A 56,843-nucleotide genomic window follows, 5' to 3' on the forward strand; every position below is an offset into this window, starting at 1 on the left:
CGGCTTCTACAAGAAGGCCGGCCGCGACATCCTGCGCTTCGACTTGGCCAAGGGCGACTATGTGCCCTCGGGCGAGAAGGCCGACGAGGTCTATGGCCGCATGCTGAAGAAGCCCGCGGGCCAGCGCCTGAAGCTGCTGCGCGAGAGCGAAGGCCCGCAAGGCCAGTTCCTCTGGGCCATCCTGCGCGACAGCTTCCACTACGCCGCGATCCATCTCGCGACCATCGCCGAGAGCGCGCGCGACATCGACTTCGCGATGCGCTGGGGCTTCGGCATGAAGCAAGGCCCGTTCGAGCTGTGGCAGGAAGCCGGCTGGACGCAAGTCGCCCAATGGATCCAGGAAGACATCGACGCCGACAAGGCGCTGGCGAATGCGCCGCTGCCGAAGTGGGTGTTCGAAGGCCCGGTGGCGGAAGCGGGCGGCGTGCACACGGCTGAAGGCTCGTGGAGTGCATCGGCGAACAAGTTCGTGCCGCAGCGCAAGCTGCCGGTGCACGAGCGCCAGCTGTTCCCTGAAAGCGTGCTGGGTGCGAATGCGCCGGATGCCAACAAGGCCGGCACGACGGTCAGCGACGAAGGCGACGTGCGCGTGTGGACGCTGGATGGCGAAGTGCTCATCGCCAGCATCCATTCGAAGATGCATGCGATCAGCCCGGACGTGGCGGAGGCGCTGGGCGCGGCGGTCGACCTGGCCGAAGCGGAATACAAGGGCCTGGTGATCTGGTCGCCAGACGAGATGTTCTCGGTCGGCGCCGACTTGCAAGCCATGCTGCCAGCCTTCGTGGTTGCCGGCATCGGCGCGGTCGAAGGCGCTGAAGAAGCCTTGCAGCAAGTCATGCTGAAGATCCGCTTCAGCAGCGTGCCCGTGGTGTCGGCCATTCGCGGCCTGGCGCTGGGCGGCGGCTGCGAACTGGCCGTGTACTCGGCCAAGCGCGTCGCGGCGATGGAAAGCTACATCGGCCTGGTCGAAGTCGGCGTGGGCCTGATCCCCGGCGCGGGCGGCCTCACCTACATCGCTCGCCGTGCGGCGGAGAACGCGGCCGCTTCGACCGGCACCGACCTGCTGCCCTTCCTCACCGAAGGCTTCACCGCCGCCGCGATGGCCAAGGTCGGCACCGGCGCGCTCGATTCGAAGAAGCTCGGCTATTTGCTCGATAGCGACGTGATCGTGCCGAACAAGGACGAACTGCTCTACGTCGCGCAACAGCAGGTCAAGGCGATGTCGGATGCGGGCTACCGCGCGCCGCTGCGCCGCAGCTTCCGCGTCGCCGGCCGCAGCGGCGCGGCGACGATCAAGGGCCAGCTCGTGAACATGCGCGACGGCGGCTTCATCAGCGCGCACGACTTTTACATCGCCAGCCTGATCGCTGAAGTGGTGACGGGCGGCGACATCGACGCCGGCTCGCTGGTGACCGAAGAGTATTTGATGGCGCTGGAACGCAAGGCGTTCTGCTCGCTCATCGTGCATCCCAAGACGCAGGAGCGGATCATGGGAATGCTCAGCACCGGCAAGCCGGTACGCAACTGAGCGCAAGCACCATGAGCAGCGACAACGTGCCTGGTCCCCTCTCCCGCTCGCGGGAGAGGGTTAGGGTGAGGGCAAAGGCGCTTCGCGCCGCCCCCACCGATGCCGAAACGCTGCTCTGGTACCACCTGCGCGACCGTCGCCCCTCAGGCTTCAAATTCCGCCGCCAGCGACCTATCGGCCCCCACTTCGCGGACTTCGCATGCCTCGAGGCCAGGCTCGTGATCGAGCTCGATGGCGGGCAGCATGCGGACGCCGTCGAATACGACCAGCGGCGAACGGACTTGATCCAGGCCGAAGGCTTCCGTGTCTTGCGCTTCTGGAACAACGAAGTGCTGGGGCAAACGGAAGCGGTGCTGGAAGTCATTCTTCGGGCGCTCAATGAAAACGCAGACCCTCACCCCAACCCTCTCCCGCAGGCGGGAGAGGGGGCCGATGGAGCGCAGTGGTGCTGCGCTGGACTCACTCTCCCTCACCCCAACCCTCTCCCGCAGGCGGGAGAGGGAGCAAGACAACTGGACATCCATTCATGAAACAAATTCAAGACGCCTACATCGTCTCCGCCACGCGCACGCCGATCGGCAAGTCGCATCGCGGCTACTTCCGCAACTACCGCCCGGACGACTTGCTGGCGACCACGCTGAAGGCCGCGCTCGCCGCAGTGCCGGGCCTGGACCCGAAGGCCATCGAGGACATCATCTGCGGCTGCGCGATTCCCGAAGGCCAGCAGGGCCTCAACGTCGCGCGCATCGGCGCGGTGCTCGCGGGCCTGCCCAACAGCATCGGCGGTATCACCGTCAACCGCTTCTGCGCCTCGGGCCTGTCCGCCGTCCAGATGGCCGCTGACCGCATCCGCGTGGGCGAAGCCGACGTGATGATCGCGGCCGGTGTGGAAAGCATGAGCATGGTGCCGATGATGGGCAACTCGCCCTCGCTGTCGCCGTCGATCTTCGAGCGTGAAGGCGACGTGGGCATCGCCTACGGCATGGGCCTGACCGCCGAGAAGGTGGCGCAGCAGTGGAAGGTGAGCCGCGATGCGCAGGACGCGTTCGCGCTCGCCTCGCACCAGAAGGCACTGGCCGCTCAAGCCGCCGGTGAGTTCGCCGACGAGATCACCCCGATCGAAGTCACCGACCGCACGCCGGATCTCGCGTCCGGCGAGCCGATTGCCAGGACCCGCACCGTGAGCCTCGACGAAGGCGCGCGCCCTGACACCACCATCGAAGGCCTGGCCAAGCTGCGCACCGTGTTCGCGGCACGTGGCACGGTCACGGCGGGCAACAGCTCGCAGACCTCCGACGGCGCGGGCGCGTTGATCCTGGCGAGCGAGAAGGCGATCAAGCAATACGGCCTGACGCCGCTCGCGCGCTTCGTGAGCTTCGCCAGCAAGGGCGTGCCGCCGCACATCATGGGCATCGGCCCGATCGAGGCGATTCCGGCCGCGCTGCGCTATGCCGGCCTGAAGCACGAGGACATCGACTGGTTCGAACTGAACGAAGCCTTCGCGGCGCAGTCGCTGGCGGTGATGAACACGCTGGGCCTGGACCCGAGCAAGGTGAATCCGATGGGCGGCGCCATCGCACTGGGCCACCCGCTCGGTGCGACCGGCGCGATTCGTTCGGCGACGGTGGTGCACGCGCTGCGCCGCAAGAACCTGAAGTACGGCATGGTGACCATGTGCGTGGGGATGGGCCAAGGCGCCGCGGGCATCTTCGAAAGAGTGTGAGTTGAACAGGGCGCCGTGGGCGCCCTTTTTTTGATCCCGACACAGCCCGCCGTCACCTCCATGACCGTCTCCCAGCGCCAATCCATGCACACTGCCGACATGACCGCCATCCACAATTTCGACAAGGCTCTCGCACTCACGCCCAGCTCGCGCAAGGGCCACTTCACCGGCACGACCAGCCCCGATTACTGGAACATGGTCGGCCCGTTCGGCGGCACCACGGCGGCGATCGTATTGCAGGCGGTGCTCTCGCATCCGGACCTGCTTGGCACGCCCGTCGCGCTGACCGTCAACTACGCCGCCGCGGTGTCGGCCGGTGCGTTCGACGTGCATGCGGTGGCGGTGCGCACCAATCGCTCGACCCAACACTGGACCCTCCAGATCACCCAAGCCGACGCCAATGGCACACCGCAGGTCAACACCACGGCCACCGTCGTCACGGCGGCGCGCCGCGACACCTGGGGCGACAACGACATGCCGATGCCGCCGGTGGCGGCGCCCACGGCGGTCGAACGCATGCGCATCGGCTCGTCCGGCGTGGCATGGCTCAACCAGTACGAGATGCGGCCGGTCGGCGGCTTCGTTCCTTCGACCTGGGATGGCAGCAGCAAGCACAGCGAGACACTGATCTGGCTGCGCGACGCGCAACCGCGCTCGCTCGATTTCGCCTCGCTGGCCGCGATGAGCGACATGTTCTATCCGCGTGTCTGGCTGCGCCGCGCCAGGCATGTGCCAGCCGGAACCGTCTCGATCACCACCTACTTCCATGCCGGCGCGGCAGAGCTCGCGGCAGTCGGTACCGGCTACCTGTTGGGCCGTGCGGTCGGCCAGCAGTTCCACAATGGCTTCTTCGACCAGACCGCGCAATTGTGGAGCGAGGCGGGGGAACTGCTCGCCACGTCGAACCAGATCGTCTACTACAAGGAATGAGACAACATGGCCCAGAAGACAGCACTGATCATCGGCGCCGGTGACGCCACCGGCGGCGCCATCGCCCGCCGCTTCGCCCGCGAAGGCTACATCGCATGCGTCACGCGCCGCAGCCTCGACAAGTTGCAGCCGCTGGTCGCGCAGATCGAGGCCGACGGCGGCGCGGCCCGCGCCTTCGCCTGCGACGCACGCAAGGAAGAGGAGGTCGTCGCGCTGGTTGAAGAGATCGAGTCGACCATCGGGCCGATCGAGGTCATGGTGTTCAACATCGGCGCCAACGTGCCCGAGAGCATCCTGAACGAGACCGCCCGCAAGTACTTCAAGGTCTGGGAGATGGCCTGCTTCTCCGGCTTCCTCAACGGCCGCGAAGTCGCGAAGAAGATGGTGGCCCGCAACGTGCCGGAAGGCGCGCACCGCGGCACGATCATCTTCACCGGCGCGACGGCGTCGCTGCGCGGCGCGGCCAACTTCGGCGCCTTCTCCGGCGCGAAGATGGCCCTGCGCGCCCTGGCGCAAGCGATGGCGCGCGAACTCGGCCCGCAAGGCATCCACGTCGCGCATGTCGTCGTCGATGGCGCCATCGACACCGAATTCATCCGCAGCAACTTCCCGGAACGCTACGCGATGAAGGCGCAGGACGGCATCCTCAACCCCGACCACATCGCCGACATGTACTGGATGCTGCACGCGCAGCCCCGCGATGCCTGGACGCATGAACTGGACCTGCGCCCCTGGTCGGAAAAATTCTGAGCCCAAAGACAACCCAAGGAGACACGATGGAAAAGACCGTAGAGTTCTATTTCGATTTCGGCAGCCCCGCCGCCTACCTGGCCGCGACGCAACTGCCGCACATCGCCGCCGACACCGGCGCGACGATCGACTGGAGACCGATGCTGCTCGGCGGCGTGTTCCAGGCCACCGGCAACCATTCGCCGGCCGAGATCAAGCCGAAGGGCCCGTACATGACGGAGGACCTGAAGCGCTTCGCCAGGCGCTATGGCGTGCCCTTTGCGCACAACGCGCACTTCCCGATCAACACGCTTCTGTTGATGCGCGCCGCGACGGGCATCCAGGCGCAGCAGCCGGAGCGCTTTGCAGCGTTGGTCAAGGCCGTCTTCGACGCGATCTGGGTCAATGGCAAGAACATGAACGACCCGGCCGTCGTCGGCGGGGTCTTGCAGGCCGCCGGCTTCGACGCGGCCGAGGTGCTCGCACTCGCGAACGCGCAGGGCACCAAGGACAAGCTCAAGGCCACCACGCAGGAGGCCGTCGAGCGCGGCGTGTTCGGCGCACCTACGATGTTCGTCGGCAAGGACATGTTCTGGGGCCAGGACCGCCTGGACTTCGTCAGGGAGTACCTGGCTGCATGAGCCAAGCCCCCTTTTTCTTCACTTCTGAATTGAGCACAGCACCATGACCGACATCCTCGTCCACACCGAAGCCGGTGTGATGACTCTGACCTTCAACCGCCTCGAGCGCAAGAACTCGATCACCGGCGCGATGTACAACGCGCTGTCCGATGCGATCGAGCAGGCTAGCGCCGACGCCGCCGTGCGCACCGTGCTGATCCAGGGCGACCCGACCATCTTCAGCGCCGGCAACGACATCGGCGACTTCATGGCCCAGTCCGCCAAGCCGGCGTCGCCGACCGAAGGCGAGTCGCCGGCCATCCGCTTCCTGCGCACCATCGCGGCTTTTCCGAAGCCTGTCGTCGCGAGCGTCTGCGGTCCGGCCGTCGGCATCGGCACCACGCTGCTGTTCCATTGCGACATCGTGGTGGCGGGCGACAACGCAGCCTTCTCGATGCCTTTCGTCAACCTCGGCCTGGTGCCCGAGGCCGCATCCAGCATGCTGGCGCCGCAGATGTTCGGCTACCACCGCGCCGCCGAGGCACTGCTGCTGGGCGAGCCCTTCATGGCCGAGGCCGCGCTCGAAGTGGGCCTGGTGAACCGCGTCGTGCCGCCGACCGAGGCCAATGGCGTCGCCCAGGCGCAGGCTCGCAAGCTGGCCGCCAAGCCGCTTTCGGTGCTGGTCGAGACCAAGCGCCTGCTCAAGATGGGCCAGCAGCCCGCCGTGCTGGAGCGCATCGGCGTGGAAAGCGTGAGCTTTGCGAATGCGATGCGTGCACCGGCTGCCAAGGAAGCCTTCTCGGCCTTCATGGAAAAGCGCAAGCCGGACTTCTCGAAGGTCTGACGAGCCGGGGGCAAGGTTTAGAGTCCCCGGCACGACAACGCCCGGAGACGACCCCATGACCCTCGACAGACGACAGGCCCTGGCCGCCGCCACGGCGCTGGCCCTGTTCGGCAGCCTTGGCCATGCACAAGCCCCCGCGCTCGAAGGCGGCACCCTCGAGATCGTCGTGCCCTATCCGCCGGGCGGCACCTCCGATCGCGCCGCGCGCCTGCTGGCCGACGCCATCGCGCCGAAGCTCGGCGTCACCGTCATCGTCGAGAACCGCGTGGGCGCTGGCGGGCGGCTGGCCGCGCAGCAGGTCTACAAGGACTCGTTGGGCCAGAACCTCGTGCTGCTGGCCAACCCGGCCACCATGCTGATCGCGCCGCTGGTGTTCAAGGACAACGGCTACGACCCGGACAAGGACTATGTCGCGCTCTCGCAGGTGACGAGCTACGACTTCGGCGTGGCGGTGGGCCCGGCCGTGCCGGTGCGCGAGTTCGGCCACCTGCGCGCCTGGATGCAGGCCAACCAGGACAAGGTCGCGGCCGGCGTTCCTGCGACCGGCAGCCTGCCGCACTTCTTCGGCCTGATGCTCGGCGACAAGATGGGCGTCAAGATGCCCATCGTCGGCTACAAGGGCTCGGCGCCGCTGCTCAACGACCTGATGGGTGGGCATGTGCCCATCGCCTTCGATTCGCTCGACGCGCTGGAGCCGCTGGCCAAGTCCGGCAAGATCAGGATCCTGGCCGTCTCCGGTGTGCGCCGTTCCCCCACGCTGCCTGACGTGCCGACCTTCAAGGAGGCCGGGCTCGACCTCTCGGCCGCGGGCTGGAACGTGGTCTATGCCGCGGCCTCGCTTCCGGTTGCGCGCCAGCGCGCGATTGCCACGGCCATCCAGCAGGCGATGGCCGATCCGGCATTGCAGGCCCGCTTCAAGTCGGCGGAGATGGTGCCGGTGACCAGCAGCAGCGCGCAGACGGTGGCGATGCTGGCCGCCTACAAGGCGCAGTGGGCGCCCGTGGTGAAGAACTCGGGCTTCCAGCCTTAGCCCGGCGGCGCCAGCGGCTCGCTCCTGTCGGACACCGGCCTGCGTTCAGTCCTGCTCGATCGGCCGCGGCCGTCCGTTCTCGTCGATCGCAACGTAGGTAAAGGTCGCCTGCGTCACCTTGATGTATTCGCCCTGCGTGCGGAAGCGCTCGGCGAACACTTCGACCGTGACGGTGATGGAGGTGCGCCCGATCTTCACCAGCTTGGAATAGAAGGACAGGATGTCGCCCAGTCGCACCGGTTGCTTGAAGATGAATTCATTGACTGCCACGGTCGCCATGCGGCCCTTGGCATGGCGCGCCGGGATCACCGAGCCGGCCAGATCGCATTGCGCCATGACCCAGCCGCCGAAGATGTCGCCGTTGGCATTGCAGTCGGCCGGCATCGGAATGACCTTGAGCACCAGGTCCATGTCAGTCGGCAGGCTTTTAAGGGGGGTGGCCGCGTTGGCGCTTGGAGAATTGGACATGGGCACAATCTGGTGAAAACTACAGCCACGATTGTCTTTCATGCGCCGCAGCGGCGAAACACTTCCACACCCATCCCACGCCGGCGCCCACGCCCCGGCGCGCAGCGACCGTTCCGATTGGGCGACGCTGCGCCGCCTGTTCCCCTACCTCTGGCGGTACAAGTGGCGCGTGCTCGCGGCGCTCTCCTTCATGGTGGGCGCCAAGGTCGCCAACGTCGGCGTGCCGGTGCTGCTGAAGAACCTGGTCGACACGATGACGCCCAAGCCCGACATGGCGCAGGCGCTGCTGGTCGTGCCGATCGCCTTGCTCGTGGCCTACGGGCTGCTGCGCTTCTCGACCTCGCTGTTCGGGGAGCTGCGCGAACTGGTGTTCGCCAAGGCGACCGAGGGCGCGGCGCGCAGCATTTCGCTGGAGGTGTTCAGGCACCTGCATGCGCTGAGCCTGCGCTTCCATCTGGAGCGGCAGACCGGCGGCATGACGCGCGACATCGAACGCGGCACGCGCGGCGTGCATTCGCTGATCTCGATGTCGCTCTACAGCATCGTGCCGACGCTCATCGAACTGGTGCTGGTACTGAGCATCCTTGGCGTGAAGTTCGACCAGTTGTTCGTCTGGATCACCGCGGTGGCGCTGGTCATCTACATCACCTTCACCGTGACGGTGACCGAGTGGCGCACCCAGTTCCGCAAGACCATGAACGAGCTCGACACGATGGCGCAGAGCCGTGCGGTCGATTCGCTGCTGAACTACGAGACCGTCAAGTACTTCAACAACGAGGAGTTCGAGGCGCAGCGCTACGACGCCAGCCTGGACCGCTACCGCAAGGCCGCCATCAAGAGCCAGCGCACCTTGAGCATGCTCAACACCGGCCAGCAGATGCTGATCGCGGTGAGCCTGGTGCTGATGCTGTGGCGCGCCACCTCGGGCGTGGTCGATGGGCGCATGACGCTGGGCGACCTGGTGATGGTCAACGCCTTCATGATCCAGCTCTACATCCCGATGAATTTCCTCGGCGTGATCTACCGCGAGATCAAGCAGAGCCTGACCGACCTCGACAAGATGTTCGTGCTCATGGAGAAGGACCGCGAGATCCGCGACGCGCCCGGGGCTTTGCCCCTGCAACTACTTCCTCTCCCGCAAGCGGGAGAGGGCGGGGGCGAGGGTGCTTCCCCCGACGCCACCGTCCGCTTCGAGGATGTCAGCTTCGCCTACGAACCTGCACGCCCCATCCTGCGCCACGTGAGCTTTGAAATCCCCGCAGGCAAGACGGTCGCGGTGGTCGGCCCCTCAGGCTCCGGCAAGTCGACACTGGCCCGGCTCATGTATCGCTTCTATGACGTCGGGACCGGGTTCCCGCAAGCTTCACGCGGCGCCTCGCCCCCCGGAGGGGCTGCCACCAGCTCGGGCGGCGGCCGCATCACCATCGGCGGACAAGACATCCGCTCGGTCACGCAGGCCAGCGTGCGCCAGGCCATCGGTATCGTCCCGCAGGACACGGTGCTGTTCAACGACACCGTCGAATACAACATCGCCTACGGCCGGCCGGGCTCCACGCACGCGGAGGTCGTGGCCGCCGCGAAGGCCGCGCGCATCCACGACTTCATCGCCGCCACGCCCAAGGGCTATGCCACGCCGGTCGGCGAGCGCGGCCTCAAGCTGTCGGGCGGGGAGAAGCAGCGCGTCGCCATCGCGCGCACGCTGCTGAAGAACCCGCCGATCCTCATCTTCGACGAGGCCACGTCGGCCCTCGACTCCGCCAACGAGCGCGCCATCCAGGCCGAGTTGCAGAGCGCCGCGCAGAACAAAACCACGCTGGTCATCGCGCACCGGCTGTCGACGGTGGTCGACGCGCATGAAATCCTCGTGCTGGAAGGTGGCGTCATCGTCGAGCGCGGCACCCACTCGGGCCTGCTTGTGCAGGACGGCCGCTATGCCCGGATGTGGGCCATGCAACAAGTCGAAGCCACCCCCGTTCTGTAGTTTCCCCAGGAGCCGATGCCGAATGTCCGACAAGATTCCCCTGCTGGTTGCCCACACGCTCTCCAGTGAGCATCAGTCCCGCCTCGCCGAGCTGTACGACATGCGCTATGCGCCGACGGCCACCGATCGCGCTGCTGCCATCGCGGCGCGCGGCGCGGAGTTCCGCGCGGTGCTGACCATCGGCGTGCTTGGCGTGACCGCCGCCGAGATGGACGCGATGCGCCGGCTCGAACTGATCTGCTGCATGGGCGCCGGCTTCGAGCTGGTCGACGTCGATGCGGCCCGCGCGCGCGGCATCGTGGTCGCGAACGGGCAGGGCACCAACGACGACTGCGTGGCCGACCATGCCTTCGGCCTCGTCATCGCCGCGGTGCGCAACTTCCGCATGCTCGACCAGAAATGTCGCGAGGGCGTCTGGCGCTTGGCGATTCCGCAGCCACCCAACGTCTCCGGCAAGCGCCTCGGCATCCTCGGCATGGGCACCATCGGCCAGAAGATCGCCAGGCGCGCGGCCGGCTTCGACATGCCGGTCGGCTATCACAACCGCAAGCCGAAGGCGGAGTCGCCGCACCAGTACTTCAGCAACCTGAAGGCCCTGGCGGAATGGGCCGACGTGCTGGTGTGCGCCGCGCCCGGCGGGCCGGCGACGACGCACATCGTCAATGCCGAAGTGCTCGACGCACTGGGGCCGCAAGGCTTCCTCGTGAACATCGGGCGGGGCAGCGTGGTCGACACCGAGGCGTTGGCGGCGGCCTTGCGTGACGGGCGCATCGCTGGCGCCGGCCTGGACGTCTACGAGAGCGAGCCGAAGCCACCGGCGCAACTCATCGGCTTCGACAATCTCATCATCACGCCGCACCTGGCAGGCTGGTCGCCTGAGGCGACCGAGGCATCCTTCCTGCGCTTCCTCGCCAATGCGGAAGGCCACTTTGCCGGACGCGGCGTGGTGACTGCCGTTTGAAGGCCAACCCGAAGGCGCCTGCCCCGTAGCAGGTCCGCCTTCCCTGGGTTGGTACCCCTGGGCGGGCGTGCCCCGCAAAGCCTCACAGCGTGGACCGAACGGCGGGGCCGGGCCATCGGTGCATTCGCGGATGACGGCTAGCCACAGATGCTGCTAATGTGCCCCGGGGACGGTTGCAATCCGCAGTTGTTTCCGATTGCAATCAGGGAGAGCCGGGATGTCGCGTGCCGCCATTGACTTCCTCACGTACCGTGTGGACGTGTTCAGCCACCAGGCCAAGGTGCTCGCATCCGGTATCTATGAAGCGTCCTGCGGCGTGAGCTTGCGCGAACTGCGTGTGCTTCGCCTCGCCGCCCACCACCCCGGCATCACCCAAGGCGAGACGTCGGGCCAGGCGCAATTCGACAAATCAACCACTTCCAGGATCGTCAAGACGCTCGCCGAGCGCGGCCTGCTGGTGCGCGAAAGTGGCGCACAGGACGCCCGTTCGGGTCACCTGTTCCTGACGGAACACGGTCAGGACGTAGTCCAGCGCGCTGGCCGCGTGGGCCGGAAGCTGGAGAAATCCATGCTGTCCGTATTGACCGATGCGGAACTCGAATCCTTCGAGCAGTGCCTGGCCCGGCTCACCGCCAGGGTCGAGATCGACATCGACTCCGCCCCGGAACGGTTTCCGTGAATCCCCATGTCGTCAGGCACGACGACGGCGCTCGATGCGCCAATCTGGTGTCGACTTCGGGAAATTCCGGGGGTCGCCAGGTGGCATGAATGCTGCTAACGTCCAGGACAAGTTGCAGTTGGCAACTATTGCCGTTAGCAATAACAGGAGACTTGGATGTCGCGCCCTGCCATTGATTTTCTGACCTTCAGGATGGACGTCGTCAACGACCAGGCCAAGCAGATGGCTTCCGCCATCTACGAGGAGGCCTGCGACGTGAGCCTGCGCGAGCTCCGCGTGTTGCGCCTGGCGCATCGCCAACCCGGCATCACGCAGGGAGAGGTGTCCAGCAAGGCGAGGCTCGAGAAGACGCTGGTGTCCAAGCTGGTGACCTCGTTGGCGCGGCGCGAATTGCTGGTGCGCCAGATCGGCACCGAAGACGCGCGCTGGGTGCAATTGCACCTCACGGCCAGTGGCCGCGAGATCGTCAAGCAGTGCGACCGCCTCGGTCGAAAGATGGAGAAGTCGCTGCTGTCCGTGCTCAGCAGCGACGAAGTCGAGGTGTTCGAGGCTTGCCTGGCCAAGCTGGCCGTCCAGGTCGAATCCGGATTCGATGTATCGGCACGGAAGTTGTCCCGTTGATTGTTTTTCGTCGAGTTTGCTACCTCCCTTTACCTTAGGAACTGCCAGTCATGTCTTTGAAGAAGTCCATCCTTACCCTCCTGATCGGCGGCTTGATGTCGAGCGCTGCCGGCGTTGCGCTGGCGCAGGACGCGCCCAAGGTCCTGCGCATGGTGCCGCAGTCCGACCTGAAGATCCTCGACCCGATCTGGACCACTGCTTTCGTCACGCGCAACCACGGCTACAACGTGTACGACACGCTGTTCGGCGTGGACATCAACGGCAAGGTGAGTCCGCAGATGGTCAGCGACTACAACAGCAGCGCCGACGGCAAGACCTGGACCTTCACGCTGCGCGAAGGCCTGGCCTTCCATGACGGCAAGCCCGTGACCTCGGCGGACGTGATCCAGTCGATCAAGCGCTGGGCGCAACGCGACGCCCTGGGCCAGAAGATGATGATGGCCATGGGCAGCATGGACGCGAAGAACGACAAGACCTTCGTCCTGACCTTCAAGGAGCCCTTCGGCATGGTGGTGGAGGCCTTGGCCAAGCCCTCGGCCAACCCGCCCTTCATCATGCCCAAGGCCGTGGCCGACACGCCGGCCGACCAGCAGATCAGCAGCACCGTCGGCTCCGGCCCCTACATCTTCAAGACCGACGAATACCGCCCTGGCGAGAAGGTCGTCTACATCAAGAACACCAAGTACGTGCCGCGCAAGGAGCCAGCCTCGGGCACCGCCGGCGGCAAGGTCGTCTACGTCGATCGCCTGGAATGGGTGGTGCTGAACGATGCGCAGACGCAGGTCAATGCGCTCACCAACGGCGAGGTCGACATGCTCGAGATCTCGCCCCCGGACCAGTACGCGACGCTCAAGGCCAACCCGAAGATCGAACTCGGCAAGCAGGTGCCGTCGGCCTCGTTCGCCTTGCACCTGAACCGCATGGTGCCGCCGTTCAACAACGCCAAGATCGCGCAGGCCGCGTTCCTGGCGGTGAACCAGGAGGCGTTGCTGCGTGCGCAGATGATCAGCAAGGACCTCTACAAGCCGAACCCGTCGATCTACCCGCTGGGCTCGACCTATTGGTCGGACAAGACCTCCTACTTCACCGGCAAGCCGCAGTTCGAGAAGGCCAAGGCGCTGCTGAAGGAGGCCGGCTACAAGAACGAGCCGATCGTGTTGATGTACCCGTCGAACTTCACCTCGCTCAACAAGCTGCCGCCGGTGATGGCGGCCTTGCTGAAGCAGGCCGGCTTCAATGTCGACATGGTGTCCATGGACTGGCCGACGCTGGTGGCGCGTCGCGCCGTCAAGAAGCCGGCGGCGGAGGGCGGCTGGAACGCCTTCATCACGGCGTGGAGCGTGGCCGACAACATGAACCCGATGTTCTTCGCACCGATGACCGGCAACGGCGAGAAGGGCTGGTTCGGCTGGACCACGGACGAGCCGCTTGAAAAGCTGAAGGGCGAATTCCTGGCCGCCTCCAGCGAGGAGCAGCGCAAGCCGATCGCCACCGCCATCCAGGAGCGTGTGCTCGATGCGGCGGTGTATGCGCCGATTGGTGAGTGGACCTTGTATTCGGCACTGCGCAAGGACGTGGTGACCGGTCTGGTGCCATCGCCCGTCGGCGTGTTCTGGGGCCTGAAGAAGAACTGATCGCAGCGCCATGCTCAGCTTTCTCCTGCGGCGCATCGTCGCCACGATTCCGGTGCTGGTCGTCGTGGCCCTCATCGTGTTTCTCATGACGCGGCTGGCGCCGGGCGATCCGGCGGCCAACATCGTCGGCGACAACGCCAGCGCCGAGAACCTGCAAAAGGTTCGCGAAACCCTCGGCCTCAACGACGCGCTGCCCACGCAGTTCGCGCGCTGGAGCTGGAAGGTGGTGCAGGGGAACCTGGGCGAGTCCTTCTTCATGAAGAAGCCGGTCACCGAACTCATCGGCCAGCGCATCGAGCCCACCGTCTCGCTGGCCGGCGTCACGCTGGTGCTCACCATCCTGATCGCGGTGCCGCTGGGGGTGATCGCCGCCTGGCGGCACGGCGGCTGGCTCGATCGCGGGCTGATGGGATTTTCCGCATTGGGCTTCTCGATACCGGCCTTCGTGATCGGCTACGTGCTGATCTGGATCTTCGCGCTCAAGCTGCAGTGGCTGCCGGTGCAGGGCTACAACCGCATAGGGGACGGCGTCGGGCCGTGGCTGCGCAATTTGATCCTGCCGGCGATCACGTTGTCGATCATCTACGTGGCGCTGATCGCCCGTGTGACGCGTGCAGCCGTGGCCGAGGCCATGACCGAGGACTACGTGCGCACGGCGCGCGCCAAGGGAATTTCCGAGGCGCGCGTGCTCATCAAGCACGGGCTCGCGAATGCGGCGGTGCCGATCGTCACGGTGATCGGCATCGGTATCGCGCTGCTGATCGGGGGCGTGGTGGTGACCGAGTCGGTGTTCGCGATCCCGGGCCTGGGGCAGCTCACGGTCGATGCGGTGCTGTCGCGCGACTTCCCGCTGATCCAGGGCATCACGCTTTTCTTCTCGGTGATCTACGTCGCCGTCAACCTGCTCGTCGACATCAGCTACCTGGTGTTCGATCCACGCATCCGCTACTGACCGCAGGTCGAGGAAATCAACGACATGACCGACATGATTTCGGCGCTCGACGAGGCACCCCTGCCCGTCGAAGCGGCGACCCCTTCCAGGAAGCGCCGCCCGTTGTGGAAGCGCGTGCTCGACAACTGGTCGGTGCGCATCGGCGGCTGCGTGCTGATGGTGCTCATCGTCATGGGCATCGCCGCGCCCTTGCTGGGCACCATCGACCCCGGCGCGATCGATCCCGGCAGCGCCAACCTGCTGCCCGGCACGCGCGGCGAGTTCAACAGCCTGGACGGCAACACCTTCGAGCACATGTTCGTCATGGGCAGCGACAGCCTGGGCCGCGACATTTGGAGCCGCACACTGTATGGCGCGCGCGTGTCGATCACGGTGGGCATCGCGGTGGCGCTGTTCACGCTGGTGTTCGGCCTCTCGGTCGGCCTGCTGGCCGGCTACTTCCGCAAGCTCGACGGCATCGTCATGCGGCTCATGGACGGCGTGATGGCCATCCCCGGCATCCTCTTCGCCGTGAGCCTGGTGGCGCTGTTCGGCGGCACGCTGCCGATCGTGATCTTCGCCATTGCGGTGCCGGAGATTCCACGCATGGCGCGGCTGGTGCGGGCGGTGGTGCTGAGCGTGCGCGAGGAGCCGTATGTGGAAGCGGCCATCGCGCTCGATACGCCGACCTGGAAGATCCTCTTCAAGCACATCATGCCGAACGCCATTGCGCCGATGATCATCCAGGGAACCTACGTGTGCGCGACGGCGATCCTCGTCGAGGCCATCCTGTCCTTCCTCGGCGTCGGCCTGCCGGCCGAGATGGCGACCTGGGGGAACATCATGGCCGAGGGCCGTGCGCAGTTCAACCAGTTCCCGCACAACGTGCTGTTTCCGGGCATCTTCCTGGCGCTCACGGTGCTGTCGGTCAATGTGATGGGCGATGGGCTGCGTGACACCCTGGACCCCAAGTTCAACAAGCGCGGTGAATGAAGCCATGAATCCATCCACTTCGCCCACGCCCGTCCTCGCGGTGCGCGACCTCGCCATCTCGCTGCCGCGCGGCGCCGACCGTCCCAATGCGGTCGAGAAAATCTCCTTCGACGTGCCGCCCGGCAAGATCGTCTGCCTGCTCGGCGAGTCGGGCTCCGGCAAGTCGGTGATCGCCAACGCGATCATGGGTCTGCTGCCTTCGGGCCTGGCGCCCACGGCGGGTTCGATCAAGCTGCAAGGCAAGGAACTCGTGGGCGCGCCGCAGAACGAGTTTCGCAACCTGCGCGGCCCTTCGATGGCGATGGTGTTCCAGGAGCCGATGACCGCGCTCAACCCGGTCATGACCTGCGGCGACCAGATCGACGAGATGCTGGTGCAGCACGTGAAGATGGGCGCAGCCGAACGGCGGCAGAAGATCCTCGCGATCATGGCGCGCGTCAAGTTGCCGGAACCCGAGCGCATCTATGCCTCGTATCCGCACCAGCTGAGCGGCGGCCAGCGCCAGCGCATCGTGATCGCCATTGCATTGATCCTGAAGCCCGTGCTGCTGATCTGCGACGAGCCGACCACCGCGCTCGACGTGACCACCCAGGCCGAGATCCTCAAGCTCATCCTCGAGTTGCAAACGGAGAACGGCACCGCGGTGCTGTTCATCACGCACGACTTCGGCGTGGTGGCGGAGATCGCGGACGAGGTGGTGGTGCTGCAACTCGGCCACATGATCGAGAAGGGCGACAAGCACGAGGTGCTGACGCGTCCGCGCGAGCCCTATACCAAGATGCTGCTCGATGCGGTGCCCGAACTTGCCTCGCAGTCGCGCCTGCCCATTGCCGACGTGGAACCGCTGCTCGACGCGAAGAACATCTGCAAGACCTACGTGACCGGCTCCTGGCCGGGCAAGCGCCGCCGCGTCGATGCGGTGCGCGATGTGTCGCTGAAGGTGCGGCCGCAAGAGACCGTGGGCATCGTCGGCGAATCGGGCTCGGGCAAGTCGACCGTAGCGCGCTGCATTGCGCGGCTGATCGATCCGACCTCGGGCGACATCCATGCGAGCGGGCGATCGGTCGCGCACCTGAAGGGACGCGGCCTGTCGCCCTATCGGCGCGACGTGCAGGTGATCTTCCAGGACCCGTACCGTTCCCTGAACCCACGCCAGACGGTGGGCGATTCGATCATCGAAGGCCCGCTCAACTTCGGCGTGAGCCGCGACCAGGCCTGGAAGGAAGCCGAGGACCTGATGCACCTGGTGCGCCTCAAGCCCGAGGCGCTGCGCCGCTATCCGAGCGAGTTCTCGGGCGGCCAGCGCCAGCGCATCTCGATCGCGCGCGCACTGGCCTGCAAGCCCAAGCTGATCATCGCGGACGAAGCCGTATCGGCGCTGGACGTATCGGTGCAGGCGCAGATCCTCAGGCTGCTCGACGAGATCCAGCGCGCGACCCACATCGGCATCCTCTTCATCACCCACGACCTGCGCGTGGCCAGCCAGATCTGCGACCGCGTGATCGTCATGCATCAAGGCAAGATCGTGGAGCAGGGTGCGGTGGCGGAGGTGTTCTTCCAGCCGAAGGAGGACTACACGCGGCGACTGCTGGCGGCAGCGCCGGGCCGCGACTTCGCGTTCGCCCGAAGCTGATCCGCGCCGCAGCGAATCCAGAAAAAATCTGCCCAACCAAAAAAGGACCTGAATTGAGAGTCTTCATCGCCGGTTTCCAGCACGAAACCAACACCTTCGCCCCCACCAAGGCCGACTGGGCCGCCTTCGAAGCCGGCTCGGCCTTCCCGCCGTACCGGCGTGGCCAGGCCATCATCGACGCCTACCGCGGACTGACGCTGCCCATCAGCGGCTTCATCGACCATGCCGAGGAACGGGGCTGGTCGCTGGCGCCGTCGGCATGGGCCGGCGCGGTGCCCTCGGCGCACGTCACGCAGGACGCCTTCGAACGCATCGCCGCGGCGATCGACGAAGACCTGCTCGCGGCGCTGGCCGGTGGCCCCGTCGATGCGGTGTACCTCGACCTGCATGGCGCCGCGGTCACCGAGCACCTGGAAGACCCGGAAGGCGAACTGCTCGCGCGCATCCGCGCGCGCGTGGGCGCGGCGGTGCCGATCGTGGCCAGCCTCGACCTGCATGCCAACGTGACGCGGCAGATGCTCGACGTATCCGATGCGCTGGTCGCCTACCGCACCTATCCGCACGTAGACACGGCCGACACCGGCCGGCTGGCCGCCAAGTTGCTGGAGCGCCGGTTGGCGCGCGGCAGCAAGGAGCCGATGGCGGTGCGCCGCCTCTCCTTCCTGCTCTCGCTCAACGCGCAGTGCACCATGATGGCGCCGGCCGACGGGGTGTATGAGACGCTGAAGTCGCTCGATGCGCGCCATGACTGCGTGCTGAGCTTTGCCATGGGCTTTCCGGCGGCCGACATCGCCGAATGCGGGCCGGTGGTCTGGGGCTATGGCGACGAGGCCGAGGCAGCGGTGCAGGCGCTGTTCGAGCGCGCCGACCAGCCGCGCAGCCAATGGATCCTGGACATCCTCTCGCCCGAGGCGGCGGTGTCCAAGGCAATGGCGCTGGCCGCAGACGCCAGCAAGCCCGTGGTCATTGCCGATACGCAGGACAACTCCGGCGCCGGTGGCGACAGCAACACCACCGGCATGCTGCGCGCGCTGCTCGCGCTCAAGGCCGGCGAACGCATGCCGGGCCAGGTGGCAATCGGCCTGCTGTTCGACCCCGAGGCCGCCGCTGCCGCGCATGCGGCAGGCGAGGGCGCGCAACTCGATGTGACGCTGGGCAAGTCGGTGCCGACCTGGGCCGGCCAGTTCAGCGATCCGCCGGTGCCGGTGCGCGCCGTCGTGCGCAAGCTCAGCGATGGCAAGGTCATGATGAAGGGCCCGATGGGGCGCGGCAGCAAGGTGTCGCTCGGCCCCAGCGCCTGCCTCGACGTCGACGGCGTGCTTGTCGTGGTGAGCTCGCAGAAGACACAGATGCTGGACCGCGAGTTCTTCCGCTACGTCGGCATCGAGCCCGAGGAAATGAAGATCCTCGTCAACAAGAGTTCGGTGCACTTCCGCGCCGACTTCACACCCATCGCCAGCACCATCCTCGTCGCCAAGGCCGCCGGCCCGATGGCGGTGGAGCCGGGCGACCTGCCCTGGACACGGCTGCCCGCGACGATGGCCCTGCGCCCCTGAACCGGGCCGGCGCTCCCTCTCAAGAACCACGAATCAACGCTCGACAAATCATGCCCAAGACACCGGACCATTACCTGAAGTACATGCACCAGCACGCCGCGGAGTTCATCACGGTGCGCCAGACCATCCACGAGAATCCCGAACTCGGCTTCGAGGAGCACGCCACCAGCGCGCTGGTGGCAGAGCGGCTCGGCGCCTGGGGCTATCAGGTCGAGCGCGGCCTTGGCGGTACCGGCCTGGTCGGTCGGTTGAAGCGCGGCAGCGGTTCGCGCAGCGTGGGCATCCGTGCCGACATGGACGCGCTGCCCGTCGAGGAAAAAACCGGGCTGGCCTACAGCAGCAAGAGGCCCGGCATCATGCATGCATGCGGCCACGACGGCCACACGGCGATGCTGCTCGGCGCGGCCAAGTACCTGGCGCAAGAGGGCGACTTCTCGGGCACGCTCAACCTGATCTTTCAGCCGGCCGAGGAAGGCATGGGCGGCGCGACGCGCATGATGGACGACGGGTTGTTCGAGAAGTACCCCTGCGATTCGATCTACGCCATGCACAACATGCCCGGCCGCCGCCAGGGCGACCTGGCGTTTCGCGAAGGCCCGACGATGGCGTCGTCCGACTACGCGACGGTGACGCTGTTCGGCGTGGGTGGCCATGGCGCGATGCCGCACTATGCAAAGGACCCGATCGTCGCGGCTGCCAGCATCATCATGGCGCTCCAGACCATCGTGTCGCGCAATGCCGACCCGCAGGAGACGGCGATCGTGACGGTGGGCGCGATCCATGCCGGCAAGGCGAACAACGTGATTCCGCAGACGGTCACGATGGAGATCAGCGTGCGCGCGCTGACGCGCGAAATGCGGGTGCTGATCGAGCAGCGCCTGAAGGCGATCGTGATCGGGCAGGCCGAGAGCTTCGGCGTGCGCGCGGAGATCGACTTCCGAAAGGGCTACGCGGTACTGGTCAACACGCCGGAGGAAACCGAATTCGCACGCAGCATCGGCCGCGCACTGGTCGGCGACGAGCATGTGGAAGCGCAAGCCAAGGCGGTGACGGGCAGCGAAGACTTCGCGTTCATGCTGGAAAAGCGTCCGGGGTCGTACCTGATGATCGGCAACGGCCGCGGCGACGAGCACGGCGCATGCATGGTGCACAACCAGGGCTACGACTTCAACGACAGCAACCTGCCGATCGGCGCGGCTTACTGGGCGTTGTTGGCTGAGACGTATCTGGTCTAGGTTCTCCCCGTTTGCGCCCGCGCCCATCGCATTTCGGGCGCTGCGCGCAGCGGGGCAATTTCAGCCGGGCAACCCCAACGCCAGCACCGGCGGCTGCAACGCCGACCACTCGCATGCCTGGTCATACGCATGCCCCAGCCGCAGCACCGCCAGGTCCGCATTCACCGGCCCCGCCAGCTGCAACCCCATTGGCAACCCCTGCACGCCAAAGCCCGCGCGCAGGTTCAGCGTCGGCACGCCGGCCAGCGTGAAGGGCGTGACGATTTCCATCCAGTGGTGGTACGTCTTGCTGGGCACGTTGGCCACTTGTGGTGGCCAGTGCATCTCGGCATCGAAGGGGAACATCTGGGCGGTGGGGGCCACCAGGAAATCGAAGCGCTCGTACAGCCGCGCGAAGGCCCGATAGACGTTCGACCGGAACACCGAGGCCTGGTGCAGCGACGCGGCATCGAGCTGCTTGCCCTGTTCCATCTCCCACAGCGCCTCGGGCTTGATGTGCGCGCGGTAGGCGGGGTCGGCGCCCAGCACGCTGAGCTTGCCGCTGACGATGAGTTGGCGCAGGCGAAGCCAGGCGGTCCAGTTCTGTTCGCGCGGAACGTCCAGCACGCAGGGCTCGACCTCGCAGCCCAGCGCGCGGAAAGTCTGCAATGCGGCTTCGCACAGCTCGCGAACGCCGTCCTCGATGGGCAGGTCCGGCCAGATGCTGCCGAGCCAGCCGATGCGCAGGCCCTTCTTCACGTCGCCATCCAGGTCGAGCGCGTCGGCCGAGGGCAGGGCGTCGGTCATGGACAGCGGCAGGCGGGCATCGAAGCCGGCCTGCACGCACAGCAGCCGCGCCGTGTCTTCCACCGTGCGGCCCATCGGCCCCTCCGTGCCCAGTTGCTGGAAGAACAGTTCGTCGTCGGGGGAGCCCGGCACGCGGCCGCGAGATGGGCGCATGCCGATCACGTTGTTGAAACCGGCCGGGTTGCGCAGCGAGCCCATCATGTCGCTGCCGTCGGCCACCGGGAGCATGCCCAGCGCCAGCGCCACTGCCGCACCGCCGCTGCTGCCGCCGGCGGTCTTGCCCGGGTCCCAGGCATTGCGCGTGATGCCGAAGACCTGGTTGTAGGTGTGCGAGCCCAGGCCGAACTCGGGCGTGTTGGTCTTGCCGATGATGACGGCGCCGGCGGCGCGTGCGCGGGCGACATGCATGCTGTCGGTGCGCGCCGGCGTCTTCGGCGCGAGCGGCGAGCCCATCGACGTGGGCAGTCCGATCGCGTGGCTCAGGTCTTTTACCGCGAGCGGGAAGCCGTGCATCCAGCCCATGCGCTCGCCGCGCGCGAGTTGCGCATCGCGCTCTCGGGCATCGGCCAGGCAGGCGTCTGCGTCGCGGCGCGAGACGATCGCGTTGAAGCGTGGGTTGAGGGCGTCGATGCGCGCGAGCGAGGCTTGCATGACCTCGACGCAGGACACCTCGCGGCGTGCGATGCGGCGGGAGAGCTCGGTGGCGCTGAGTTCGTTCAGTTCTGTGATTGGCATGGCACGGGCATCGTAGTCCTGTCGCAACCGGCTGCAAACCGGGCGCATTCGGCGTTTTCCCTGCCTCCACAAGGCGTTTCAGCCCCATGCCGGAAGAACATAATCCTCCGACCTATGGAAACCAAGTGGCTGGAAGATTTCGTCAGTCTGGCTGAAACGCGCAGCTTCAGCCGCTCCGCGCAACTGCGGCATGTGACGCAGCCGGCGTTCTCGCGTCGTATCCAGGCGCTCGAAGGCTGGGCCGGCACCGACCTGGTCGACCGCACCTCCTATCCCACCAGCCTGACACCCGCGGGCCAGACGCTCTACGGCCAGGCGCTCGAAATGCTGCAGGGGCTGCAAAGCACACGCGCCATGCTGCGCGGCCACACCGCGGCGGCGCAGGACGTCATCGAATTCGCAGTGCCGCACACGCTGGCCTTCACCTTCTTTCCGGCATGGGTCACGATGCTGCGCGAGCGCTTCGGGCCGATCAAGAGCCGGCTCATCGCGCTCAACGTGCACGACGCGGTGCTGCGCCTGGTGGAGGGCAGTTGCGACGTGCTCATCTCCTACCAGCATCCCTCGCAGCCGCTGCAGCTCGATGCCAACCGCTACGAGATGGTCAGCCTCGGCAACGAACGCGTGTCGGCCTGGGTCAAGCCCGATGCCGATGGCGCCCCGCGCTACCGGCTGCCGGGCCGCGCCGGCCGCCCGCTGCCGTACCTCGGCTATGCGCCGGGCGCCTACCTGGGGCGCGTGGTGGACCAGTTGCTCAAGGAGTCGGGCACGGCCATCCATCTCGATCGCGTGTATGAGACCGACATGGCCGAGGGCCTCAAGGTGATGGCGCTGGAGGGCCATGGCATCGCCTTCCTGCCGGAGAGCGCGGTGCGGCGCGAGGTCAAGGCGCGCAGGCTGGTGAGCGCGTTGCCGCCGGAGGTCCAGGGCCTGGATGTCACGCTGGAGATACAGGCCTACCGCGAACTGCCCAGCGCCCCACCGGCTGCAAAGACTTCGGGTCGCGGCAAGGGCGCCGCCGCGGAGGCCGCGCCGGCTGGCAAGAGCGCGGCCGATGCTTTGTGGGCCTATCTGCGGGCCCATCCGGTGGCGGTCGCACGCGACGGCGCGAGCTGAAGAACCCGCGAACGAATCGGCCAGGCACGCACACGTCCAATTCATTCTCAGGTTCTGAGCATCCATGTCAGCCGTGCATGACGGCCCCCGCATACGGCATTGGCGCTGGCCGGCATGCGAATCTACAGTCGCCGCACTTCTTCAAGCCGAGGTACAGCCATGGATTCCAATTTCCGCACCGAACACGACTTCCTCGGCGAAAAGCGGATTCCCGTCGCCGCCTACTGGGGCGTGCACACGGCCCGCGCGGTCGAGAACTTCGCGATCTCCGGCACCCGCATCTCGGCCATGCCCGACCTGGTGCGCGCGCTAGCCCATGTGAAGAAGGCGGCGGCGCGCGCCAACGCGGACCTGGGTGCGCTCGACCGGGATCGCGCCGGCGCGATCATCCTGGCCTGCGAGGACCTGATCGAAGGCAAGCTGCTCAACGAGTTCGTGGTCGACGTGATCCAGGGTGGCGCCGGCACCTCGACCAACATGAATGCGAACGAGGTGATCTGCAACCTCGCGCTGGAGAAGATGGGCCACGGCAAGGCCAGCTACGACGTGCTGCATCCGAACGACCATGTGAACGCGTCGCAGAGCACCAACGATGTGTATCCGACCGCGGTGCGGCTGGCGCTGTGGTTCGCCATCGGCCGGCTGCTGGTCTGCATGGCCGACCTGCGCAAGAGCTTCGAGGCCAAGGCGCTGGAATTCCGCGACATCCTGAAGATCGGCCGAACCCAGTTGCAGGACGCGGTGCCGATGACGCTGGGCCAGGAGTTCCTGACCTACGCGATCATGATCGGCGAGGACGAGGAGCGCTTGGCCGAAGCCCGCGCGCTGATCGAGGAAATCAACCTCGGCGCCACCGCCATCGGCACCGGCATCAACGCGCCGCATGGCTATGCCAACCTGGCCTGCCAGTACCTGGCCGAGCAGACCGAGGTGCCGCTGAAGCAGGCGGCCAACCTGATCGAGGCCACGCAAGACACCGGCGCCTTCGTGCAGCTTTCGGGCGTCCTCAAGCGCGTGGCCACCAAGCTCAGCAAGACCTGCAACGACCTGCGCCTGCTCTCCAGCGGCCCACAGGCCGGCTTCGGCGAGATCCGCCTGCCGGCGCGCCAGGCCGGCTCGTCGATCATGCCCGGCAAGGTCAACCCGGTGATTCCGGAGGTGATGAACCAGGTCGCCTTCGAGGTGATCGGCAACGACATCACGGTGACGATGGCGTCGGAGGCCGGCCAGCTCCAGCTCAACGCCTTCGAGCCGATCATGGGCTGGAGCCTGTTCAAGAGCATCCAGCACCTGGGCAACGCCTGCGTCACGCTGCAGAAGAATTGCGTCGAAGGCATCGAGGCCAACCGCGAGTTCCTGGCCAAGCGGGTGCGCGAGTCGGTCACGCTGGTCACGGCGCTGAACCCGATCATCGGCTACGAAAAGGCTGCGCTGATCGCCAAGACGGCGCTCAAGTCCGGCGGCGCCATCGACGAAGTGGCCGAGGCGCTGGGCATCATGACGCGCGAGCAGATGGCCGCCTTGCTCGTGCCCGAGCACCTGACGCAGCCCGTGCGATTAGTCACACCGGTGCCGCCGGCGGCGCAGCCTTCGGGCACAAAGCCTGCTTAACACTAGGTGACAATCACCTCACGCGTCGATCCTGGAGGGTGCCCCGCGCACCAAATGCGGGACACGGGTATTCCCGAAAACGTGAATGCTTAAAATTTCAGACGATTTCCACCTTTTTATTCAAGGAGCCTTCATGAAGAAACAGATTCTGGTGCTTGCCATTTCGGCATTGGCCGCTGGCGGCGCGTTCGCGGAGGAGACGCTGGCCAAGATCAAGGCCTCAGGCGTCATCACCGAAGGTGTGCGCGAATCGTCGGGCCTGTCGTACACGCTGGGCAACGGCCAGTACACGGGCTTTCACTACGACATCTGCGCCAACATCATCAAGGACCTCGAGAAGGCCGTGGGCAAGAAGCTGGAAACCAAGTACCAGCCAGTGACCTCGCAGAACCGCGTGCCGCTGGTGCAGAACGGCACCGTCGACCTCGAATGCGGCTCCACCACCAACAATGCCACGCGCGCCAAGGACGTGTCCTTTGCCGTGACCACCTACGTGGAAGAAGTGCGCATCGCGGTCAAGGCCAATTCGGGCATCAACTCGATCAAGGACCTCAACGGCAGGACCGTGGCCACCACCACCGGCACGACCTCGGTGCAGACGCTGCGCAAGAACGAACGCGCCGGCGGCATCGACTTCAAGGAACTCTATGGCAAGGACCACTCGGACAGCTTCCTGCTGCTCGAATCGGGCCGCGCCGATGCCTTCGTGATGGACGGCTCGATCCTGGCTTCCAACATCGCCAAGTCGAAGTCACCGAAGGACTTCGCGATCGTGGGTGAAGTGCTGAGCGTCGAGCCGATCGCCATCATGATCCGCAAGGACGACCCGGCGTTCAAGAAGGCCGTGGACGACAGCATCAAGGGCCAGATCAAGAGCGGCGAACTGAACAAGCTGTGGGACAAGTGGTTCCTGAAGCCGATCCCCCCGGCGAACGTCACCGTCAACCTGCCGCTGTCGGCCGCGACCAAGGACGCCTGGGCGAATCCGAACGACAAGCCGATGGAAGACTACCAGGTCAAGAAGTGATCGCACTGCGACGCTGACTTGCAGGACGCCCGCCCTTTCGGCGGGCGTCTTACTTCACAAGGGCGCTCGCCAACTTTCGACGTACAGAGGAGATTCCCGATGGGAAACTGGGCTTGGCTAACAGAGGATCCCGGGGGCAAGTACCCGACTTACTGGGAATGGATGCTGAGTGCCTGGGGCTGGACGGTGTCCGTCGCCCTGGTGGCCTTGGTGGTGGCCCTCGTGCTGGGCTCGCTGGTCGGCATCATCCGCACACTGCCCGACAACCCCTGGCTGGTTCGATTCGGCAATGCCTGGGTCGAGTTGTTTCGCAACATCCCGTTGCTGGTGCAAATCTTCCTCTGGTACCACGTGATTCCAGCCCTGGTCCCGTTCATGAAGGGCGTGCCGCCGTTCATCCTGGTGGTGCTGGCGCTGGGCTTCTTCACATCGGCGCGTATCGCAGAGCAGGTTCGCTCGGGCATCCAGGCGCTGCCCAAGGGCCAGCGCTACGCGGGCATGGCGGTGGGCTTCACCACGCCGCAGTACTACCGCTACGTGATCCTGCCGATGGCCTACCGCATCATCATGCCGCCGCTCACCAGCGAGACGATGAACATCTTCAAGAACTCGTCGGTGGCTTTCGCTGTGTCGATCTCCGAGATGACGATGTACGCCATGCAGGTCCAGGAAGAAACCTCGCGCGGTGTGGAGGTGTACCTGGCGGTGACCGTGCTCTACGTGATCTCCGCACTGACCATCAACCGGATCATGTCGTACATCGAGAGGAAGACCCGCGTGCCCGGCTTCATCGTCTCGGCCGGCGGCGGGGGACACTGATCATGATGCATCTCGACCTCTCCTTCTACAACTGGGACGTCATCAGCAGCTTCGTGCTGAAGGGCTTCTACTTCAGCGTGATGCTGACGGTGGTGGCCACGGTGGGTGGCGTGATCTTCGGCACCTTGCTCGCGCTGATGCGCCTGTCGGGCAAGAAGTGGCTGGATGCGCCGGCGGCGCTGTACGTCAACGGCATGCGCAGCATTCCGCTGGTGATGGTGATCCTGTGGTTTTTCCTGCTGATGCCGGCGTCGTTCTACGCGATCTTCGGCAAGGTGGGCGTGAACTACCGGTCCGAAATCTCCGCCGTGATCACCTTCATCGCCTTCGAGGCCGCGTACTTCAGCGAGATCATGCGTGCCGGCATCCAGTCGATTCCGCGCGGCCAGGTCCATGCGGCGCAGGCGGTGGGCATGAGCTACGGCCAGCAGATGAAGCTGGTGATCCTGCCGCAGGCGTTCCGCAACATGCTGCCCGTGCTGCTCACGCAGACCATCATCCTGTTCCAGGACACGTCGCTGGTGTATGCCATCGGCGCCTACGACCTGCTCAAGGGCTTCGAGACGGCGGGCAAGAACTTCGGGCGGCCGATCGAGGCTTACCTGCTGGCTGCCGTCGTGTACTTCATCCTTTGCTACACGCTGTCGTATTTCGTCAAGCGGCTGCACAAGAAGATCGCCATCATCAGATGATCGGAGTTAAGAAATGATTGAAATCAAGAACGTTTCCAAGTGGTATGGCCCGGTCCAGGTGCTGAACGACTGCTCGGTCAGCATCAAGCAGGGCGACGTGGTCGTGGTGTGCGGGCCGTCGGGCTCGGGCAAGTCGACGCTGATCAAGACGGTGAACGCGCTGGAGCCATTCCAGAAGGGCGAGATCACGGTCAACGGCATCGCGCTGCACGATCCCAAGACCAACCTGCCCAAGCTGCGCTCCAAGGTCGGCATGGTGTTCCAGCACTTCGAACTGTTCCCGCACCTGTCGGTGACCGAGAACCTGACGATCGCGCAGATCAAGGTGCTGGGCCGCAGCGCGGAGGAAGCCAAGACGCGCGGCCTGAAGATGCTCGACCGCGTGGGACTGATGGCGCACAAGGACAAGTTCCCTGGCCAGCTCTCCGGCGGCCAGCAGCAGCGCGTGGCGATTGCCCGTGCGCTGAGCATGGACCCGATCGTGATGCTGTTCGACGAACCCACCTCGGCGCTGGACCCGGAAATGGTCGGCGAAGTGCTCGACGTGATGGTGACGCTGGCCAAGGAAGGCATGACCATGATGGTGGTCACGCACGAGATGGGCTTCGCGCGCAAGGTCGCGAGCCGCGTGATCTTCATCGACGTGGGCGGCCGCATCCTGGAAGACTGCTCGAAGGACGAGTTCTTCAGCCATCCGGAGAACCGCCAGCCGCGGACCAAGGATTTCCTGAACAAGATCCTGGCGCATTGAGCGCGCATCCAGCCAATTCGAAGCCCCGCGACGCGGGGCTTTTTCATGGGCGGACGGGCGCGCGATGTGGCCCATCGGGAATAGTCGGAACAGCCGCGCGGTCGCCAGACGCGGCTCTTTTTCCGGCGACTGACCGCCGCGCCGGCTCAGGTCCGCTGCAGCTGCGGATGCTTCGCGAACAGCTCCGCCGCCCAGTCGACGAACGCCCGCACCTTCGGGCTCAGGTGGCGATTGGGCGGGTACACCACGTGCACCGGCAACGGATCGCGCGTCCATTCCGGCATCACCTCGACCAGCTCGCCCTTCTCGATGTGCGGCACGGCCTGGAAGCTCACGCATTGCGAGATGCCGAAGCCCGCCAGCACCGACGCCAGGTGCGCGTTGCTCTCGTTCACCGACACGCGATACGTCACCGACAGCTCGATGCGCTCATCGCCCCGGTTGAACTCGTGCGGGTAGTTGCGCCGCGAATTCGACGCGAAGAAACCGACGACGTGGTGCCGCTTCTCCAGCTCGCTTGGATGTTGCGGCATGCCGTAGCGCTGGATGTAGGCCGGCGAAGCCACCGTGACGAAGGGCATCGTGCCGATGCGGCGCGCCACCAGCGACTGGTCCTGCAACTCGCCGCCGCGGATCACGCAGTCGACGTTCTCGCCGATAAGGTCCACCGGCCGGTCGGTCACGCCCAGGTCGACCTGGATGCCGGGGTACTGGTCGCAGAAGGTCTGCAGCGCCGGAATGATGATGAGCTTGGCGGTGGACGAGCCGACGTCGACCCGCAGCCGGCCCTTGGGACTGGCCTGCGCGTTGGTCATGCTCGACTCCAGGTCGTCGAAGTCGTTCAGCAGGCGGGCGGCACGCTCGTAGTAGGCAGCGCCGTCCGGCGTGACCGTGACGCGGCGCGTGGTGCGGTTCAGGAGCTTCACCTGGACGCGCTCCTCCAGCGCCTGGATCTGCTTGGTGACCGTGCCCTTGGGCAGGTCGAGCGAATCGGCCGCGCGGGTGAAATTGCCGGCTTCGACGACGCGAACGAAGGCGCGCATCGCGTGAATGGGGTCCATGGGGTCAGCTCCTGAAACCCAGGCCAGGCGGCCGGGGGAGCGGGATTCTCACACGCAAGAAAACCCGCGATTGTTCGTCGGACGGAAACAGAGTGAGAGGTTTGGCGCTGTTTTCAAGGGCCTGGCAGCGCCTAATATCCAACCATCGCAGTTTTGTATTGACCCTTCACAGGTACGCGCCATGTCACCCCGCCCATCGTCCCAGCCAGCCAACGCAGAAGCGCCGGGCGTGGCCGAGTGCGACATGAAGATCGAACTGCCGAAGCGGGACCCGGTCAAGGTGCGCATCTATGGCACGCGCTCCGGCGTGGCCGCCTCGCCGCTGATCCTGCACTTCCATGGTGGCACCTTCGTCTGCGGCGACCTGGACGACGGGCGCATGGTGGCGCGGCTGCTGGCCGACATCGGTGCGGTGGTCGTGTCCTTCGCCTATCCGCTGGCAACGCAGAGCCCCTTTCCGGGCGCGATCGAGGTGGGCTTCGATGTGCTGGAGTGGCTCTACAAGAACCGTGTGAAGCTGGGCGGCAAGGGTGCACGGGTGTTCCTTGCCGGCGAAGAAGCCGGCGGCAACCTGGCTGCCGCGGTGGCGCTGATCGCGCGGGATCGCGGGCATCCACCGCTGGCCGGCCAGATCCTGCTGTCGCCGATGCTGGACCCTTGCGCCGGCACGCCGTCGCTGCGCAAGGCGACGGACGACGTGGCGCAGTGCAAGTGGGCGGCCGGATGGGCGAAGTACCTTGGCAAGCCGAAGGATGCGATGCATCCGTATGCGGTGCCCGGTGCGTCGTTGCGGCTCGGCCAGCTGGCGCCCACGCTGGTGCTGGTCGGGCAGGACGACGCGATGCGTGACGAGGCGCTGACGTATGCGGGCCGCTTGCGCGCGGCCGGCAATGAAGTGCAGAGCATCGTGCTGCCGCCCGCTTCGCAGTGGGCCGAGTCGCTGACGCAGGGGGCCACTGGCGAGTGCCCTTGCGCGGTGACGGTGAAGCAGCACTTCCGCGAGTTCTTCAGCGCGACGACGCCGCCCCCGGCGGATTGACCCCGACAGACGACTGAGTTGGCGCACAGCGCCAGCCGCTGCATTCCCGGCCGACGGAGACCTCGGCCTCGTTAACCAGAACAAAACGCTTTCCAGCGCCATGAGCGCTGGGTAGCCATCGCTTTCCCGAAATTGACCCAAAAGGACGAAACATCATGACCAAGCAACAAATTTCCTCCGTGGCGCGCAAGGGTCTCTGGCCGACGGTGACGGCGCTGACCGCGGCCGTGGCCCTTGCCTCGGGCGTGCTCTTCGTGGGCCTGCACACCGAAAGGGTGGATGCCAGCAACCCGCCGCCGGCGCCTCAGGCGATCCCCGTGTCGGTGGCCACTGTCGGCAATAGCGAGATCACCGAATGGGACGAGTTCTCGGGCCGGCTCGAAGCCGTCGAGCGCGTCGACGTGCGCTCGCGCGTGGCCGGCGCTGTGCAGGCCGTGCACTTCAAGGAAGGCTCGCTGGTGAAGCAGGGCGACTTGCTGATCACCATCGACCCCGCGCCCTATGCCGCCGACGTCGATCGCGCCGAAGCGCAGGTCGCAGCCGCACAGGCGCGCGTGTCGCAGGCGCAGAGCGAACAGGTGCGCGCCGCCCGGCTGTGGAATGAGCAGGCCATCGCGCAACGCGAGTTCGACGAGCGCAGCAATGGCAAGCGCGAAGCGGAGGCCAACCTGCGCGCCGCGCAGGCCGCCCTGCAGACCGCGCGGCTGAGCCTCGGCTACACGCAGGTGAAGGCGCCGGTGTCGGGCCGCATCGGCAAGATCGAAGTGACGGTGGGCAACCTCGTGGCAGCCGGCCCCGGCGCGCCGGTGCTGACCACGCTCGTATCGGTGAGCCCGATCTATGCGAGCTTCGATGCCGACGAGTCCGTGATCGTCAAGGCACTGCGGGACATGCCGGGCGGCGCGAGCGCGCGCAACCTGATCGGCCAGATTCCCGTGCAGATGGGCACGGCCGCCAGCACCGGCACACCCATCGAAGGAAAGCTGCAACTTATCGACAACCAGGTCGACGCGCGCAGCGGCACGGTGCGCGTGCGCGCCGCCTTCGACAACAAGGACGGTGCGCTGATCCCCGGCCAGTTCGCCCGCATCCGCATGGGCCAGGCCAAGAGCAGCAACGTGATGCTGGTGAGCGAACGCGCCATCGGCACCGACCAGAACAAGAAGTTCGTGATGGTGGTGAACGGCGACAACAAGACCGAGTACCGCGAAGTCACGCTCGGCGCGCCGGCCAATGGCCTGCGCGTGGTGGCCAGCGGCCTCAAGACGGGCGAGCGCGTGGTGGTGAACGGCCTGCAGCATGTGCGCCCCGGCGCGCTGGTGGCGCCGCAGACCGTGCCGATGGATGCGACGGCGCAAGCGCCGGCTGCACCGAAGCTGGCCTCGAACTCGTGAGCGTCTCGCGCGCTTCCTGAAAGAACAACATGAACCTTTCCAAGTTCTTCATCGACCGGCCGATCTTTGCGGGCGTGCTGTCGGTGCTGATGCTCATCGCCGGCCTGATCGCGCTGCGCAACCTGCCGATCTCCGAATACCCGGAAGTCGCGCCGCCCTCGGTCGTGGTGCGCGCGCAATACCCGGGTGCGAATCCGAAGGTGATTGCGGAGACCGTGGCATCGCCGCTGGAGGAATCGATCAATGGGGTCGAAGGCATGCTCTACATGGGCAGCCAGGCGACCACGGACGGCGTGATGACGCTGACGGTGACCTTCCAGCTCGGCACCGATCCGGACAAGGCGCAGCAGCTCGTGCAGAACCGCGTTTCGCAAGCCGAGCCGCGCCTGCCGGAAGAAGTGCGCCGCCTCGGCATCACGACCGTGAAGAGCGCGCCCGACCTGACGATGGTGGTGCACCTCGTCTCGCCCAATGACCGCTACGACATCAACTACCTGCGCAACTACGCGGTGCTGAACGTGAAGGACCGCCTTGCGCGCATCCAGGGCGTGGGGCAGGTGCAGATCTTCGGCGGCGGCGAGTATTCGATGCGCGTGTGGCTCGACCCGCAGAAGGTCGCGCAGCGCGGCCTCTCGGCCAGCGACGTGGTCGCCGCGATCCGCAGCCAGAACATCCAGGCCGCGGCTGGCGTGGTCGGCGCATCGCCGGGGCTCAACGGTGTCGACATGCAGTTGTCGATCAACGCGCAAGGCCGCCTGCAGAACGAGGAAGAGTTCGGCGACATCATCGTGAAGACCGGTGCCGATGGCGCGGTCACGCGGCTGCGCGACATCGGCCGGCTCGAACTGGGCGCGGCCGACTATTCGCTGCGCTCGCTGCTGAACAACGACGCTGCGGTCGGCATGGGCGTGTTCCAGGCGCCGGGCTCGAATGCGCTCGACATCTCGGCCAACGTGCGCAAGACCATGGCCGAGTTGGCCAAGAACATGCCCGAAGGCGTGGAGTACCGCATTGCCTACGACCCGACGCAGTTCGTGCGCGCATCGATCGAATCGGTGCTGCACACGCTGCTCGAAGCCATCGCGCTGGTGGTGCTGGTGGTGATCCTGTTCCTGCAGACGTGGCGTGCGTCGATCATCCCGCTGCTGGCCGTGCCGATCTCGGTGATCGGGACATTCGCGGTGCTGCATGTGCTGGGCTTCTCGATCAACGCGCTGAGCCTGTTCGGGCTGGTGCTGGCGATCGGCATCGTGGTGGACGACGCGATCGTGGTGGTGGAGAACGTCGAGCGCAACATCGAGGCGGGGCTGACGCCGCGCGAGGCGACATACCGTGCGATGAAGGAAGTGTCCGGGCCGATCATCGCGATTGCGCTGGTGCTGGTCGCGGTGTTCGTGCCGCTGGCTTTCATCAGCGGTTTGACGGGCCAGTTCTACCGGCAGTTCGCGGTCACCATCGCGATCTCGACGGTGATCTCGGCGATCAATTCGCTGACGCTGTCACCCGCGCTAGCGGCGTTGTTGCTGCGCGGCCATGACCAGCCGAAGGACGCGTTGACGCGCGGCATGGACCGTGTGTTCGGCTGGCTGTTCCGCGGCTTCAACAAGCTCTTTCATCGCGGCTCGGAGGCCTACGGCACCGGCGTGAAGGGTGTGATCTCGCGCAAGACGATCATGCTCGTGGTCTACCTCGCGCTGGTCGGCGTGACCTTCGGCCTGTTCAAGGCCGTGCCCAGCGGCTTCGTGCCGGCGCAGGACAAGCAGTACCTGATCGGATTTGCGCAACTGCCCGACGGCGCCACGCTGGACCGCACCGAGGACGTGATCCATCGCATGGGCGACATCATGAAGAAGAACCCGAACGTGCAGGACGCGATCGCGTTCCCGGGCCTGTCGATCAACGGCTTCACCAACAGCTCGAACTCCGGCATCGTGTTCGCGACGCTGAAGCCCTTCGACGAACGCAAGCGTGTCGACCAGAGCGGCGGCGCCATCGCGGGCCAGTTGAACCAGCAGTTCGCCGGCATCCAGGACGCATTCATCGTGATGTTCCCGCCGCCGCCGGTGGCGGGCCTGGGCACCACAGGCGGCTTCAAGCTGCAGCTGGAAGACCGCGCCTCGCTCGGCTACGACCAGATGGACGCGGCGGTGAAGGCCTTCATGGCCAAGGCGCAGAAGGCGCCCGAACTGGCCGGCCTGTTCACGAGCTGGCAGGTCAACGTGCCGCAGCTCTATGCCGACATCGACCGCACCAAGGCGCGGCAGCTCGGCGTGCCGGTGACGGACATCTTCGACACGATGCAGATCTATCTCGGCAGCCTCTACGCCAATGACTTCAACAAGTTCGGCCGCACCTATAGCGTGCGCGTGCAGGCCGATGCGCCGTACCGCGCGCGCGCCGAGGACGTGGGGCTGCTGAAGGTGCGCTCCAACGCGGGCGAGATGGTGCCGCTGTCGGCGCTGATGAAGGTGTCGTCCAGCTTCGGCCCGGAGCGTGCCATGCGCTACAACGGCTACCTCGCGGCCGACATCAACGGTGGGCCGGCCCCAGGCTATTCCTCGGGCCAGGCGCAGGACGCGATCGAACGCATCGCGGCCGAGACGCTGCCCAAGGGCATCGGCTTCGAATGGACCGAGCTGACCTACCAGGAGATCCTGGCCGGCAACTCCGCGTTCCTCGTGTTCCCGCTGGCGATCCTGCTGGTGTTCCTGGTGCTGGCTGCGCAGTATGAAAGCCTGACGCTGCCGATCGCGATCATCCTGATCGTGCCGATGGGCCTGCTCGCCGCGATGACCGGCGTCTGGATATCGGGGGGTGACAACAACGTGTTCACGCAGATCGGGCTGATCGTGCTGGTCGGGCTGAGTGCGAAGAACGCGATCCTGATCGTGGAGTTCGCGCGGGAACTGGAGTTTGCCGGGCGAACGCCGATACAGGCCGCGATCGAGGCAAGCCGGCTGCGCCTGCGGCCCATCCTGATGACGTCGCTGGCCTTCGTGATGGGGGTGCTGCCGCTGGTGCTCGCGACCGGCGCCGGCGCCGAGATGCGCAGCGCAATGGGCGTCGCGGTGTTCGCCGGGATGATCGGCGTGACGGCCTTCGGCCTGTTCCTGACACCGGTGTTCTACGTGGTGCTGCGCAAGCTGACGGGCAACAAGCCGCTCAAGCTGCATGGCGAGGTGCCGCATCTCGAAGCGTTCAAGACGGGCGCCGGGGGTGGCGCGCAGCATGCACAGCCGGCGGCGCCGCACCAGTCGCATGAATGAACGAACGAACGAGTGAATGAGGCAGGAGTTCCAACCATGACAACGAACCGTATTTCTTCCACCCTTCGCGGTGCATTGCTGCCGCTGGTTGCTGCCCTCGTGCTGGCCGGTTGCGCTTCGACTGCGGACTTGTCGTCGGGCGTCACGACGCCGGCACAGTTCAAGGAGCAGGTGACCGCCACTGCCTCAAGTGCTCCCGCGCAAACCGACGGCACCTGGTGGCGCGTCTTCAACGACAGCGAACTCAACGCCCTGGTCGAGCGCGCGGCCATCGCCAACACCAGCGTGCAGCAGGCGGCGGCACGCCTGGCCGAGGCGCGCGCCCTCGCGCGTTCGGTCGATGCCGATCGCTCGGTGCAAGTCGGCCTCGGCGCGGGCGGCATCCGGGGCGCCGGCCTGGACCGCGGCGACGGCAGCAAGCGGGCGGCGACGCTGATCACCGCCGGCGCGACGGTGTCCTACGAAGTGGACCTGTTCGGCCGCCTCTCGGGTGCCAGCAACGCCGCCGCGCTCGACGCGCAATCGCGCGAAGCCTTGCTGAACAGCGCGCGCCTGCTGGTCCAGGCTGAAGTGGCGCAGAGCTACCTTGCACTGCGTGCGCTCGACGCCGAACGCGCCATCGTGCGCGACACGGTCGAGGCCTACCGCGGCACGCTGAGCGTGACCCAGAGCCGCTACCGTGCCGGCGACCTGGCCGAACTCGACGTGGTGCGCGTGCAGACCGAACTGGCGTCGAACGAATCCGACGCGCTGGCGCTGGATCGCCAGCGCGCGCAACTCGAACATGCGCTCGCGGTGCTCACCGGCGCACTGCCTTCGGAGTTCAGCGTTGGCACCGTCGAATGGACGACTGCCCTGCCGTCGATTCCCGCGGGACTTCCTTCGACCATGCTCGAACGCCGGCCGGACATCGCCGCCGCGCAGAGAACCGCGGAAGCCGCGCAGGCACGCGTCGGCGTTGCAAAGGCGGCATGGTTCCCCACCTTCGCTTTGACAGGCGCCGGTGGATACGCGTCGACGGACCTCGGCGACCTGTTGCAGTGGTCGGCCCGATCGTGGGGCATCGGTGCGCTGGCGTCGTTGCCGCTGTTCGACGGCGGCCGGCGCGAAGCCGGCGTGAAGGGCGCATCGGCCCAGCTCGACGGGGCGCTGGTGAGCTATCGCGAGCAGGTGCTGGTCGCGTTCCGGGAAGTGGAAGACCAGCTCGCGGCGCTGCGACTGCTCGACGAGCAGTCGGTGGTGCAGGCCCGCGCCGTGGCATCGGCCCGCCGTGCGACCGTGCTGAGCGATGCGCGCTACCGCAATGGCTACGTCAGCCAACTCGACCTGCTCGATGCGCGTCGCAGCGAACTGCAGAACCGCCGCCAGCAACTGCAGGTGAAGTCGGCGCAATACCAGGCGACGGTCGCGCTGATCCGCTCGCTGGGCGGTGGCTGGGACGCACCGGCGGTGGTCGGCGAGGCGGCGGGGAGAACCGGCGCCGTTGTCGTGCAGTAAATCTGCTGCCACACGCGAGAAGTACATTGCCTCGCCAATGCAGTGGAGGTTGGCAGGCAATGTTGACAATTCGATGCGCTACCATGCCCCCGGCGCGCGCAAAGCGCGTCAAGGGAGGGTAGTCAAGAGCGCGCCGACATGCGTCGAGCCAAAGCGCAGCTGCCCGTGGATTCCATATCACGACGGCAGCCATGTCAGATCTATCTTCGCCCCCGTTCATGCCGGCCCCCGGCTCCCAGGTCTGGGAGATCAGCGGGCTGAATGTCGCGGTGCTTTCGCAGCATGCGCGGCTCATCACGCTCACCGTGCCCGAGGCGGCCAAGGTCGCCAATGACTCGATCGTGGTCGAGCGCTTCACCGGGCTTGAGTCGGTCAACAGCCTCTTCGACTTCACCGTCGACGTGCTGGCGACCTCCGGTGTGTTCGATCCGGTTCAACTGATTGGCGAGGAGGTGACCCTGCGCCTGCTGCTGGCCGACGGCAGCACGCGCGCCTGGCACGGCCAACTGATCGGCGTCGATGCGCTGGGCGGCGATGGCGGTGTCGAACGCTATCGCTTCCACCTGCAACCCTGGCTCGCCCAACTCGGCCTGCGTCGCGACTCCTTCGTCTACGCCAACAAGAGCGTGCGCGAGATCGTCAGCGAAGTCTTCGCGGACTATCCCGTCGCCAACTTCAGCTTCTCGGTGCTGCGGGAGCTGCCGGTGCTGCCGACCTGCACGCAGTACCGCGAATCCGACCTGGCCTTCGTGCGGCGCCTGCTCGCCCAGGCGAGCCTGAGCTTTCGGTTCGAGCACGAGCAGACCGAACGCTCGTCCTCCAGCACCGAAGTCTCCCCGTCGCGCCATCGCCTGGTCATCTTCGACGCGCATGCGAAGTTGCCGGATTGCCCTCTGTCTCCCATCCGCTTCCACGGCGTGCGCGCCACCGAAGTCAGCGACAGCATCACCCACTGGTCCGCCAAGCGCCAGATGGCCCCCAACAGCATCACCCGCAGCGCCTGGCGCACCGACACCCTGCATGCGCCGGCCGGCCAGAGCAGCACGAACCTGGACCTCGGCGACATCCCCGTCCTGGAGAACCACGACGGCGCCGGCGCCCACCGCTACGCCACGGGCGACGCCGCCCACCAACTCGCCGAGGCGCTGCTGCTCGCCCACGAATCGCGCATCAAGCGCTACCAGGGCCAAGGCAGCGTGCGCGTGCTCGCCGCCGGGCAGCGCTTCAAGCTCAGCCAGCACGACCGCTACGGCGTCGATGGCGACCAGCAGGAGTTCACCTGCCTGGCTGTTCGCCATGAAGCGGCCAACAACCTCGGCACGCAAGCCGCCGACATCCTCGAAGCCACCGACATCGAGAAGGGCAGCTACCGCAACACCTTCGAGGCCCACCCCGGCGAAGCAAAGATCGCTCCGGTCTTGATCCAGAAGCCCACCGCCCCGGAGTCGATGATCGCCATCGTGGTCGGCGGCAGCGACGACGACCCGAACACGGCTGTCCACACCCAGCGCGACCACAGGGTGCAAGTCAGGTTCGCCTGGCAGGCGCAACGCCAGAGCGAGGCGGACTACCTGCGCCAGTACAACCGGCAGGGCACCTTGGTGCAGGCCGGTCGCCATGTGAGTACTGCTGCCTCTGTCTGGGTCCAAGTCGCAACATCCCTGGCCGGCCCCAACTGGGGCCACCATCATCTGCCGAGGAAGGGCACTGAAGTCCTGCTGGTCTTCATCGAAGGCGACATCGACCGGCCGGTGATTGCGCATCAACTCTTCAATGCGCAGGACCTGCCGCCGTGGTCGGCCGGGGTCGACTCAAGCGCGAACCACCCCGGGGTGCTCTCGGGCTGGCACAGCAGGAGCCTGGATGGGTCGGGCTTCAACCAGTGGATGACGGATGACGCGCCAGGACAGGTTCGCACCCGGCTGGCCAGTTCCAATGCAGCGAGCCAGTTGAACCTGGGGCACCTGAACGCGCAGGCGCCTGAATCGGCCAGTCGCGGCACCTGGCGTGGCACGGGTGCTGAACTGCGCTCGGACGCGTGGGTGGCGGTGCGGGCGGGCGAAGGTTTCCTGATCTCCACGGTGGCGCAGAACCGGGGTCAGGGCACTACGCAGGACACGACCAGCGCGAGAGGGCAACTCGAAGCGGGCAAGCAGGCGGCGGAGCGACTCTCGGATGCGGCCAGCGGTGCCGAAGCACTGGCGCTGAAAGCCAACGACAGGCTGCAACCGCTGCTGGACGACCTCGATCCGGAGAAGAACGGCCACTACCCAGACACCGTCAACGGCCAGAGCGCCAAAAGCCCCGACGGCGGCGGTGTCGACAGCCGGGAAGACAAGCACCCAGTCCCGGCCTTCGCCCGGCCCCTGATGGTGCTGGACGCCAACACGAGCCTGAACCTCGCCACCCCGGCGAGCAGCATCATCTACGCAGGCGATGCCATCCACTGGACATCTCAACAACAAGCCCATCTGGCCGCAGGCAAAACGGTGAGCCTTGCAGCGGCCAAGAGCGTGGGCCTATTTGCAGCCGAGGGCGGCATCCAGGTCATCGCGCAGGACGGCCCGGTTTCGATCCAGGCCCACACCGACGAGCTGGAATGGCTGTCCAAGGAGGGCTTCACCGTCACAAGCAGCACCGACGAGATCCACGTGCTGGCCAAGGAGAAGATCACGCTGAAGGGCGGGCAGACCAGCATCACGCTGGATGGGGCCAACATCATCCTGAAGATGCCGGGGCTGCTTGATGTGAAGGGGACGAGCAAGGCGTTTGTGGGGCCGGACAAAAGCTATACGACCCTTCAGAAGTTGCCAGGGAATCTCAGTGAGGCGAGCTACGAAGAATCCTTTCGTTTCTTGAATTCGACCTCAGGGCGCCCGGAAAAAGGAGTTCGATATTTCATTGAACTTGATGATGGTGATTTCATGCACGGATTTACTGATGAAAATGGCATGACAGACAAAATCGCATCAGAAAAAAAGTTAAATGCTCGCGTATTCTGGAGTATTGAGGCGTTGAGGCGGGTTAGAAAAATATCGGGAGGCTAGGATGGATTCTCAATCAAAAAGTGCTACTTCAACGCTACACAGGCCGAGCGCCGCGACCAAAGACGTCGCACTGATGTTGGTTGAGCGCTCTGGAAGATATCGAATTGGCGAGCCTCAGCGTCCCTTCATTAAACATGACAATGGGTTTCTGGATGTTTATTCGCATCAGGAGCCAACCCTCGCGGATAGATATTCGCTGGAGGTATGGAAGGCTAAATTGGACGTCGCAGAAATAACTCGCCCCGAATGGGTTGATGCAACCGCTGCGTATCGTTGGTTTTTACACGGAAAGGGGAAGGACCGCCATTTTGAATACGACCGGTATGTTAAAGACGACCCCAATGGGAAGATTGGTTTGGAAAATATCATAGCGGATGCGGTTCTTCATATTCAAGTAATAGGGCGCAATAGAGAGGAATTCAGCGTAACGAGCGACCAATATGCTGTTGGCGCCTTCGGGCAAAGCCCCACGTTGCCCTATCCCGCAACGACCAACTGGCAAAGAGCACTAGGTGCCCACATTGTGTGGATTTCTGCCAAAGTTCTTGTTGAACTAAATTCGAAGCTTGATTTGGTCTACGACGCGGATCTCACTTTTCATGTTGAAGATAAGTTCAACTTTAATCCGGGCGGAAAAGATATCGCTACGAAAACAGACGACGCGGAGAACGGAAGATTTGAGATCACCGGTCTAGCTCATCAGTATATGAACATTGCAATTATGACCAGAAATGTTCGATGGGTTGGTGGCGCTTCAACTTGGGAGGTGAAAGGTGAAAAATATAGAAAGTCGAATAGATAATTGTTTCTCCGTGAGTGGTTGTACTCTTGGTAGGATGCTAATGTTCTTGGTGATTTTCCTTTGCTACGGGTGCAGCATGAACGAGCCGGAATTTATCGATAAACAGGAAGATCTAAAAAAATATGTCGACCTGAAGGTAGATGCAAAATCTATTAAATGGAAGATCCTTTCGCTTCCGGAGAGTTCGGGCGGATTTGACGTTCCGGGTCGCACGGACTACCTCAGCTTGATCGTGGTCATCGAATCAAACGAAATGGAAATAAAAAAGTTACAATCTCGAGCAGTTCCAAAAACCACGCGACTTATTCCGGTTCCTGCCGCATTTTTAAAAAATTGGCTGCCAAGGTTGGCTGTCGACGCGTTTTCTGGGAGGAATTTTGCGGGCAAAGTAACCGAAATTAATGAATTTGCAAGCCTGAAAGATGAAGCCTTCGATGCGATTGCGATTTCAGGTGGTTCTCAAATCGTGTTGTACGTTGGTTACGTTGTGCCAAATTGAGACGAAGCTCGGTAGCAACACGCGTTACGCAAAGTTTTTCGACGCGACATCGTGGGCCGGGTGCGTGTGGCGCGGGTACGGAAGATGTTTTGCGGTCGGTTCAAGTTCCGGACCGATCGCTACGCGCGATGAGCGCGATTCGCTGCTGCTACAGCGTTGCTTGCGGATGCTGGCGTTCAACGACGACACCGGAGGGACGTTGCGATCACGCCTGGCCCAAAGCGATCCAACGCATCTCACGTTGACTTGGCTGGACCATCCGAGGTATGGGAACGCCCCCCGCGGATCGACAGTGTGCGCCGGGGCAAGTTCGACCTGAGATAGCGCGACGCCAGCTTCCGATACCCGATTTAGACCTGAAGGCGGGGCGTGTGGGCTCCGGAGCCGGATTTCCGGCTGAACACTTGATGGTGATAAAGCCCCAGCACAGGGCTTCTTCGCCGCAAGCTGTTACTGCTTCCTCGAAGCAATCGCCTTCTCGGCCTTGTTGACCAGATCTGCCCCCACGGTCCCCTTCCACTTCGCATAGACCGGCCGGGTCGCCTTCACGAACGCCTCGCGCTCCGCGGGCGTCAGCTGCGTCACCGTCACCCCCATCCCCTCGATTTCCTTCAGAAGCGGCTTGCCGGGTTCGATCAGCCCCTTGCGCGCAATCGCGATCTCCTGCTTCCCGGCATCAATCGCAGCCTGCCGCACGATTGCCTGGTCCGCCGGTGTCCACGACGCCCAGATCTCCTTGTTGACCACGAAAATCAGCGGGTCGGCGACGTTGCCCCAGGTGGTCATGAACTTCTGGCCCACGTTCTGCATCTTCAGCACGGTGAACAGGAACAGCGGGTTCTCCTGCCCATCGACCGCGCCGCTGGCCAATGCCGGTTGCGCATCGGCCCAGCTCATCTGCGTGGGGTTGGCGCCCAGCGCGGTGAACATGTCGGCGAACAGGGGCGAGCCGACCACGCGGATCTTCATGCCCTTCAGGTCATCGGGCGACTTGATCGGCTTCTTCGAGTTGGTGACTTCGCGGTACCCGTTCTCGCCCCACGCGAGCGGCACCACGCCGGCCTTGTCGATGGTCGCGAAGATCTCCTTGCCCACCTCGCCTTGCGTCAGCGCATCGATTGCCGCGTAGTCGGGCATCAGGAACGGCAGCGAGAACAGGTTGAGCTGCTTCACCTGCGGCGACCAGTTGATGGTCGAGCCGACGGCCATGTCGATCACGCCCTGGCGCAGCGCGCTGAACTCGCGCGTCTGGTCGCCCTGGATCAGCGAGACGCCGGGATACAGCTTGATGTTGATGCGGCCTTGCGTCCGTTCCTTCACCAGGTCCGCCCAGATCTTGCCGGCCTGGCCCCATGCCGTTGGCGGCGCCAGCACGAGCGACATCTTGTATTCGGGCTTGTAGGCTGTCTGCGCGGGCGCCGCGCCCGAGAACGTGGCAAGTGCGGTGGCAACGGCGGCAAGGCCGAGCAACGAACGGCGGAACTTCATGTGGACTGTCTCCTGAGGAAAAAAATCAATAACCGAGCTTGTTGGGAAGCCAGAGCGCGAGTTGCGGCCAGGCGATCACGGCCACCATCACGAGGAACATCGCGAACAGCATCCAGCCGACCCAGCGCACCGTGTCTTCCATGCGCACGTTGGCGATGCGGCACGACACCATCAGGTTCACGGCCAGCGGCGGGGTGAACTGGCCCAGCGCCACCTTCAGCGTGAGGATCACGCCGAACCACACCGGGTCCCATTTGTAGAACTGCACGATCGGCCACAGGAGCGGCACGAAGATCAGGAAGATCGAGACGCCGTCGAGGAACATGCCAACGGTGATCAGCATCACGATCAATAACGACAGCACGCCGTATTCGCCGAGGCCCGAATTGGTGATCGCCTTGGCAACGGGGTCGATCACGCCGAGCGTCGAGAGCGAATACGCAAAGATGCCCGCGAGCGACACCACCAGCAGGATCACCGCCGACAGTTCACCCGACTCGCGCAGGATCACGAACAGGTCCTTCACCTTGATCGTGCGGTAGATCACCATGCCCACGAACAGGCCGTAGAACACCGCGACCACGGCCGCTTCGGTCGGCGTGAACCAGCCCGCGCGCATGCCGCCGAGGATCAGCACCGGCGCGGCCAGGCCCCAGGTGGCTTCACGGAAGCTCTTCCAGAACTCGGGGCGCGGCAATGTCGCTTCGAGTGCGCCCATCTTGTTGGAGCGCGCCATCCACACCGCCGGGATGATCAGCGCGAGTCCGGCCAGGATGCCGGGGATCATTCCGGCCGCGAACAGCGCTGGCACCGACGCGGTCGGCACCATCACCGAGTACACGATGAAGGCCACAGAGGGCGGAATGAGGATGTCGGTCGCGGCCGCGGCGCCGACCACGCTGGCCGAGAACGCAGGCGGGTAGCCGGCGCGGGACATCGCGGCGATCATCACCGCGCCGACAGCCGCCGCATTGGCCGGGCCGGAGCCCGAGATGCCGCCCAGGAACATCGCCACCAGGATCGCCACCAGAGGCAGCATGCCCGGCCCGCGCCCGACGATGGCAATCGCGAAGTTCACGAGGCGCAGCGCCACGCCCGAGCGGTCGAAGATCGAGCCGACCAGCACGAACATCGGGATCGCCAGCAGCGGGTACTTGCCCAGGCCCGCATAGAAGTTCTGCGGCACGGCCAGCAGGCCGAACCATTGCGCGTCCCCGTTGGCCAGCGCGATGCACGCCGCACCGGCCAGCCCGAGCGCCGCGCCGATCGGCACGCCGACGAGCATCATCACGACGAAGGCGACGAAGAGCAGGGTTGCGATCATTCAGCTTCCTTGCTGTCGCGGCGACCCCGGCGCACGAACAGCCCGCAGGCCCGCAGCGCAATCGCCGTCGACACGATCGGCAGCCAGATCGAATACCACCATTGCGGCACGCCGATCCCGGGCGAGGTCTCCTCGAACTTGTAGTCGTCCCACACCATCCGCAGGCTCAGCCCGGCGATCAGGAAGAACAGCGCCGCGACCATCACCGCGCCGAACTGCGACAGCCGCTTGCGCCGCGCCATCGAGCCGCTCTCGGAAAAGTACTCGATGCGGATGTGTCGGTCGCGCGCCACCGCGGCGGAGCCGGCCACCATCGCCAGCAGGATCATCAGGAAGACCGAGAACTCCTCGGTCCAGGCAAAAGAGGAGTCGGTGAAATAGCGCACCACCACGTTCGCGAAGGTGATGCAGGCCAGCAGGCCCATGATGATCACGGTGGCCCAATCCTCGATGGCCAGCGGCACCTTGACCGGTTCGTCGGCGGATTCGATATCGGGGGGCAGGGGACTCGCGGCGTCCAGTACGGGGCCGGATTCGGTGGGAGAAGACATTGGGGGAATGGGGAAGGGGACCGCGCCCGCCAGTCGGGCATGTTGGCGCGCCGAATGCTAACTGCAGTGAAATTTCAGGCCCATAGGGCTTACCTTGACCGGCCCTGCCGCCCTGCCGCGTCTATGTCAACTTGCCGACTTCCTGCTCCCAGTGACGCCCGTCGAAGGGCACGATCTCTGGCGATTCGGCTTGCAGGTCATAGTCGTCCAGGCAGCGCACGTTCACGGTGTAGAGCTCGGGCGCGGCGCGCGGGCGGGTGAAGGTGTGGATGCCGCACACGGTGCAGAAGTGGTGCTTGGCGACGCGCGTGCCGAACTGGTAGGTGCCGAGCGTCTCGTCGCCGCCGAGCAGCCGGAAATTCTCGGGCGCCACGCGGTGGTGCAGGATGCCTTTCTTCGTACAGACCGAGCAGTTGCACTGCGTGACGCGATCGATCACGGTGTCGATCTCGAAACGGATGGCGCCGCAATGGCAGCTTCCTTGATAGGTGGGCATCGGCTGATGCTACGTCGCGGCGCCGCGCGATGCGATGGGATCGGGTGGGAGAATTGCCCCATGACCCGCCCCGCAGACACCCTCACCATCACCCGTCCCGACGACTGGCACCTGCACGTGCGCGACGGCGCCGCGCTCGAAGCGGTCGTGCCGCATTCGGCCCGCCAGTTCGGCCGCGCGCTGATCATGCCCAACCTGCGCCCGCCCGTGACCACCGCGCGGCAGGCGATGGACTACCGCGAGCGCATCCTCGCCGCGGTGCCGTCCGGCACGACGTTCGAGCCCGTGATGTCGCTCTACCTCACCGACAAGCTGCCGCCGGAAGAGATAGCGCTCGCGGCCCAGGCCGGCGTGCGAGCCCTCAAGCTGTATCCGGCCGGCGCCACCACCAACAGCGATGCCGGCGTGACCGACATCCGCAAGACCTACAAGACGCTGGAGGCGATGCAGAAGCACGGCCTGCTGCTGCTGATCCACGGCGAAGTGACCGACCCGTCCATCGACCTGTTCGACCGCGAAGCCGCTTTCGTCGATCGCGTGATGATCCCGCTGCGCCGCGACTTCCCCGAACTCAAGATCGTGTTCGAGCACCTGACCACGAAGGAGGGCGCGCATTACGTGCGCGACGCCGGCAAGTTCACGGCCGCCACCATCACCGCGCACCACCTGCTCTACAACCGCAACGCCATCTTCACCGGCGGCATCCGCCCGCACTACTACTGCCTGCCGGTGCTCAAGCGCGAGACGCATCGCGTGGCCTTGGTCGAAGCAGCCACCAGCGGCAGCGACCGCTTCTTCCTCGGCACCGACAGCGCCCCGCATGCCGCGCACCTGAAGGAGCATGCGCTCGGCTGCGCAGGCTGCTACACCGCACTGACCGCGATCGAGTTGTATGCCGAGGCCTTCGACAATGTCGACGCCCTCGACAAGCTCGAAGGCTTCGCCAGCTTCCACGGCCCCGACTTCTACGGCCTGCCTCGCCACGCCGACACCATCACGCTGAAGCGCGAAACGTGGACCGTGCCCGAAACCGTCCCCTATGGCGACGCCACGCTGAAGCCTTTGCGCGGCGGCGAAACACTGAACTGGAAACTCACATGAACGACATGCCCAAGGTGATGCTCCTGATCGACGCCGACAACGTCTCGGCCGACGTGATGGAGCAGGCGGTGCACAAGGTGCTGGCCGAGCACGGCCACCTGCACGTGCGACGTGCCTACTGCACCGCTGAAGTCGCCTTGAAGCATCAGTTGGTGTTCAAGCGCCTTGGCGTGCGGCCGATGGTGAACCTCGCCGCAGGCAAGAACAGCACCGACATCGCGCTTGCCGTCGACGCGATGGACCTGGCCGTCAGCGAGCGGCCACAGGTCGTGTACCTGGTGTCGTCGGATTCCGATTTCGCGCCGCTCGTGATCCGCCTGCGCGAGAAGGGCTGCCGCGTCTGTGGCATCGGCCAGCAGGGCAAGACGGGCGACGAGACCACCACGGCCTATGACGAGTTCACGGACCTGCAGCACCACGGCAAGGGCGATCGCCCGGCCGCCGCTGCAGCGCCATCGATGCCCGCCGCGCGCACCGCGGGTCGCAAGACCGCGGCGAAGGCCGCGAAAAGTGGCGCTGCGAGTGACAGCCCGGCAAAGACGCCGCGCGCCAAGGCCGCTCCTGCCTCAAAGAAGGCCAAGACTGCAGCGAAGAAAAGCGCCAAGGCATCGGCCGCATCCGAAGCCGCCGAATTCATACTCCAGGCTGTGCCCGCCTTGCGCGGTGGCAACGAGGTCGCGCTGAACGACATCGCCCAGGCCCTGCGCGCGGCCAAGCTGCTCGGCAAGCGCGCCAGTTCCATCAAGCTGTTCGAGCAACTGCCCGCGGAATTCGCCGTGCTGCAGCACCCGGACCGCATCCGCTGGATCGGCACGCCCGCACCCTGAGCGTGTGGCCCCCGTCGACTGGTCCCGAGAGTGGCTGACGCCGTGGCACGTGCCGGGCGAATCGCTGGAACTCGCTGCCAGGCGCGCGTCGACCGCAGCGGCATTGCTGCAAGCAGCGCCGCCCGGCCTGCCGCGCTTCGTGCCGCACGACCATCTGCCCACCGGCGAAGCCTACGAAGCCTTCATCCACCGCACCGGCACCGTGCCCACGCGCGACAACCTTCATGACTTCTTCAACGGCCTCGTCTGGTTGAACGCCCCGCAGGCCAAGCGCCGCTTGAACCAGTTGCAGGCCGGCGAAATCACACGCACCGGCATCGGCGCCACGCGCGGCCGCTTGCGCGACGCGCTCACGCTGTTCGACGAAAACGGCGCTGTGCTCGATGCGCCGCCCGCGCTCTGGCAGGCGCTCGTCGCACGCGACTGGCAGCGCCTTTTCGTCACCGACCGCGCGTTGTGGCAGCAATCGCGGCTGCTCATCTTCGGCCATGCCCTGATGGAAAAACTGGTCTTTCCGCGCAAGCAGGCCACGGCCCATGTGCTACTCGCGCCGGGCCCCGATCCCTCCATCGCCAATGACGACGCGGCCATCGCCGCCGCACTCGACGCCACGCACCTCGCGACCAAGCCCTTCGTGCCGCTGCCGGTGCTCGGCGTGCCCGGCTGGTGGGCCGACAACACGAACTTTTGCTTCTATGATGACTCCGACGTTTTTCGTCCACGCCGCTCCCCTGAGTAGAAGAACAACCCACACGGGATCGCGTTGAGCGCAGCTTGAATCGGCCCGTCCGGCCCTCATCTGCGCGCTGGTGTCACACGGTGTTCCCCACGGAGAAATCAACTTGAAACGCATCCTTCTTTTCGTCCTGACCAACGTCCTCGTTGTCACGGTGCTCGGCGTGGTCGCCAGCCTGCTGGGCGTCAACCGCTTCCTCACGGCCAACGGGCTCAACCTCACGTCGCTGCTCGGCTTCGCGCTGGTGATGGGCTTCGGCGGCGCGATCATCTCGCTGCTCATCAGCAAGCCGATGGCCAAGTGGTCCTCCGGCCTGCGCATGATCGACAACCCGCAGAACGCCGACGAAGCCTGGATCGTCGACACCGTGCGCAAGTTCGCCGACAAGGCCGGCATCGGCATGCCGGAAGTCGGCATCTTCGAAGGCGAGCCCAATGCCTTTGCCACGGGCGCCTTCAAGAACTCGTCGCTCGTCGCGGTGTCGACCGGCCTGCTGCAAGGCATGACCCACGAAGAGATCGAAGCCGTGATCGGCCACGAGGTGGCGCACATCGCGAATGGCGACATGGTCACGATGACGCTGATCCAGGGCGTGATGAACACCTTCGTGGTGTTCCTGTCGCGCGTGATCGGCTACGCGGTCGATTCATTCCTGCGCCGCGGCGACGACCGCAGCTCGGGCCCCGGCATCGGCTACATGATCACGACCATCGTGCTCGACATCGTGCTCGGCTTTGCCGCCGCCATCGTGGTGGCCTGGTTCTCGCGCCAGCGCGAGTTCCGCGCCGACGCCGGTGCCGCCCAGCTCATGGGCCGCAAGCAGCCGATGATGAATGCGCTGGCCCGCCTGGGCGGCCTGCCGGCCGGCGAGTTGCCGAAGGCGGTGGAGGCCATGGGCATCACCGGCAAGATGGGCCAATTGTTCGCTACGCACCCGCCGATCGAAGAGCGCATCGCGGCACTGCAGAACGCGCAGGGTTGAGGCGAGAAAACCGATCGCGCAGGGGCCGCGCTCAGCAGCCGGATGGCACGGTCGCCCGGCGCCCGATCAACAACCGGAACGGCAGCAGCATCAGCACGCCGACGCCGAGCTTGACCATCAGGTCACCCGCCGCCCAGCTGAGCCACGGTCCGCCTTCGCCCGCAAAGGCAATCCCCCAGAACACGATGCTGTCGAGCACTGCCGCGACGATGGTGGCGACCAGCGGCCCGCGCCACCACAACGCGCGGCGCAACCGGTCGAACACGCGGATATCCAGCAATTGCGACGCGATGAATGCGAGGCCCGATGCCAGCGCGATGCGCACCGGCGCGAGCGCCAGCGATGCGACGACGGCCACCGCGAATCCGAACCAGGCCACGCGGCGCGCCACGCCTGGGCCGAATCGCCGGTTGACCAGGTCGCTCACCAGATAGGCCACCGGGTAGGTGAAGGCGCCCCAGGTCAGCCAGTCGTTGATGGCGAACTGCACGAGGATGTTGGAGGCCAGCACCACCACGGCCATGGCCAGCGTGGCCGCGGCGAACTGGACCATCGAAGGGCGGGCGAAGAAGGGCATCGGCTGCATCACAGGCTCGCCGTCCGTTCCTGCGCCGCATCGGCCAGCAGTTCGCGCGCCACGGCTTCCGCGACCTTGATGCCGTCCACGCCAGCCGACAGGATGCCGCCCGCGTAGCTCGCGCCTTCGCCGGCCGGATAGAGGCCGCGCACGTTCAGGCTCTGCAGGTCCTCGCCGCGCGTGATCTTGATGGGGGATGAGGTGCGCGTTTCCACGCCGGTCAGCACGGCGTCGTGCAGGTCGAAGCCCTTGATCTTGCGGCCGAACACGGGGAAGGCCTCGCGCATGGCTTCGATCGCATAGGCGGGCAGCGCCTGGTGCAGGTCGGTCGGCGTCACGCCCGGCTTGTACGAAGGCTCGACGCTGCCGAGCGCGGTCGACGGGTTGCCTGCGACGAAGTCGCCGACCAATTGGCCCGGCGCGCGATAGTCGCCGCCGCCGAGCACGAAGGCGTTGGATTCCAGCTCGCGTTGCAGCGCGATGCCGGCCAGCGCATTCCCTGGCGCATCGGACGACCAGCCCGGGAAATCGCGCGGCTCGATGCCCACGACGAGGCCGGCATTCGCATTGCGCTCGTTGCGCGAATACTGGCTCATGCCGTTGGTGACGACGCGACCGGGCTCGCTCGTCGCCGCGACCACCGTGCCGCCCGGGCACATGCAGAAGCTGTAGACCGAACGCCCGTTGCTCGCGTGGTGCACCAGCTTGTAGTCGGCCGCGCCCAGCAGCGGATGGCCGGCGTGGCGGCCCCAGCGCGCGCGGTCGATCAGGCCCTGCGGATGCTCGACGCGGAAGCCGATCGAGAAGGGCTTTGCCTCGATGTGCACGCCGCGCTCATGCAGCATCGCGAAGGTGTCGCGCGAGCTGTGGCCGAGCGCCATCACGACATGGTCGGCGCGCACCTGGTTCGACACGCCGGTGGCCTGGTCGAGCACGGTGAGTCCGCGAATGTGGCCGTCCTCGATCAGCACGTCGGTCACGCGCTGCTCGAAGCGCACCTCGCCACCGAGCGCAATGATTTCCGCGCGCATGGTCTCGACCACCTTCACCAGCTTGAAGGTGCCGATGTGCGGATGCGCCACGAAGAGGATCTCCGCCGGCGCGCCCGCCTTGACGAACTCCTCCATCACCTTGCGGCCGAGGAATCGCGGGTCCTTGATCTGGCTGTAGAGCTTGCCGTCGGAGAAGGTGCCGGCGCCGCCCTCGCCGAACTGCACGTTCGACTCGGGGTTGAGCACGCTCTTGCGCCACAGGCCCCAGGTGTCCCGGGTGCGCTGGCGCACGGTCTTGCCGCGCTCCAGCACGATCGGCCTGAAGCCCATCTTGGCGAGCATCAGCGCCGCGAAGATGCCGCAGGGCCCGAAGCCCACGACGACGGGGCGCACGGGCAGTTCGGCGGGCGCCTGTGCCGGGACGCGATAGACCATGTCGGGCGTCGGTATCACGCGCGGATTCCCGTGCAGCTTGGCGAACAGCTTCGCTTCCTGCGAGGGGTCTGCGAGCGTCACGTCGACGATGTAGACCTGCAGCAAGTCGACCTTGCGCGCGTCGAAGCTGCGCTTGAAGACGTGGATGTCGGCAATGGCCTCGGGCTCGACGCCGAGCAGGCCCTGCACCGCGCGCGGCAGGGCGTCGGAAGGCGGGTCCAGGGGGAGTTTGATTTCGGAGAGGCGGATCATCGTGAGGCTTGTGGTTATCAAGCAGGACGGGGTGAAACGGACAGCGCCCGCGGTGGGCGGCGCGGGCGCTGGAGCGGCGATTTTCGCCGAGAACGGAAAAGGGCGCGCTGGAAGGGGCGCCCGGTGGGGTCACACCGGCAGGAACCCTTCCACCGACAGGTAGCGCTCGCCCGTGTCGTAGTTGAACCCCAGCACCACCGCATCGGCCGCCAGGTCCGGCAGCTTTTGCGCGATGGCGGTCAGCGTGGCGCCCGAGGAGATGCCGACCAGGATGCCTTCCTCGCGGGCGCAGCGGCGCGCCATCTCGCGGGCCGGTTCGGCATCGACCTGGATCACGCCGTCGAGCAGGCTGGTGTCCAGGTTCTTCGGGATGAAGCCGGCGCCGATGCCCTGGATCGGGTGCGGCGATGGCTGGCCGCCCGAGATCACCGGCGACGCCACCGGCTCCACGGCGAACACCTTGAGCTTCGGCCACTTCTTCTTCAACACCTGCGCGCAGCCGGTGATGTGGCCGCCGGTGCCGACGCCGGTGATGAGCACGTCGATGCCCTCCGGAAAGTCCGCGGCGATTTCCTCTGCCGTGGTGCGCACGTGCACCTCGATGTTGGCCGGGTTGTTGAACTGCTGCGGCATCCAGGCGCCGGGGGTGGAGGCGACGATTTCCTCGGCGCGCGCGATCGACGCCTTCATGCCGCCGGCGCGCGGCGTGAGGTCGAAGCTGGCGCCGTAGGCCAGCATCAGGCGGCGCCGCTCGACCGACATCGAGTCGGGCATGACCAGCACCAGCTTGTAGCCCTTGACCGCCGCGACCATCGCCAGCCCGATGCCGGTGTTGCCGGAGGTCGGCTCGACGATGGTGCCGCCGGGCTTGAGCGCGCCGGACTTCTCTGCGTCCTCGACCATCGACAGCGCGATGCGGTCCTTGATCGAACCGCCTGGATTGGCGCGCTCGGATTTGATCCAGACCTGCTGGGTCGCATTGCCGAACAGGCGCTGGATGCGGATGTGCGGCGTGCCGCCGATGGTGTCGAGGATGCTCTGGGCTTTCATGAAATCGGACTCCTGAAGGTCAACGAACGGTGGACCGCCATTGTGGCGAGATAATCCACCCCGTGAAGCACGCCGGACCGCCGCTGGTGCAAGCCCGCAAGGGGCGACGCCGAAAGGCGCCGCGTCGAAAGACCGCACTGGAGGAACGTCCGGACTGCACAGGACAGCGCAGGAGCTAACGGCTCCCCATCGTGAGGTGAGGATCAGAGCAACAGAGACGAGTCGGTGCCGGGGCAACCCGGCATCGGGTGAAACGGGCAATCTCTGCGCGCAGCAACACCAAGTAGGCCAGTTTCGAGGTGGTTCCGCTGAGCTGGCGGGTAGGTGGCATCGAGCCGTCCGGGTGACCGGCGGCCCAGATTAATGGCGGTCACGCCGGGTGCGTCGCAAGACGAATCCGGCGCACAGAATCCGGCTTACAGGCGTGCTTCACACTTTTCACATCGCGTCGTCGATCGCGGCGCGGCCCCAGGAGATCGACACCATGCAAACCCGCGAGATCGTGCTGGCGCGGCGCCCCGACGGAAAGGCGCGCGCGGACGACTTCAGCGTGCAAGCCCGTGAACTCGCACCGCTGCAGGCTGGATGCGTCCGCTTGCGTGCCCTCTACTGGGCCGTCGACCCCGGCATGCGGTCACGCCTGGGCGGCGTGCGCAGCTATGTCGAGCCGGTGGCGCTGGGCGGCGTGGTCGGCGGCGCGGCCGTCGCGCAGGTGTTGGAGAGTCGCAGCGAGCGTTTCGTCGCCGGCGATCTGGTGACCGGCCTGCTGGGTTGGCGCGAGGCGGGCGATTTCCCGGAGGCGGCGCTGAAGCAGGCGCCCGAACGCGGCACGATGCCCGCGAGCGCACTGCTGGGCTTGCTGGGAACGCCCGGCATGACGGCCTTCTTCGGCATGCGCGACGTCGGCTGTGTGCAAGCCGGCGAGACGGTGCTGGTCACGTCCGCCGCAGGCGCGGTCGGCGCAGCGGCCGGGCAGTTTGCGAGGCTGATGGGCGCCCGCGTGACTGGCGTGGCGGGCAGCGATGCCAAGGTCGAATGGCTGACCGGCGAGGCCGGCTTCGCGGACGCATTCAACTACAAGACGATCGACGACATGGCGGCCGAACTCGGTCGCCGTTTCCCGGAAGGCATCGATGTGCTGTTCGACAACGTCGGCAACCGCATGGTGGATGCCGCGCTGCCGCACATGAAGGTACGCGGGCGCATCGTGGTGTGCGGCCAGACCGAGGACTACAGCGTCGCGCCGCAGGAACGCCACGGGATCCGCAACACCAGCCACCTGATCTCGAAGCGGCTGCGCGTCGAGGGCCTGCTGGCCTACGACCATGCAGCGCGCTACGGCGAGGCCATTGCGCAGATCAACACATGGTGGCGGGAAGGGCGCCTGGTGGTGCGAGAGGACATCAGCCACGGATTCGACAGCCTGCCGGCTGCGTTCGTAGACCTGTTCGACGGGAAGACCTTTGGCAGAAGGTTGGTGGCCGCATCGCGCGGGCAGTGAGCAACAGGGGCGACCGAGTCGCCCTCTACCTCACCGCCGGAATTTCAAACCCGCTCACCCGGCGCCATGAAGCGCCACTCGCCCACCTCCAGACCCGCCAGCGGCAGCCGCCCCACCCGGATGCGCTTCATCTGCAGGATGCGCAGCTCGGCCATGTCGCACATCTGCGCGATCTGCCCCGGCCAGCTGCCCTTGACGGCAAAGCGCAGGCCCGTGCGTGTCTCGGCCTGCTGACCGATGCTGACCTTCGCGGGCAGCATGGCGCGGCCGTCGATCACGGGTGACTGGTTCAGCCGGTGTAGCGCCACGCCGTTGACCAGGCCGGCCACGTCGACCATTACCTCGTTCTCGATCAGCCCGGCGTCCTCGACCAGCTTGCGCTGCACGCGCGGTTCCTGCGTGAACACGATCAGGCCGCTGGCGCCCTTCTCCAGCGGCGTGAAGCATTGCTGCCCCACGAAATGCCGCTGAAGGTGCGGACGCTGGGAGCGGTCGCTTTCGCTGTGCTTCGACGCGACCAGCAAGCGCTCCAGCGGCGCATCGAAGGCGATGCCGGCGGGCTTGTGCAGCAGCAGCGTCACAGGCTCGACAGCCACGGGGCGCGCCCCGCTGGCGATTTCCACCTGTTGTTCGTCGCGCACGCGTCGCGCCGGCACTTCCACGACCTTGCCGTCGACGCGCACCGCGCCGTTCTCGATGAGCAGTTCGGCCTCGCGGCGCGACACGTTGGCCATCGCGGCGACGCGCTTGGCCAGGCGGATGCCTTCTTCCTCCTCGGCGGCGTGCGAGGGAGCACCCCTGGCGCGGCGCTCGTTCATGGCTGCGCCAGCGTGCGAATGCGCTCGACATGGGCCTGCAGCGAGCGTGCCGCCACCGGCCACATGCGCGAAGGCACGTCGTCGTAGGCGATCGGCAACCAGTCTTCCGATGTGCCCTCGGGCTGCTGGCGCATTGCGGCGGCGATCTTGGCCTCGCGCTTGAGGCGGTGCGCCTTGAGCCGCGCGATGGCGGTGCGCGCCTGTCCCAGCACGTAGCCGTGCGCTGGCAGGATGAACTCCACCGCATGCGCCACACAGGCCTCGTCGAGCAGGTCGAGCGACTTCAGGTAGGCCGTCATGTTGCCGTCGGGCGGGTCGATCACGGTGGTGCTGCCGTTCAGGATGTGGTCGCCGCTGAACAGCAGGCCGTCTTCTTCCAGCAGCAGGCACAGGTGATTGGCCGCGTGGCCCGGCGTATGGATCACGCGCAGCGTGTGCGTCGGGGCCGGCACGCCGTCGGGCGGCAACGCGTGCGCGGACAGCGTGATGCGCTCGTCGTTGGCCAGTACGCGGTCCGGCGTGAAACGTGCCGCGGGGCGCGCGCTCGGCGCCGAGGGAAGGCCGAGGATCGGCGGGCGCTGCTTCTTGCACAGCGCCTGCAGCGGCAGCGCGCCCGGGGAATGGTCGGAATGCGAATGGGTGCAGACGATCGCGCGGATGTCGCCCTGGGTGATGCGCCACAGGCGGCCGATGTGGTCGAAGTCGTTCGGGCCGGGGTCGATCACGAGGTAGCCGGTTGCTGCGTCGCCCACGATGTAGGTGTTGGTGCCGGGGCCGGTCATCGCGCCCGGATTGGGCGCAGTCAGGCGCATCACGTTCTTCAGCAGGCGTACCGGTTCCTCGCACTGCCAGTCGAGCGTGTGCACCAACTGGCCATCGGGGCACACCAGCGCGAGTTCGCCGAAGGGCGACTCGTGCTCCATGTAGCGCAACTCCTTGCCGCCCAGCAAGCCGCCGCGCGGGCAACTGGTCCACAGCGGATGCTCGCGCGCGCAGGCGGCGAGCACGGCGTCGACGCTGTCGAAGGCGGCCAGCTTTTCCAGCGTACGCACCGTCGGGAAGATCATGAAGAAGCGCTTCTTCGCATGGCGTTCCAGTGCATCGGCGGGGCGCACCCAGCAGGGCTCGAACTGCTCCGCCTCATCGGCCACCGGCACCTGGCCTTCGGGCATGCGCGCGACGAGGAAGGGCACGTCGAAGCGCTTGGGCATGTCGCGGTCGGTGATCCAGTGCGCGAAGGTGAAGACCTCGTCGGAGGCCAGCCGCAGCCCTTTCACCGCGCATTGGGCGGCCAGCGTCACGGCGGGCGGATTGCCGCGGTCCATGGCGGCCACCTCGGCGCCGCTGACCATGCGGCTGTCGTCGGTGTGGCGCGCGAGCAGCACGCCCAGCTCCTCGAAGCACTCGCGGATGGCCGCGATGGCCTGCGTCATTTGCAGCCGGCTTTGTGTGCGGCGCCGCGCGGCGATCGGTCGCGCCTCCACGTCGTTGTCGTCGATGCGCCCGCCCGGAAAGACGTACGCGCCCGGCGCGAAGCTGGCGTTGTCGGAACGCCGCGTCATCAGGACCTCGATGCCGGCGGGCGTGTCGCGCAGCAGCAGCACCGTCGCGGCGGGCAGCAAAGGGGCGGGCTGGCGTGACGGATGGATTTGTTGGCTTGAGCGGACCATCGCAGCATTATCGGGAGACTGGCCCGCGCGTGCTTTGCCGTGCGGAAACCGGGACTGCGGATAACCCGGATTGCCCACTCGCTTCCGGCGCGGTCCGAATCTTGCGGCGGCTCCAGCCCCGGGCGACCTGAACCGTTCAGGCGGTGTGGGCGCTATGCTCCCCGGAGCCAAGTCAAAGGAGAAGACGACATGCTGAAAAACAGCAAGGCCTTCAGCGGCTATTCGGTCGACGACATGAGCATTGCGCTGTCGTTCTACGGCGAGACGCTGGGCCTGGACGTGTCGGAAGACGACGGCCTGATGAGGCTGCACCTGGCCGGCGGCACCGAGGTGCTGGTGTACGTCAAGCCCAATCACGCGCCGGCCACCTATACCGTGCTCAACTTTCCGGTGAAGAACGTCGACAAGACGGTGACCGCGCTGAAGGAGCGTGGCGTTCGCTTCGAGTCCTACGACATGCCCGGGCTGGAGACCGATTCCAACGACATCTGCCGCGACCCGGGCGGCCCGGTCATCGCGTGGTTCCGCGACCCGGCGGGCAACATCCTCTCGGTGCTGCAGGAGCATTGATGAACTTCCGGCGCGGGACATGGACGTGGCCTCGCTGCTGATCCGCAACGTGCGTCCGGCGGGCGGTGCACCGCTCGACGTGCTGGTGCAGGGCGGGCGCATCGCCGTGCTCGGCCCGGCGTTGCAGGCGCCGACTGGATGCGCGACCGAGGAGGGCGGTGGCGCCTTGCTGCTGCCGGCCCTGGTCGAAGGCCACACCCACCTCGACAAGACGCTGTGGGGCATGGACTGGTACCGCAACGAGGTCGGCCAGCGCCTCTCCGACAAGATCGACAACGAGCGGGCGTTCCGCCATGCGAGCGGCCACGACGCGGCTGGCCAGTCGCTGGCGCTGGCCCGGGCCTTCCTGGCGCTGGGCACGACCCGCTTGCGCACCCATGTGGACATCGACACGCAAGCCGGCCTGCGGCACCTCGAAGGCGTCCTGCAGACGCGCGACGCCATGGCCGCGCTGCAGCAGCAGATCCAGATCGTCGCCTTCCCGCAGTCCGGCCTGCTGATCCGCCCGGGCACGGCCGAATTGCTCGACCGGGCCATGGCGGCCGGCGCCGACGTGCTGGGCGGCCTCGACCCCTGCGCCATCGACGGCGACCCGGTGCGCTCGCTCGATGTGCTGTTCGGCCTGGCCGAGCGCCACGGCTGCCCGCTCGACATCCACCTGCACGAACCCGGTGCGATGGGCGCGTTCTCGCTCGGCCTGATCCTGGACCGCACCCAGGCGCTGGGCCTGCAGAACAAGGTCGCGATCAGCCATGGCTTCTGCCTGGGCGACCTGGCGCCGGCCGAGCGCGACCCGCTGCTCGCGCGCATGGCGGCGCTGGGCGTGGTGCTGGTCACGACCGGCTCGGCCTCGCGCAACGTGCCGCCCCTGATGGTGTGCCGCCATGCGGGCGTGACGGTGTTCGGCGGCAACGACGGCATCCGCGACACCTGGTCGCCCTACGGCAACCCCGACATGCTGGAGCGCGCGATGCTGATCGGCCTGCGCTACAACCTGCGCCGCGATGATGAACTCGATGTCGCGCTCGATTGCGTGACCCACGCCGCCGCGCGCGCTTGCGGATTCGAGGCCTACGGACTGGTGCCGGGTGACCGGGCCGACCTGGTCCTGGTCGATGCGCAGACGGTGGCGCAGGCGGTGGTCGCCAGGCCAGCACGCAAGCTGGTGGTGGCCGGTGGGCAGGTCGTCGCGCGCGACGGCATCCTGATTTGAGGAGAGAACGTTTTGTACGACG

At 66.1% G+C, this 56,843-nt stretch carries 51 protein-coding genes and 1 other RNA gene (2 of these 52 cut by a window edge); 40 read left to right on the forward strand and 12 right to left on the reverse strand.

The features are described from left to right. From HCU76_RS17460 to HCU76_RS17495, 8 genes are all read left to right on the forward strand, one after another. Positions 1-1,528: the 3' portion of a 3-hydroxyacyl-CoA dehydrogenase/enoyl-CoA hydratase family protein gene (locus HCU76_RS17460; RefSeq protein ID WP_218510158.1), read on the forward strand. The gene continues 896 nt to the left of window position 1, outside the view; 1,528 of the gene's 2,424 nt are visible here — the last part of the coding sequence; its start codon lies beyond the left edge, outside the window; the stop codon is at positions 1,526-1,528. Positions 1,529-1,539: 11 nt separating this feature from the next. After that, entirely contained in the window at positions 1,540-2,058 is a 519-nt protein-coding gene (locus HCU76_RS17465) for an endonuclease domain-containing protein (protein ID WP_256354253.1), read from the forward strand. Further along, the gene (locus HCU76_RS17470; RefSeq protein ID WP_218510159.1) at positions 2,055-3,251 is read left to right on the forward strand and encodes an acetyl-CoA C-acyltransferase; all 1,197 of its coding nucleotides are present in this window, start codon (positions 2,055-2,057) and stop codon (positions 3,249-3,251) included. Before HCU76_RS17465 ends, HCU76_RS17470 begins: the two co-directional genes overlap by 4 nt. 99 nt (positions 3,252-3,350) lie before the next feature. Beyond that, complete coding sequence (locus HCU76_RS17475; RefSeq protein WP_218510160.1) at positions 3,351-4,181, forward strand: acyl-CoA thioesterase II; 831 nt, start codon at positions 3,351-3,353, stop codon at positions 4,179-4,181. Between the two features lie 6 nt (positions 4,182-4,187). After that, positions 4,188-4,931 carry an SDR family oxidoreductase gene (locus tag HCU76_RS17480; protein WP_218510161.1) on the forward strand — a complete coding sequence of 248 codons (744 nt, stop codon included), beginning with the start codon at positions 4,188-4,190 and terminating at the stop codon, positions 4,929-4,931. 26 nt (positions 4,932-4,957) lie between these two features. Then, positions 4,958-5,551: a 2-hydroxychromene-2-carboxylate isomerase gene (locus HCU76_RS17485; protein WP_218510162.1), complete on the forward strand. Its 594-nt coding sequence runs from the start codon at positions 4,958-4,960 to the stop codon at positions 5,549-5,551. A gap of 43 nt (positions 5,552-5,594) precedes the next feature. Then, positions 5,595-6,374, forward strand: a complete 780-nt coding sequence (locus tag HCU76_RS17490) for an enoyl-CoA hydratase (protein WP_213952882.1) — start codon at positions 5,595-5,597, stop codon at positions 6,372-6,374. A gap of 55 nt (positions 6,375-6,429) precedes the next feature. Next, positions 6,430-7,404, forward strand: a complete 975-nt coding sequence (locus tag HCU76_RS17495) for a tripartite tricarboxylate transporter substrate-binding protein (RefSeq protein ID WP_218510163.1) — start codon at positions 6,430-6,432, stop codon at positions 7,402-7,404. Positions 7,405-7,449: 45 nt separating this feature from the next. On the opposite strand, the gene HCU76_RS17500 is transcribed toward HCU76_RS17495, so the two are convergent. Next, a complete protein-coding gene (locus tag HCU76_RS17500; protein ID WP_213952884.1) occupies positions 7,450-7,872 on the reverse strand; it encodes an acyl-CoA thioesterase in 423 nt (140 codons plus the stop codon). 40 nt (positions 7,873-7,912) lie between these two features. On the opposite strand from HCU76_RS17500, the gene HCU76_RS17505 reads away from it, so the two are divergent. The 10 genes from HCU76_RS17505 (at position 7,913) to HCU76_RS17550 (ending at position 20,096) form a co-directional block, all read left to right on the forward strand. After that, the gene (locus tag HCU76_RS17505; RefSeq protein WP_218510164.1) at positions 7,913-9,853 is read left to right on the forward strand and encodes an ABC transporter ATP-binding protein/permease; all 1,941 of its coding nucleotides are present in this window, start codon (positions 7,913-7,915) and stop codon (positions 9,851-9,853) included. 22 nt (positions 9,854-9,875) lie between these two features. Next, the gene (locus tag HCU76_RS17510; RefSeq protein WP_213952886.1) at positions 9,876-10,814 is read left to right on the forward strand and encodes a 2-hydroxyacid dehydrogenase; all 939 of its coding nucleotides are present in this window, start codon (positions 9,876-9,878) and stop codon (positions 10,812-10,814) included. Between the two features lie 217 nt (positions 10,815-11,031). Then, positions 11,032-11,493, forward strand: a complete 462-nt coding sequence (locus HCU76_RS17515; RefSeq protein ID WP_213952887.1) for a MarR family winged helix-turn-helix transcriptional regulator — start codon at positions 11,032-11,034, stop codon at positions 11,491-11,493. 156 nt (positions 11,494-11,649) lie between these two features. Beyond that, positions 11,650-12,114, forward strand: coding sequence for a MarR family winged helix-turn-helix transcriptional regulator (locus HCU76_RS17520; RefSeq protein WP_218510165.1), 465 nt, complete (start codon positions 11,650-11,652; stop codon positions 12,112-12,114). A gap of 50 nt (positions 12,115-12,164) precedes the next feature. Continuing rightward, complete coding sequence (locus HCU76_RS17525; RefSeq protein WP_218510166.1) at positions 12,165-13,748, forward strand: ABC transporter substrate-binding protein; 1,584 nt, start codon at positions 12,165-12,167, stop codon at positions 13,746-13,748. Between the two features lie 10 nt (positions 13,749-13,758). After that, the gene (locus HCU76_RS17530) at positions 13,759-14,700 is read left to right on the forward strand and encodes an ABC transporter permease (protein WP_218510167.1); all 942 of its coding nucleotides are present in this window, start codon (positions 13,759-13,761) and stop codon (positions 14,698-14,700) included. A gap of 33 nt (positions 14,701-14,733) precedes the next feature. Next, on the forward strand, positions 14,734-15,672 hold the full coding sequence (locus HCU76_RS17535) for an ABC transporter permease (RefSeq protein WP_256354265.1): 939 nt from the start codon (positions 14,734-14,736) through the stop codon (positions 15,670-15,672). Between the two features lie 4 nt (positions 15,673-15,676). Then, positions 15,677-17,305 (forward strand): ABC transporter ATP-binding protein, encoded by a 1,629-nt coding sequence (locus HCU76_RS17540; RefSeq protein WP_213952892.1) that lies wholly within the window; start codon positions 15,677-15,679, stop codon positions 17,303-17,305. 53 nt (positions 17,306-17,358) lie between these two features. Continuing rightward, entirely contained in the window at positions 17,359-18,861 is a 1,503-nt protein-coding gene (locus HCU76_RS17545; RefSeq protein ID WP_218510169.1) for a M81 family metallopeptidase, read from the forward strand. Positions 18,862-18,911: 50 nt separating this feature from the next. Then, on the forward strand, positions 18,912-20,096 hold the full coding sequence (locus HCU76_RS17550) for a M20 aminoacylase family protein (protein WP_256354254.1): 1,185 nt from the start codon (positions 18,912-18,914) through the stop codon (positions 20,094-20,096). Between the two features lie 60 nt (positions 20,097-20,156). Here the strand turns inward: HCU76_RS17550 and HCU76_RS17555 are convergent, their stop codons facing one another. Continuing rightward, the gene (locus HCU76_RS17555) at positions 20,157-21,617 is read right to left on the reverse strand and encodes an amidase (protein WP_218510170.1); all 1,461 of its coding nucleotides are present in this window, start codon (positions 21,615-21,617) and stop codon (positions 20,157-20,159) included. A 114-nt stretch (positions 21,618-21,731) separates the two neighbouring features. On the opposite strand from HCU76_RS17555, the gene HCU76_RS17560 reads away from it, so the two are divergent. The 6 genes from HCU76_RS17560 (at position 21,732) to HCU76_RS17585 (ending at position 27,633) form a co-directional block, all read left to right on the forward strand. Then, a complete protein-coding gene (locus HCU76_RS17560) occupies positions 21,732-22,733 on the forward strand; it encodes a LysR substrate-binding domain-containing protein (protein WP_213952895.1) in 1,002 nt (333 codons plus the stop codon). Between the two features lie 159 nt (positions 22,734-22,892). Next, a complete protein-coding gene (locus HCU76_RS17565; protein WP_213952896.1) occupies positions 22,893-24,344 on the forward strand; it encodes an aspartate ammonia-lyase in 1,452 nt (483 codons plus the stop codon). A 133-nt stretch (positions 24,345-24,477) separates the two neighbouring features. Next, complete coding sequence (locus HCU76_RS17570) at positions 24,478-25,371, forward strand: amino acid ABC transporter substrate-binding protein (RefSeq protein WP_213952897.1); 894 nt, start codon at positions 24,478-24,480, stop codon at positions 25,369-25,371. Positions 25,372-25,470: 99 nt separating this feature from the next. Continuing rightward, complete coding sequence (locus HCU76_RS17575; RefSeq protein WP_213952898.1) at positions 25,471-26,190, forward strand: amino acid ABC transporter permease; 720 nt, start codon at positions 25,471-25,473, stop codon at positions 26,188-26,190. 2 nt (positions 26,191-26,192) lie between these two features. Further along, the gene (locus HCU76_RS17580; RefSeq protein WP_213952899.1) at positions 26,193-26,882 is read left to right on the forward strand and encodes an amino acid ABC transporter permease; all 690 of its coding nucleotides are present in this window, start codon (positions 26,193-26,195) and stop codon (positions 26,880-26,882) included. Positions 26,883-26,895: 13 nt separating this feature from the next. Then, the gene (locus tag HCU76_RS17585) at positions 26,896-27,633 is read left to right on the forward strand and encodes an amino acid ABC transporter ATP-binding protein (protein WP_213952900.1); all 738 of its coding nucleotides are present in this window, start codon (positions 26,896-26,898) and stop codon (positions 27,631-27,633) included. Between the two features lie 146 nt (positions 27,634-27,779). On the opposite strand, the gene HCU76_RS17590 is transcribed toward HCU76_RS17585, so the two are convergent. Further along, complete coding sequence (locus HCU76_RS17590; RefSeq protein WP_213952901.1) at positions 27,780-28,694, reverse strand: LysR family transcriptional regulator; 915 nt, start codon at positions 28,692-28,694, stop codon at positions 27,780-27,782. Between the two features lie 181 nt (positions 28,695-28,875). Between HCU76_RS17590 and HCU76_RS17595 the strand changes: the two genes are divergently transcribed. From HCU76_RS17595 to HCU76_RS17625, 7 genes are all read left to right on the forward strand, one after another. Beyond that, positions 28,876-29,733, forward strand: a complete 858-nt coding sequence (locus tag HCU76_RS17595; RefSeq protein ID WP_213952902.1) for an alpha/beta hydrolase — start codon at positions 28,876-28,878, stop codon at positions 29,731-29,733. A gap of 155 nt (positions 29,734-29,888) precedes the next feature. Beyond that, positions 29,889-31,127, forward strand: a complete 1,239-nt coding sequence (locus tag HCU76_RS17600) for an efflux RND transporter periplasmic adaptor subunit (protein WP_213952903.1) — start codon at positions 29,889-29,891, stop codon at positions 31,125-31,127. 29 nt (positions 31,128-31,156) lie between these two features. Next, entirely contained in the window at positions 31,157-34,393 is a 3,237-nt protein-coding gene (locus HCU76_RS17605) for an efflux RND transporter permease subunit (protein ID WP_213952904.1), read from the forward strand. A 36-nt stretch (positions 34,394-34,429) separates the two neighbouring features. After that, complete coding sequence (locus HCU76_RS17610) at positions 34,430-35,890, forward strand: efflux transporter outer membrane subunit (protein ID WP_213952905.1); 1,461 nt, start codon at positions 34,430-34,432, stop codon at positions 35,888-35,890. Positions 35,891-36,195: 305 nt separating this feature from the next. Beyond that, positions 36,196-38,937 (forward strand): type VI secretion system Vgr family protein, encoded by a 2,742-nt coding sequence (locus HCU76_RS17615; RefSeq protein ID WP_213952906.1) that lies wholly within the window; start codon positions 36,196-36,198, stop codon positions 38,935-38,937. Between the two features lies 1 nt (position 38,938). Further along, on the forward strand, positions 38,939-39,739 hold the full coding sequence (locus tag HCU76_RS17620) for a hypothetical protein (protein ID WP_213952907.1): 801 nt from the start codon (positions 38,939-38,941) through the stop codon (positions 39,737-39,739). Positions 39,740-39,815: 76 nt separating this feature from the next. Further along, complete coding sequence (locus HCU76_RS17625; RefSeq protein WP_213952908.1) at positions 39,816-40,238, forward strand: hypothetical protein; 423 nt, start codon at positions 39,816-39,818, stop codon at positions 40,236-40,238. A gap of 450 nt (positions 40,239-40,688) precedes the next feature. On the opposite strand, the gene HCU76_RS17630 is transcribed toward HCU76_RS17625, so the two are convergent. The 4 genes from HCU76_RS17630 to HCU76_RS17645 all read right to left on the reverse strand — a co-directional run bounded on the left by HCU76_RS17630 (position 40,689) and on the right by HCU76_RS17645 (position 44,097). Then, positions 40,689-41,726, reverse strand: a complete 1,038-nt coding sequence (locus HCU76_RS17630; RefSeq protein WP_218510171.1) for a DctP family TRAP transporter solute-binding subunit — start codon at positions 41,724-41,726, stop codon at positions 40,689-40,691. A 25-nt stretch (positions 41,727-41,751) separates the two neighbouring features. Continuing rightward, positions 41,752-43,050 carry a TRAP transporter large permease gene (locus HCU76_RS17635; protein WP_218510172.1) on the reverse strand — a complete coding sequence of 433 codons (1,299 nt, stop codon included), beginning with the start codon at positions 43,048-43,050 and terminating at the stop codon, positions 41,752-41,754. Continuing rightward, complete coding sequence (locus tag HCU76_RS17640) at positions 43,047-43,601, reverse strand: TRAP transporter small permease (protein ID WP_213952911.1); 555 nt, start codon at positions 43,599-43,601, stop codon at positions 43,047-43,049. The genes HCU76_RS17635 and HCU76_RS17640 overlap by 4 nt, the downstream gene beginning before the upstream one ends. A 121-nt stretch (positions 43,602-43,722) precedes the next feature. Then, positions 43,723-44,097, reverse strand: coding sequence for a GFA family protein (locus HCU76_RS17645; protein ID WP_218510173.1), 375 nt, complete (start codon positions 44,095-44,097; stop codon positions 43,723-43,725). 60 nt (positions 44,098-44,157) lie between these two features. On the opposite strand from HCU76_RS17645, the gene pyrC reads away from it, so the two are divergent. The 4 genes from pyrC to htpX all read left to right on the forward strand — a co-directional run bounded on the left by pyrC (position 44,158) and on the right by htpX (position 47,743). Continuing rightward, on the forward strand, positions 44,158-45,198 hold the full coding sequence (pyrC, locus tag HCU76_RS17650) for a dihydroorotase (RefSeq protein ID WP_218510174.1): 1,041 nt from the start codon (positions 44,158-44,160) through the stop codon (positions 45,196-45,198). Further along, complete coding sequence (locus tag HCU76_RS17655) at positions 45,195-46,025, forward strand: NYN domain-containing protein (protein ID WP_256354255.1); 831 nt, start codon at positions 45,195-45,197, stop codon at positions 46,023-46,025. The genes pyrC and HCU76_RS17655 overlap by 4 nt, the downstream gene beginning before the upstream one ends. Before the next feature lie 4 nt (positions 46,026-46,029). Continuing rightward, positions 46,030-46,764 carry a DUF3025 domain-containing protein gene (locus tag HCU76_RS17660; RefSeq protein ID WP_218510175.1) on the forward strand — a complete coding sequence of 245 codons (735 nt, stop codon included), beginning with the start codon at positions 46,030-46,032 and terminating at the stop codon, positions 46,762-46,764. Between the two features lie 103 nt (positions 46,765-46,867). Beyond that, the gene (gene htpX / locus HCU76_RS17665; RefSeq protein WP_213952915.1) at positions 46,868-47,743 is read left to right on the forward strand and encodes a protease HtpX; all 876 of its coding nucleotides are present in this window, start codon (positions 46,868-46,870) and stop codon (positions 47,741-47,743) included. A gap of 31 nt (positions 47,744-47,774) precedes the next feature. On the opposite strand, the gene HCU76_RS17670 is transcribed toward htpX, so the two are convergent. The 3 genes from HCU76_RS17670 to cysK form a co-directional block, all read right to left on the reverse strand. Next, positions 47,775-48,329 carry a VUT family protein gene (locus HCU76_RS17670; RefSeq protein ID WP_213952916.1) on the reverse strand — a complete coding sequence of 185 codons (555 nt, stop codon included), beginning with the start codon at positions 48,327-48,329 and terminating at the stop codon, positions 47,775-47,777. After that, positions 48,329-49,999, reverse strand: coding sequence for an NAD(P)/FAD-dependent oxidoreductase (locus HCU76_RS17675; protein ID WP_218510176.1), 1,671 nt, complete (start codon positions 49,997-49,999; stop codon positions 48,329-48,331). Before HCU76_RS17675 ends, HCU76_RS17670 begins: the two co-directional genes overlap by 1 nt. A gap of 129 nt (positions 50,000-50,128) precedes the next feature. Then, the gene (gene cysK / locus HCU76_RS17680; protein WP_213952918.1) at positions 50,129-51,049 is read right to left on the reverse strand and encodes a cysteine synthase A; all 921 of its coding nucleotides are present in this window, start codon (positions 51,047-51,049) and stop codon (positions 50,129-50,131) included. Between the two features lie 64 nt (positions 51,050-51,113). On the opposite strand from cysK, the gene rnpB reads away from it, so the two are divergent. Together rnpB and HCU76_RS17690 are read left to right on the forward strand one after the other, a co-directional pair. Beyond that, positions 51,114-51,484, forward strand: an RNA gene (gene rnpB / locus HCU76_RS17685) — RNase P RNA component class A. A 49-nt stretch (positions 51,485-51,533) separates the two neighbouring features. Continuing rightward, positions 51,534-52,550 (forward strand): NADP-dependent oxidoreductase, encoded by a 1,017-nt coding sequence (locus HCU76_RS17690; RefSeq protein WP_218510177.1) that lies wholly within the window; start codon positions 51,534-51,536, stop codon positions 52,548-52,550. 44 nt (positions 52,551-52,594) lie between these two features. Here the strand turns inward: HCU76_RS17690 and HCU76_RS17695 are convergent, their stop codons facing one another. Both HCU76_RS17695 and HCU76_RS17700 read right to left on the reverse strand, forming a co-directional pair. Further along, entirely contained in the window at positions 52,595-53,368 is a 774-nt protein-coding gene (locus HCU76_RS17695; protein WP_218510178.1) for an RNA pseudouridine synthase, read from the reverse strand. Then, the gene (locus HCU76_RS17700; protein WP_218510179.1) at positions 53,365-55,038 is read right to left on the reverse strand and encodes an MBL fold metallo-hydrolase; all 1,674 of its coding nucleotides are present in this window, start codon (positions 55,036-55,038) and stop codon (positions 53,365-53,367) included. Before HCU76_RS17700 ends, HCU76_RS17695 begins: the two co-directional genes overlap by 4 nt. A 189-nt stretch (positions 55,039-55,227) precedes the next feature. Here HCU76_RS17700 and HCU76_RS17705 point away from each other — a divergent pair, with 189 nt between their 5' ends. The 3 genes in view from HCU76_RS17705 to HCU76_RS17715 are tightly spaced (at most 25 nt apart) and all read left to right on the forward strand, a layout consistent with a single transcriptional unit that may run on beyond the window. After that, a complete protein-coding gene (locus tag HCU76_RS17705; protein WP_213952922.1) occupies positions 55,228-55,608 on the forward strand; it encodes a VOC family protein in 381 nt (126 codons plus the stop codon). Between the two features lie 25 nt (positions 55,609-55,633). Next, positions 55,634-56,821 carry an amidohydrolase family protein gene (locus HCU76_RS17710; RefSeq protein WP_213953296.1) on the forward strand — a complete coding sequence of 396 codons (1,188 nt, stop codon included), beginning with the start codon at positions 55,634-55,636 and terminating at the stop codon, positions 56,819-56,821. 12 nt (positions 56,822-56,833) lie between these two features. Continuing rightward, positions 56,834-56,843, forward strand: the beginning of a protein-coding gene (locus HCU76_RS17715; protein WP_218510180.1) for a nucleoside deaminase. It continues 476 nt past the right edge of the window; 10 of the gene's 486 nt are visible here — the first part of the coding sequence; the start codon lies at positions 56,834-56,836; its stop codon lies off the right edge, out of view.

It is taken from the genome of Variovorax sp. dw_308 (assembly GCF_019207085.1).
Taxonomy (GTDB): Bacteria; Pseudomonadota; Gammaproteobacteria; order Burkholderiales; family Burkholderiaceae_C; genus Variovorax.

Bases quoted from the DNA above. Each gene is read 5' to 3' on its own strand.
- HCU76_RS17465 (WP_256354253.1), top strand. From the start codon at position 1,540: ATGAGCAGCGACAACGTGCCTGGTCCCCTCTCCCGCTCGCGGGAGAGG.
- HCU76_RS17470 (WP_218510159.1), top strand. From the start codon at position 2,055: ATGAAACAAATTCAAGACGCCTACATCGTCTCCGCCACGCGCACGCCG.
- HCU76_RS17475 (WP_218510160.1), top strand. From the start codon at position 3,351: ATGACCGCCATCCACAATTTCGACAAGGCTCTCGCACTCACGCCCAGC.
- HCU76_RS17480 (WP_218510161.1), top strand. From the start codon at position 4,188: ATGGCCCAGAAGACAGCACTGATCATCGGCGCCGGTGACGCCACCGGC.
- HCU76_RS17485 (WP_218510162.1), top strand. From the start codon at position 4,958: ATGGAAAAGACCGTAGAGTTCTATTTCGATTTCGGCAGCCCCGCCGCC.
- HCU76_RS17490 (WP_213952882.1), top strand. From the start codon at position 5,595: ATGACCGACATCCTCGTCCACACCGAAGCCGGTGTGATGACTCTGACC.
- HCU76_RS17495 (WP_218510163.1), top strand. From the start codon at position 6,430: ATGACCCTCGACAGACGACAGGCCCTGGCCGCCGCCACGGCGCTGGCC.
- HCU76_RS17500 (WP_213952884.1), bottom strand. From the start codon at position 7,872: ATGTCCAATTCTCCAAGCGCCAACGCGGCCACCCCCCTTAAAAGCCTG.
- HCU76_RS17505 (WP_218510164.1), top strand. From the start codon at position 7,913: ATGCGCCGCAGCGGCGAAACACTTCCACACCCATCCCACGCCGGCGCC.
- HCU76_RS17510 (WP_213952886.1), top strand. From the start codon at position 9,876: ATGTCCGACAAGATTCCCCTGCTGGTTGCCCACACGCTCTCCAGTGAG.
- HCU76_RS17515 (WP_213952887.1), top strand. From the start codon at position 11,032: ATGTCGCGTGCCGCCATTGACTTCCTCACGTACCGTGTGGACGTGTTC.
- HCU76_RS17520 (WP_218510165.1), top strand. From the start codon at position 11,650: ATGTCGCGCCCTGCCATTGATTTTCTGACCTTCAGGATGGACGTCGTC.
- HCU76_RS17525 (WP_218510166.1), top strand. From the start codon at position 12,165: ATGTCTTTGAAGAAGTCCATCCTTACCCTCCTGATCGGCGGCTTGATG.
- HCU76_RS17530 (WP_218510167.1), top strand. From the start codon at position 13,759: ATGCTCAGCTTTCTCCTGCGGCGCATCGTCGCCACGATTCCGGTGCTG.
- HCU76_RS17535 (WP_256354265.1), top strand. From the start codon at position 14,734: ATGATTTCGGCGCTCGACGAGGCACCCCTGCCCGTCGAAGCGGCGACC.
- HCU76_RS17540 (WP_213952892.1), top strand. From the start codon at position 15,677: ATGAATCCATCCACTTCGCCCACGCCCGTCCTCGCGGTGCGCGACCTC.
- HCU76_RS17550 (WP_256354254.1), top strand. From the start codon at position 18,912: ATGCCCAAGACACCGGACCATTACCTGAAGTACATGCACCAGCACGCC.
- HCU76_RS17555 (WP_218510170.1), bottom strand. From the start codon at position 21,617: ATGCCAATCACAGAACTGAACGAACTCAGCGCCACCGAGCTCTCCCGC.
- HCU76_RS17560 (WP_213952895.1), top strand. From the start codon at position 21,732: ATGGAAACCAAGTGGCTGGAAGATTTCGTCAGTCTGGCTGAAACGCGC.
- HCU76_RS17565 (WP_213952896.1), top strand. From the start codon at position 22,893: ATGGATTCCAATTTCCGCACCGAACACGACTTCCTCGGCGAAAAGCGG.
- HCU76_RS17570 (WP_213952897.1), top strand. From the start codon at position 24,478: ATGAAGAAACAGATTCTGGTGCTTGCCATTTCGGCATTGGCCGCTGGC.
- HCU76_RS17575 (WP_213952898.1), top strand. From the start codon at position 25,471: ATGGGAAACTGGGCTTGGCTAACAGAGGATCCCGGGGGCAAGTACCCG.
- HCU76_RS17580 (WP_213952899.1), top strand. From the start codon at position 26,193: ATGATGCATCTCGACCTCTCCTTCTACAACTGGGACGTCATCAGCAGC.
- HCU76_RS17585 (WP_213952900.1), top strand. From the start codon at position 26,896: ATGATTGAAATCAAGAACGTTTCCAAGTGGTATGGCCCGGTCCAGGTG.
- HCU76_RS17590 (WP_213952901.1), bottom strand. From the start codon at position 28,694: ATGGACCCCATTCACGCGATGCGCGCCTTCGTTCGCGTCGTCGAAGCC.
- HCU76_RS17595 (WP_213952902.1), top strand. From the start codon at position 28,876: ATGTCACCCCGCCCATCGTCCCAGCCAGCCAACGCAGAAGCGCCGGGC.
- HCU76_RS17600 (WP_213952903.1), top strand. From the start codon at position 29,889: ATGACCAAGCAACAAATTTCCTCCGTGGCGCGCAAGGGTCTCTGGCCG.
- HCU76_RS17605 (WP_213952904.1), top strand. From the start codon at position 31,157: ATGAACCTTTCCAAGTTCTTCATCGACCGGCCGATCTTTGCGGGCGTG.
- HCU76_RS17610 (WP_213952905.1), top strand. From the start codon at position 34,430: ATGACAACGAACCGTATTTCTTCCACCCTTCGCGGTGCATTGCTGCCG.
- HCU76_RS17620 (WP_213952907.1), top strand. From the start codon at position 38,939: ATGGATTCTCAATCAAAAAGTGCTACTTCAACGCTACACAGGCCGAGC.
- HCU76_RS17625 (WP_213952908.1), top strand. From the start codon at position 39,816: ATGAACGAGCCGGAATTTATCGATAAACAGGAAGATCTAAAAAAATAT.
- HCU76_RS17630 (WP_218510171.1), bottom strand. From the start codon at position 41,726: ATGAAGTTCCGCCGTTCGTTGCTCGGCCTTGCCGCCGTTGCCACCGCA.
- HCU76_RS17635 (WP_218510172.1), bottom strand. From the start codon at position 43,050: ATGATCGCAACCCTGCTCTTCGTCGCCTTCGTCGTGATGATGCTCGTC.
- HCU76_RS17640 (WP_213952911.1), bottom strand. From the start codon at position 43,601: ATGTCTTCTCCCACCGAATCCGGCCCCGTACTGGACGCCGCGAGTCCC.
- HCU76_RS17645 (WP_218510173.1), bottom strand. From the start codon at position 44,097: ATGCCCACCTATCAAGGAAGCTGCCATTGCGGCGCCATCCGTTTCGAG.
- pyrC (WP_218510174.1), top strand. From the start codon at position 44,158: ATGACCCGCCCCGCAGACACCCTCACCATCACCCGTCCCGACGACTGG.
- HCU76_RS17655 (WP_256354255.1), top strand. From the start codon at position 45,195: ATGAACGACATGCCCAAGGTGATGCTCCTGATCGACGCCGACAACGTC.
- HCU76_RS17670 (WP_213952916.1), bottom strand. From the start codon at position 48,329: ATGCAGCCGATGCCCTTCTTCGCCCGCCCTTCGATGGTCCAGTTCGCC.
- HCU76_RS17675 (WP_218510176.1), bottom strand. From the start codon at position 49,999: ATGATCCGCCTCTCCGAAATCAAACTCCCCCTGGACCCGCCTTCCGAC.
- cysK (WP_213952918.1), bottom strand. From the start codon at position 51,049: ATGAAAGCCCAGAGCATCCTCGACACCATCGGCGGCACGCCGCACATC.
- HCU76_RS17690 (WP_218510177.1), top strand. From the start codon at position 51,534: ATGCAAACCCGCGAGATCGTGCTGGCGCGGCGCCCCGACGGAAAGGCG.
- HCU76_RS17695 (WP_218510178.1), bottom strand. From the start codon at position 53,368: ATGAACGAGCGCCGCGCCAGGGGTGCTCCCTCGCACGCCGCCGAGGAG.
- HCU76_RS17700 (WP_218510179.1), bottom strand. From the start codon at position 55,038: ATGGTCCGCTCAAGCCAACAAATCCATCCGTCACGCCAGCCCGCCCCT.
- HCU76_RS17705 (WP_213952922.1), top strand. From the start codon at position 55,228: ATGCTGAAAAACAGCAAGGCCTTCAGCGGCTATTCGGTCGACGACATG.